This window comes from Streptomyces sp. NPDC007907, assembly GCF_042959365.1.
Taxonomy (GTDB): domain Bacteria; phylum Actinomycetota; class Actinomycetes; order Streptomycetales; family Streptomycetaceae; genus Streptomyces; species Streptomyces indiaensis.
The window spans coordinates 175,194-230,919 of sequence record NZ_JBIBKR010000005.1; the positions used below are offsets into that span (position 1 = coordinate 175,194).

Annotated in this window: 50 protein-coding genes and 2 pseudogenes (1 of these 52 running past the window's edge); 11 read left to right on the forward strand and 41 right to left on the reverse strand. The window is 72.9% G+C overall.

Translation table 11 applies throughout. The features are described 5' to 3' along the window. Positions 1 to 158: 158 nt before the first annotated feature. The 7 genes from ACFZDI_RS21445 to ACFZDI_RS21475 all read right to left on the reverse strand — a co-directional run bounded on the left by ACFZDI_RS21445 (position 159) and on the right by ACFZDI_RS21475 (position 9,702). A complete protein-coding gene (locus ACFZDI_RS21445) occupies positions 159 to 1,775 on the reverse strand; it encodes an FAD-dependent oxidoreductase (protein WP_391252470.1) in 1,617 nt (538 codons plus the stop codon). After that, on the reverse strand, positions 1,772 to 2,812 hold the full coding sequence (locus tag ACFZDI_RS21450; protein WP_391252472.1) for a methyltransferase: 1,041 nt from the start codon (positions 2,810 to 2,812) through the stop codon (positions 1,772 to 1,774). Before ACFZDI_RS21450 ends, ACFZDI_RS21445 begins: the two co-directional genes overlap by 4 nt. Positions 2,813 to 3,010: 198 nt before the next feature. Continuing rightward, positions 3,011 to 4,681, reverse strand: coding sequence for a DHA2 family efflux MFS transporter permease subunit (locus tag ACFZDI_RS21455; protein ID WP_391253215.1), 1,671 nt, complete (start codon positions 4,679 to 4,681; stop codon positions 3,011 to 3,013). 135 nt (positions 4,682 to 4,816) lie between these two features. Continuing rightward, the gene (locus ACFZDI_RS21460) at positions 4,817 to 5,794 is read right to left on the reverse strand and encodes a zinc-binding dehydrogenase (RefSeq protein WP_391252474.1); all 978 of its coding nucleotides are present in this window, start codon (positions 5,792 to 5,794) and stop codon (positions 4,817 to 4,819) included. A gap of 157 nt (positions 5,795 to 5,951) precedes the next feature. Then, complete coding sequence (locus tag ACFZDI_RS21465; RefSeq protein WP_234848552.1) at positions 5,952 to 6,929, reverse strand: zinc-binding dehydrogenase; 978 nt, start codon at positions 6,927 to 6,929, stop codon at positions 5,952 to 5,954. Positions 6,930 to 7,044: 115 nt separating this feature from the next. Continuing rightward, positions 7,045 to 8,046, reverse strand: a complete 1,002-nt coding sequence (locus ACFZDI_RS21470; RefSeq protein ID WP_391252476.1) for a methyltransferase — start codon at positions 8,044 to 8,046, stop codon at positions 7,045 to 7,047. An 87-nt stretch (positions 8,047 to 8,133) separates the two neighbouring features. Further along, positions 8,134 to 9,702, reverse strand: a complete 1,569-nt coding sequence (locus ACFZDI_RS21475) for an FAD-dependent monooxygenase (protein ID WP_391252478.1) — start codon at positions 9,700 to 9,702, stop codon at positions 8,134 to 8,136. A gap of 163 nt (positions 9,703 to 9,865) precedes the next feature. Here ACFZDI_RS21475 and ACFZDI_RS21480 point away from each other — a divergent pair, with 163 nt between their 5' ends. After that, positions 9,866 to 10,351, forward strand: a complete 486-nt coding sequence (locus ACFZDI_RS21480; RefSeq protein ID WP_234848555.1) for a MarR family winged helix-turn-helix transcriptional regulator — start codon at positions 9,866 to 9,868, stop codon at positions 10,349 to 10,351. A gap of 106 nt (positions 10,352 to 10,457) precedes the next feature. Here ACFZDI_RS21480 and ACFZDI_RS21485 read toward each other — a convergent pair whose 3' ends face one another. From ACFZDI_RS21485 to ACFZDI_RS21540, 12 genes are all read right to left on the reverse strand, one after another. Continuing rightward, positions 10,458 to 12,095 carry an FAD-dependent oxidoreductase gene (locus ACFZDI_RS21485; RefSeq protein WP_391252481.1) on the reverse strand — a complete coding sequence of 546 codons (1,638 nt, stop codon included), beginning with the start codon at positions 12,093 to 12,095 and terminating at the stop codon, positions 10,458 to 10,460. Between the two features lie 40 nt (positions 12,096 to 12,135). Further along, positions 12,136 to 12,975, reverse strand: coding sequence for an ester cyclase (locus ACFZDI_RS21490; protein ID WP_391252483.1), 840 nt, complete (start codon positions 12,973 to 12,975; stop codon positions 12,136 to 12,138). Positions 12,976 to 13,022: 47 nt separating this feature from the next. Then, positions 13,023 to 13,985 (reverse strand): GNAT family N-acetyltransferase, encoded by a 963-nt coding sequence (locus tag ACFZDI_RS21495; RefSeq protein WP_391252485.1) that lies wholly within the window; start codon positions 13,983 to 13,985, stop codon positions 13,023 to 13,025. Positions 13,986 to 14,179: 194 nt separating this feature from the next. Continuing rightward, a complete protein-coding gene (locus ACFZDI_RS21500; protein WP_391253217.1) occupies positions 14,180 to 14,371 on the reverse strand; it encodes a ferredoxin in 192 nt (63 codons plus the stop codon). Positions 14,372 to 14,382: 11 nt separating this feature from the next. Continuing rightward, positions 14,383 to 15,609, reverse strand: a complete 1,227-nt coding sequence (locus tag ACFZDI_RS21505) for a cytochrome P450 (RefSeq protein ID WP_391252487.1) — start codon at positions 15,607 to 15,609, stop codon at positions 14,383 to 14,385. A gap of 116 nt (positions 15,610 to 15,725) precedes the next feature. Beyond that, positions 15,726 to 16,499: an SDR family NAD(P)-dependent oxidoreductase gene (locus ACFZDI_RS21510; protein WP_234848560.1), complete on the reverse strand. Its 774-nt coding sequence runs from the start codon at positions 16,497 to 16,499 to the stop codon at positions 15,726 to 15,728. After that, positions 16,496 to 17,944 carry an FAD-binding oxidoreductase gene (locus ACFZDI_RS21515; RefSeq protein WP_234848561.1) on the reverse strand — a complete coding sequence of 483 codons (1,449 nt, stop codon included), beginning with the start codon at positions 17,942 to 17,944 and terminating at the stop codon, positions 16,496 to 16,498. Before ACFZDI_RS21515 ends, ACFZDI_RS21510 begins: the two co-directional genes overlap by 4 nt. Then, a complete protein-coding gene (locus tag ACFZDI_RS21520; protein ID WP_234848562.1) occupies positions 17,944 to 18,312 on the reverse strand; it encodes a hypothetical protein in 369 nt (122 codons plus the stop codon). The genes ACFZDI_RS21515 and ACFZDI_RS21520 overlap by 1 nt, the downstream gene beginning before the upstream one ends. Before the next feature lie 470 nt (positions 18,313 to 18,782). Then, the gene (locus tag ACFZDI_RS21525) at positions 18,783 to 19,334 is read right to left on the reverse strand and encodes a class I SAM-dependent methyltransferase (protein ID WP_391252490.1); all 552 of its coding nucleotides are present in this window, start codon (positions 19,332 to 19,334) and stop codon (positions 18,783 to 18,785) included. A 179-nt stretch (positions 19,335 to 19,513) separates the two neighbouring features. Then, positions 19,514 to 19,924, reverse strand: coding sequence for a hypothetical protein (locus ACFZDI_RS21530; RefSeq protein WP_234848564.1), 411 nt, complete (start codon positions 19,922 to 19,924; stop codon positions 19,514 to 19,516). 64 nt (positions 19,925 to 19,988) lie between these two features. After that, positions 19,989 to 20,741: a TIGR03943 family putative permease subunit gene (locus tag ACFZDI_RS21535; RefSeq protein WP_391252492.1), complete on the reverse strand. Its 753-nt coding sequence runs from the start codon at positions 20,739 to 20,741 to the stop codon at positions 19,989 to 19,991. Then, entirely contained in the window at positions 20,738 to 21,805 is a 1,068-nt protein-coding gene (locus ACFZDI_RS21540; RefSeq protein WP_234848566.1) for a permease, read from the reverse strand. Before ACFZDI_RS21540 ends, ACFZDI_RS21535 begins: the two co-directional genes overlap by 4 nt. Positions 21,806 to 21,996: 191 nt before the next feature. Between ACFZDI_RS21540 and ACFZDI_RS21545 the strand changes: the two genes are divergently transcribed. After that, positions 21,997 to 23,889, forward strand: coding sequence for an NAD-binding protein (locus tag ACFZDI_RS21545; protein WP_391253219.1), 1,893 nt, complete (start codon positions 21,997 to 21,999; stop codon positions 23,887 to 23,889). Between the two features lie 87 nt (positions 23,890 to 23,976). On the opposite strand, the gene ACFZDI_RS21550 is transcribed toward ACFZDI_RS21545, so the two are convergent. Further along, on the reverse strand, positions 23,977 to 25,845 hold the full coding sequence (locus ACFZDI_RS21550; RefSeq protein WP_391252495.1) for a prolyl oligopeptidase family serine peptidase: 1,869 nt from the start codon (positions 25,843 to 25,845) through the stop codon (positions 23,977 to 23,979). A gap of 104 nt (positions 25,846 to 25,949) precedes the next feature. Here ACFZDI_RS21550 and ACFZDI_RS21555 point away from each other — a divergent pair. After that, positions 25,950 to 26,773, forward strand: a pseudogene (locus ACFZDI_RS21555) (class I SAM-dependent methyltransferase). 186 nt (positions 26,774 to 26,959) lie between these two features. Then, positions 26,960 to 27,754: an SURF1 family protein gene (locus ACFZDI_RS21560; protein ID WP_234848568.1), complete on the forward strand. Its 795-nt coding sequence runs from the start codon at positions 26,960 to 26,962 to the stop codon at positions 27,752 to 27,754. A gap of 101 nt (positions 27,755 to 27,855) precedes the next feature. On the opposite strand, the gene ACFZDI_RS21565 is transcribed toward ACFZDI_RS21560, so the two are convergent. The 4 genes from ACFZDI_RS21565 to ACFZDI_RS21580 form a co-directional block, all read right to left on the reverse strand. Then, positions 27,856 to 28,893, reverse strand: a complete 1,038-nt coding sequence (locus ACFZDI_RS21565) for a hypothetical protein (protein WP_234848569.1) — start codon at positions 28,891 to 28,893, stop codon at positions 27,856 to 27,858. Positions 28,894 to 29,009: 116 nt separating this feature from the next. Further along, positions 29,010 to 29,585 carry a SigE family RNA polymerase sigma factor gene (locus tag ACFZDI_RS21570; protein ID WP_234848570.1) on the reverse strand — a complete coding sequence of 192 codons (576 nt, stop codon included), beginning with the start codon at positions 29,583 to 29,585 and terminating at the stop codon, positions 29,010 to 29,012. A 520-nt stretch (positions 29,586 to 30,105) separates the two neighbouring features. After that, positions 30,106 to 31,191 carry an aspartate-semialdehyde dehydrogenase gene (locus ACFZDI_RS21575; RefSeq protein WP_361113063.1) on the reverse strand — a complete coding sequence of 362 codons (1,086 nt, stop codon included), beginning with the start codon at positions 31,189 to 31,191 and terminating at the stop codon, positions 30,106 to 30,108. Further along, on the reverse strand, positions 31,191 to 32,465 hold the full coding sequence (locus ACFZDI_RS21580) for an aspartate kinase (protein ID WP_234848572.1): 1,275 nt from the start codon (positions 32,463 to 32,465) through the stop codon (positions 31,191 to 31,193). The genes ACFZDI_RS21575 and ACFZDI_RS21580 overlap by 1 nt, the downstream gene beginning before the upstream one ends. 379 nt (positions 32,466 to 32,844) lie before the next feature. Between ACFZDI_RS21580 and ACFZDI_RS21585 the strand changes: the two genes are divergently transcribed. Continuing rightward, positions 32,845 to 33,681 carry a PhzF family phenazine biosynthesis isomerase gene (locus ACFZDI_RS21585; RefSeq protein ID WP_391252498.1) on the forward strand — a complete coding sequence of 279 codons (837 nt, stop codon included), beginning with the start codon at positions 32,845 to 32,847 and terminating at the stop codon, positions 33,679 to 33,681. A 92-nt stretch (positions 33,682 to 33,773) separates the two neighbouring features. On the opposite strand, the gene ACFZDI_RS21590 is transcribed toward ACFZDI_RS21585, so the two are convergent. The 3 genes from ACFZDI_RS21590 to ACFZDI_RS21600 form a co-directional block, all read right to left on the reverse strand. Then, entirely contained in the window at positions 33,774 to 34,433 is a 660-nt protein-coding gene (locus tag ACFZDI_RS21590; RefSeq protein ID WP_234848574.1) for a DUF5063 domain-containing protein, read from the reverse strand. Continuing rightward, a complete protein-coding gene (recR, locus tag ACFZDI_RS21595; RefSeq protein WP_003991835.1) occupies positions 34,426 to 35,025 on the reverse strand; it encodes a recombination mediator RecR in 600 nt (199 codons plus the stop codon). The genes ACFZDI_RS21590 and recR overlap by 8 nt, the downstream gene beginning before the upstream one ends. Positions 35,026 to 35,119: 94 nt before the next feature. Further along, the gene (locus tag ACFZDI_RS21600) at positions 35,120 to 35,461 is read right to left on the reverse strand and encodes a YbaB/EbfC family nucleoid-associated protein (RefSeq protein ID WP_333932125.1); all 342 of its coding nucleotides are present in this window, start codon (positions 35,459 to 35,461) and stop codon (positions 35,120 to 35,122) included. 276 nt (positions 35,462 to 35,737) lie between these two features. On the opposite strand from ACFZDI_RS21600, the gene ACFZDI_RS21605 reads away from it, so the two are divergent. Continuing rightward, positions 35,738 to 36,493, forward strand: coding sequence for an SLATT domain-containing protein (locus ACFZDI_RS21605; protein WP_391252501.1), 756 nt, complete (start codon positions 35,738 to 35,740; stop codon positions 36,491 to 36,493). Between the two features lie 232 nt (positions 36,494 to 36,725). Here ACFZDI_RS21605 and ACFZDI_RS21610 read toward each other — a convergent pair. From ACFZDI_RS21610 to ACFZDI_RS21625, 4 genes and pseudogenes are all read right to left on the reverse strand, one after another. Continuing rightward, positions 36,726 to 37,211 (reverse strand): annotated as a pseudogene (locus tag ACFZDI_RS21610) (phosphate ABC transporter substrate-binding protein); the annotation flags it as partial. Positions 37,212 to 37,232: 21 nt separating this feature from the next. Continuing rightward, positions 37,233 to 39,347, reverse strand: a complete 2,115-nt coding sequence (locus ACFZDI_RS21615) for a protein kinase (protein WP_391252503.1) — start codon at positions 39,345 to 39,347, stop codon at positions 37,233 to 37,235. A 79-nt stretch (positions 39,348 to 39,426) separates the two neighbouring features. Further along, a complete protein-coding gene (locus ACFZDI_RS21620) occupies positions 39,427 to 39,885 on the reverse strand; it encodes a MarR family transcriptional regulator (RefSeq protein ID WP_391252506.1) in 459 nt (152 codons plus the stop codon). Next, positions 39,882 to 40,487, reverse strand: coding sequence for a DJ-1/PfpI family protein (locus ACFZDI_RS21625; RefSeq protein ID WP_391252508.1), 606 nt, complete (start codon positions 40,485 to 40,487; stop codon positions 39,882 to 39,884). The genes ACFZDI_RS21620 and ACFZDI_RS21625 overlap by 4 nt, the downstream gene beginning before the upstream one ends. 167 nt (positions 40,488 to 40,654) lie before the next feature. Here ACFZDI_RS21625 and ACFZDI_RS21630 point away from each other — a divergent pair, with 167 nt between their 5' ends. From ACFZDI_RS21630 to ACFZDI_RS21640, 3 genes are all read left to right on the forward strand, one after another. After that, a complete protein-coding gene (locus ACFZDI_RS21630; RefSeq protein WP_391252510.1) occupies positions 40,655 to 42,010 on the forward strand; it encodes an aminotransferase class III-fold pyridoxal phosphate-dependent enzyme in 1,356 nt (451 codons plus the stop codon). A gap of 142 nt (positions 42,011 to 42,152) precedes the next feature. Then, complete coding sequence (locus ACFZDI_RS21635; RefSeq protein ID WP_234849521.1) at positions 42,153 to 42,854, forward strand: GntR family transcriptional regulator; 702 nt, start codon at positions 42,153 to 42,155, stop codon at positions 42,852 to 42,854. A 121-nt stretch (positions 42,855 to 42,975) separates the two neighbouring features. Beyond that, the gene (locus ACFZDI_RS21640) at positions 42,976 to 43,626 is read left to right on the forward strand and encodes a hypothetical protein (RefSeq protein WP_234849520.1); all 651 of its coding nucleotides are present in this window, start codon (positions 42,976 to 42,978) and stop codon (positions 43,624 to 43,626) included. 9 nt (positions 43,627 to 43,635) lie between these two features. Here the strand turns inward: ACFZDI_RS21640 and ACFZDI_RS21645 are convergent, their stop codons facing one another. Both ACFZDI_RS21645 and ACFZDI_RS21650 read right to left on the reverse strand, forming a co-directional pair. Further along, positions 43,636 to 43,929 carry a hypothetical protein gene (locus ACFZDI_RS21645; RefSeq protein ID WP_234849519.1) on the reverse strand — a complete coding sequence of 98 codons (294 nt, stop codon included), beginning with the start codon at positions 43,927 to 43,929 and terminating at the stop codon, positions 43,636 to 43,638. Between the two features lie 135 nt (positions 43,930 to 44,064). Then, positions 44,065 to 45,348, reverse strand: a complete 1,284-nt coding sequence (locus ACFZDI_RS21650; protein ID WP_053670473.1) for an adenylosuccinate synthase — start codon at positions 45,346 to 45,348, stop codon at positions 44,065 to 44,067. Positions 45,349 to 45,533: 185 nt separating this feature from the next. On the opposite strand from ACFZDI_RS21650, the gene ACFZDI_RS21655 reads away from it, so the two are divergent. Next, a complete protein-coding gene (locus tag ACFZDI_RS21655; protein WP_234849518.1) occupies positions 45,534 to 46,415 on the forward strand; it encodes an acylglycerol kinase family protein in 882 nt (293 codons plus the stop codon). Positions 46,416 to 46,557: 142 nt separating this feature from the next. On the opposite strand, the gene ACFZDI_RS21660 is transcribed toward ACFZDI_RS21655, so the two are convergent. Beyond that, entirely contained in the window at positions 46,558 to 47,763 is a 1,206-nt protein-coding gene (locus tag ACFZDI_RS21660) for a cytochrome P450 (protein ID WP_234849517.1), read from the reverse strand. A 140-nt stretch (positions 47,764 to 47,903) separates the two neighbouring features. Here ACFZDI_RS21660 and ACFZDI_RS21665 point away from each other — a divergent pair, with 140 nt between their 5' ends. Beyond that, on the forward strand, positions 47,904 to 48,281 hold the full coding sequence (locus tag ACFZDI_RS21665; RefSeq protein ID WP_234849516.1) for an SH3 domain-containing protein: 378 nt from the start codon (positions 47,904 to 47,906) through the stop codon (positions 48,279 to 48,281). A gap of 51 nt (positions 48,282 to 48,332) precedes the next feature. On the opposite strand, the gene ACFZDI_RS21670 is transcribed toward ACFZDI_RS21665, so the two are convergent. The 7 genes from ACFZDI_RS21670 to ACFZDI_RS21700 all read right to left on the reverse strand — a co-directional run. Further along, positions 48,333 to 48,998 (reverse strand): response regulator transcription factor, encoded by a 666-nt coding sequence (locus ACFZDI_RS21670; protein ID WP_234849515.1) that lies wholly within the window; start codon positions 48,996 to 48,998, stop codon positions 48,333 to 48,335. Further along, positions 48,995 to 50,335 (reverse strand): histidine kinase, encoded by a 1,341-nt coding sequence (locus ACFZDI_RS21675; RefSeq protein ID WP_391252516.1) that lies wholly within the window; start codon positions 50,333 to 50,335, stop codon positions 48,995 to 48,997. The genes ACFZDI_RS21670 and ACFZDI_RS21675 overlap by 4 nt, the downstream gene beginning before the upstream one ends. Positions 50,336 to 50,435: 100 nt before the next feature. Then, on the reverse strand, positions 50,436 to 51,119 hold the full coding sequence (locus ACFZDI_RS21680) for a response regulator transcription factor (protein WP_361113018.1): 684 nt from the start codon (positions 51,117 to 51,119) through the stop codon (positions 50,436 to 50,438). Beyond that, positions 51,116 to 52,492 (reverse strand): histidine kinase, encoded by a 1,377-nt coding sequence (locus ACFZDI_RS21685; protein WP_391252519.1) that lies wholly within the window; start codon positions 52,490 to 52,492, stop codon positions 51,116 to 51,118. Before ACFZDI_RS21685 ends, ACFZDI_RS21680 begins: the two co-directional genes overlap by 4 nt. After that, positions 52,485 to 53,801, reverse strand: coding sequence for an acyltransferase family protein (locus tag ACFZDI_RS21690; protein ID WP_391252521.1), 1,317 nt, complete (start codon positions 53,799 to 53,801; stop codon positions 52,485 to 52,487). Before ACFZDI_RS21690 ends, ACFZDI_RS21685 begins: the two co-directional genes overlap by 8 nt. Next, positions 53,794 to 54,792 (reverse strand): alpha/beta hydrolase, encoded by a 999-nt coding sequence (locus ACFZDI_RS21695; RefSeq protein ID WP_391252523.1) that lies wholly within the window; start codon positions 54,790 to 54,792, stop codon positions 53,794 to 53,796. The genes ACFZDI_RS21690 and ACFZDI_RS21695 overlap by 8 nt, the downstream gene beginning before the upstream one ends. 208 nt (positions 54,793 to 55,000) lie before the next feature. Continuing rightward, a protein-coding gene (locus ACFZDI_RS21700) for an alpha/beta hydrolase fold domain-containing protein (RefSeq protein ID WP_391252525.1) crosses the window boundary here: on the reverse strand, positions 55,001 to 55,726 show its 3' portion. 138 nt of this gene lie beyond the right edge of the window; only the last 726 of its 864 coding nucleotides appear in the window; its start codon lies off the right edge, out of view; its stop codon occupies positions 55,001 to 55,003.

The following is a 55,726-nucleotide window of genomic DNA, read 5'->3' on the forward strand; positions in this document are numbered from 1 at the left end:
CCCGCGCCCCTTGAGACGCGCTGCGCGTGCACAGGACGGCCGCGGTGCTCCGAGAAGGAGTACCGCGGCCGCTTCGCTGGGGGCGCGGGGAACTGCACGACCGGCCCCCACCGGCCCGCAGCTGCCCGACCACCCCCACACGCATCCCCCGGGCGCGCTCAGACCCGGTCCAGAATCCCCCGCAGCGCGGCGATCGCCGCACGGTCGAGCGGCCCGCCGCTCCCCGCCGTCGTGCGCCAGCCCACGAACCCGTCGGGCCGTACCAGGACCGCGCCGCCGGTCAGCAGTCCGTACCGCCGCCGGAAGGACCCGTCCTGGTCCCACAGCCGCGTCCCCCGCCCGATCCGCACGACCTTCAGCCCGACCCCGAGCCGTTCGGCCTCCTTCTCCACCGCCCCGGTCCAGCGGCCCGCCGCCTCGTCCACGAGCAGGGTGAACCCGTCGCCGTACAGGTCGGTGACCGACACCGGCCCCTCGGGGCCGTCGAGCCGGACGTGCGGGGCCCGCGCGCCGGGCCGGGCGCCGGGGTGCTCGGGGTCCTCCAGGATCGCGTCGGGCGCCCCGTCCTCCGCGGCGAACGCGCCGGAGCGGTAGCAGTACCCGAACGTCATGGTCGTCTCGTCCACCAGCTCCGCGGCGACCTCCTGGTACTGCTTGCCCTCGCGGACCGCGAACCGCAGCATGGCCTGCCGCACGGTCTCCTCGGCCACCGGCCGCCGCTCCGCGTCGTAGCTCTCCAGCAGCCCGGGGCCGGCCGTGCCGTCGAGCACCAGGGCCAGCTTCCAGGCCAGGTTGTACGCGTCCTGGATGCCGGTGCTGGCGCCGAACGCGCCGGTGGGCGGCATCACATGGGCGGCGTCCCCGGCGACGAACACCCGGCGCGTCGCGAACGTGTCCGCCACGCGCGCGGAGATGTCCCACGCGGGCATGTCCACCGACTCGATCTTCAGCGGCAGGTCGGGCACCCCGACCGCTGCGCGCACCAGGGCGGTGCACCGCTCCTCGGTGAAGTCCTCGGCCCGCTGGCCCTGTTCGGGGAAGAAGGAGACGTTGATGACCCAGCGGCGGTCGTTGTCGATGGGGATGATCGTGCCGCGCACCTCGGGGTTGTTGACGTACGCCGCGATGATCCGGCGGCCGCGCAGCGCCTCGGTCAGGTCGGCCTCGAAGAAGAAGCTGACGAGGTTGGTGATGGTGCCGCGGCCGTGGGCGCCGATGCCCAGCATCTCGCGCAGCGGGCTGCGGCTGCCGTCCGCCGCGATCACGTACCGCGCCCGGATCTGCGAACGCTCCCCGGTGGACCGGTCGGTGACGTGGGCCAGCACCCCGCCCCCGTCCTCCTCGTACTCCTCGAGCGCGTCGACCCGGGTGGAGAAGCGGACGTCCGCCCCGGCCTCGACGGCCCGCTCCCGCAGGATGGGCTCCAGCTGGTTCTGGTCGATCAGCGTCCACTGGGTGGGGCTGATCCGGCCGATGTCGTCCGGTGAGGCGCTGGGCATCCGGACGCGTTCCTTGCCGGCGAGGCTCTCGACGTGCACCAGGTCGGTGTTGCCGGAGATGGGGGAACGCCCGGCCCGGACCCGCTCCTCCATGCCGACCGCGCGGTACAGCTCCATCGTGCGCGGGTTGATGGCCCGGGCCTTGGGGTGGGTGGAGGTGTCCGGGTGGCGTTCGACGAGGGTGGCGGTGACGCCGTGGTGGGCGAGGAAGACGGCCGCGGACAGTCCGGTCAGTCCGCCCCCGACGATGAGGACGGGGGTGGTGTGCGGCGTCATGCTGCCTCCTTGTGGGCGGTGACCAGGGTGTGGGTGCCGAGCAGGGGCTGTGCGTCGCCGTCGGTGAATCCGGCCCCGCGCAGCCAGGACCGGCAGTCCGCGATCCGGTACTCGGAGCCGTCGGGGCTCACCAGCCGCATGTGCAGGCTGCTGAGCAGCCGCTCCGGGTCGCTGCGGTCGTCGTCGAGCATCCTGTCGTAGACGAGGACCGTGCCGCCGGGCCGCACCGCCTCGAAGACCCGGCCGAGCAGCTCGCGCCGCCGGGTGGTGTCGAAGCCGTGCAGGATGTGGCCGAGGACGACTACGTCGGCCGGCGGGATCGGGTCGGTGAAGAAGTCGCCGCCGGCGAAGGCGATCCGGCCGGTCAGGCCGAGGTCCTGGACGTGCTCGGTGAACAGCGGCCGGGTGCGCTCCAGGTCGAAGCAGGTCGCCTTCAGGTGCGGGTGCGCCCGCACCAGGACGGCCGCGAGGTTTCCGCGGGCGCCGCCGAGGTCGACGAAGGAGGCGTGGCGGTCCCAGTCGAGCCGCCGGGCGATCTCGGCGCCCATCCGGTCGCTGTAGGCGTCGAGTCCGGCGAGGAACCGCTTCATCTTGGCGGGGTCCTTGTGCCGGTCCCCGACGAAGCCGCCCTTGTCCGGGTCGAGGTGCTGCGGCTCGCCGGAGCGCATCGCCTCGGTGAGCCGGCCCCAGGTGCCGTACAGGGTCTCGTTGGTGAGTTCGACGAAGCCGCCGAGGTACGAGGAGGAGCCGGGCACCAGATAGGCCTGCGCCAGCGGGGAGTTGCGGTAGCCGTCGTCCGTGCGCTCCAGCAGACCGAGCCCGGCCAGCGCGTCCAGGAAGTCGGGGACCATCCGGTGGTGCGTCCCGGTGCGGCGGGCCACTTCCGCGGCGTCGGCGGGGCCTTCGGCCAGCGCCCCGAACACGCCGAGGGTCACGGCGCTGTGCAGCACCTTGGCGGCGCAGTCGGCAATGGTCAGCCGGATCAGTGGTCCGGGGTCGACCGCCGGAGCCGTCTGCGGGTCTTCGGTCGTTGTCACACGAGCCTCCTGGTCTGCCTCTGCCGGGTCTTCGGCCTGCGTCCTGCGTCGTGCGGCGGTGCAGTGCCGACGATGGTCGCGAGCCGTCGATTCGGGCTCGAAGGGCGCTGAAGGGCAGCCGGGGGGGCGGGCACACGCGAGCCGCCGTCCCGTGCGGGACGGCGGCTCTTTACCGGTGGACCGGTGACGGGGAGGTGTTCAGTGCTCCTCGGCGGCCCTCTCGTGTTCCTGGTGGCCCTCGCCGTGGCCCTCGCCCTGGTGCTCGCCGCGCAGCGGCAGGTTCTTCATCGTCAGGGCGGCCAGCAGCCCCAGCAGCAGGACCGGTACGGCGGTGAGGAAGACGGGGGTGAGCGCGGCGGCGTACGACTGTTCCACGGCGTTGCGCACGGGCTCGGTGAGCCGGTCCAGCGTCTCGGTGGAGGACAGCGCGTCGTGGTCGATGCCGCGCAGCGCGCCCGGCGGGGTCCGGTCGGCGATCTCCTCGGTGAGCCGGTTGTAGAAGATCGAGGCGAACAGGGAGATGCCGATGGTGGTGCCCAGTTGCCGGGCGAAGGACACGGTGGCGTGGACCGCGCCGATGTCGTCGCGGGGCGCGGTGTTCTGCGCGGCCATGGTGAGGACCTGCATGTTCAGTCCGGCGGCGACGCCGAAGACCAGCATGTAGGCGATGACCACGGTACGGGGGGTGCCGGTGTCCATGGTGGCCAGGAGCAGCGCCCCCACGATGCCGACGGCCATGCTGAGCACGGGGTACCACTTGTAGCGCCCCGTCTTGGTGATCGCCGCCCCGCTGACGACGGAGGAGGCGACCAGGCCGAACATCATGGGCAGCAGCACCACGCCGGACATGGTCGGGCTCGCGCCGGTGACGACCTGGATGTAGATGGCCAGGAAGTTCACCGAGCCGAGGAAGACGATGCCCGCCGCCACGCTCACCAGCACGCTGACGCTGAAGGTGGAGTCGCGGAAGAGGTGCAGCGGGATGACGGGTTCGGGGGCCCGGCGCTCGGCGGCGACGAACGCCACGGCGAGCAGCACCGCTCCCGCGGCGAGCCCGAGGATCCGCCAGTCCAGCCACTCGTACTTCACCCCGCCCCAGCTCGCCGCCAGGGTGAGGGCGACGATAGCCGCGCTGAGCAGGACGAAGCCGGTGTAGTCGATCTTCGCGACGCGGTCGGCGCGGGGCAGGTGCAGACAGGTGGAGACCAGCACCAGGACGACGATGCCGACCGGCAGGTTGATCAGGAAGACCCAGTGCCAGCTCAGCAGGTCGGTGAGCGCACCGCCGACGGCGGGCCCGGCGAGCGCCGCGAGGGCGAAGACGATGCCGAAGAGGTTGAAGTACTTGGCGGCCTCACGGGGGTTGAACAGCTCGCCGATGATGGCGAGCACGGAGACGAAGAGGCCGCCGGCGCCGATGCCCTGCACGGTGCGGAACAGGATGAGCTGGTCCATGGACTGGGCGGCGCCGCTGAGCGCGGAGCCGGCCAGGAACACCGTGACGGAGATCAGGAAGATCTTCTTGCGGCCGAAGAGGTCGCCGAGCTTGCCGTAGACGGGCGTGGTGACGCTGGCGGCGATGATGTACGCGGTCGTCACCCAGGCGAAGACGTCGAGACCGCCGAGGTCCCCGACGATGCGGGGCAGCGCGGTGGCGACGATCTGCGAGTCCAGCATGGCCAGGAAGACGGCCAGCAGGCAGGCGGTGATGACGGGTTTGATGCGGGTCTGGGGTGAGGAGCCGACGGTCGTGAGCGGGCCGTCTGCCCCTGTGGTCCGGGAGGGCACGGTGATTCGCCTTTCGGGCTGGAGTGGGTGCCATCCCCGTCCCGCGGGCCGTGGTCGGCCGGCGTCGCTGCGGTGTGGGATCCGTCAGGGGATTGCTGTGGACTTGCGCCGTACGGCACGAGTGCCGCTCGTGCCGTACGGCGAGTGGCCGGTCCCGAACGGGGGACCTCGTGACCGGCCACGTCGATCAGGAGGCGGCGGGTCGCCGGCCCCGCGTCAGGGGACGAGGACGACCTTGCCGAGCTGGGCCCGGGCCTCCATGAGGTCGTGCGCCTTGACGGCCTCGTCGAGGCCGAGCCGCTCGTGCACGACCGGGCGCACCTTGCCGGCGGCGATCATGTCGAGCAGGTCGCGCTGCCCTGCGGCGATCGCCTCGGGCTTGTTGTAGAGCATGGCGTACAGGGCGAAGCCGGCCACGGTCTTCATCCGGCTGAGCATCAGCGGGTTGATGGGCTGGATGTCGCCGCTGGCCGAGCCGTAGAAGACCAGCCGGCCGAACTGGGCGGTCAGGGCGATGGACTTGGTGAGGATGTCCCCGCCGACTGTTTCCAGGACGACGTCCACGCCCCGGCCGTCGGTCGCGGCCCGGACCTGGTCGTCCCAGTCGTCGTCGGTGTAGTTGACGGTGACGTCGGCACCGAGGTCGCGGACGAAGTCCAGCTTGGCCTGCGTACTGGCGGTGGCGATGACCTTGCCGGCGCCCATCGCCTTGGCGATCTGCACGGCGAGGTGGCCGACGCCCCCGGAGGCGGCATCGATCAGGATCGACTCCCCGCCTCTGAGCTGACCGGCCTCCTTGATGGCGTGGTAGGCCGTCTGGGCGGGGCTCGGCAGCAGGGTGGCCTCGGCCGCGTCCATGGTGGCCGGGATCTTGATGGCCCAGGCGGCGTCGGCGGTCACGTGGTCGGCGTAGGCACTGTGGTCGACGTCGACGACGATGCGGTCCCCGACGCTCAGGTGGGTGACGCCTTCACCAAGGGCCTCGACGACGCCGGCGACATCGCCGCCGGGGGCGCCGGGCAGGTTGGCGTGGCCACCGATCGGGATGCCCTGGCGGCGCTGGACCTCGGCGAACGTGACGCCGACGGCCTCGGAGCGGATCAGCACTTCGCCCGGTCCGGGCTGCGGCTTCTCCGCCTCTTCGACACGCAGCACCGTGGGGGCGCCGTGCTCGTAGTGGCGGACGATTCGCATGGTGTTCTCCCAACTAGGAGGTGTTGTCGAGCCGCGGGAACGTCGTCGCGCGGCTCCGCCCAGGGATCCGGGTTACATGGTGTGAGTCAATTACATGCTGTCGTGCATGCACTTGTCAACCGCACATCAGTGATTGAATGCACGACATGAGGGGGTGTCAGGGGACGAGCACCACACGGCCGAGCTGGGAGCGCGACTCCATCAGCTCGTGCGCGGCCGCCGCGTCCTTCAGCGGCAGTTCGGCGTGGACGACGGGACGGACCGTGCCGGAGGTCACCATGTCCAGCAGCTCCCGGGCGCCCGCGGCCATGGCGTCCGGCTTGGAGCCCATCACGCCCCACATGCTGAAGCCCATGACGATGCGGTTGTCGAAGATGTCGGCGACGTCGATGGCCGGCAGCTCGCCGCCCGCCGCGCCGTAGATGACCGTCCGTCCGAACGGGGCGGTGAGGTTCACGGACTTGGTGAGGATGTCGCCGCCGACGGTCTCCAGGGCCACGTCCACGCCCCGGCCGCCGGTCGCGGCACGCACCTTCTCGTCCCAGCCGTCCTCGCCGTAGTCGACGGTGACGTCGGCACCGAGCGAGGCGGCGAAGGACAGCTTCTCCGCTCCCCGGGCCGCGGCGATGATCTGGCCCGCGCCGAGCGCCTTGGCCATCTGGACCAGCAGGTGCCCGATACCGCCCGCGGCGGCGGTGATCAGCACGGTCTCGCCGGGCTGGAGCCTCGCCGCCGTGACGATCACGTGGTAGGCGGTCTGGCCCGGGATGGGAAGCGAGGTGGCCTGGCCGGGGTCGATGCCCTCGGGGACGGCGAACAGCCAGTCGGCCTGGGTGACGACGTACTCGGCGTACCCGTCGGCGGCGACGCCGGTGACCACGCGGTCACCGACCTTCACCTGGTCGACGCCCTCGCCGAGCTGCTCGACGACACCGGCGACGTCACCGCCCGGCGAGCCCGGCAGCGTGGCGGGGCCGCCGACCGGGATGCCCTGACGGCGCTGGCACTCGGCGAAGTTGACGCCGATCGCCTCGGCGCGGATCAGCACCTGGCCGGGGCCGGGCGCGGGCTTCTCGCCCTCTTCGAGCCGCAGCACCGAGGGGGCGCCGAACTCGTGGTGTCGGACGATACGCATGGACGTACTCCTTCTTTCTGGTTCGTTCGTGTGTGTGCACGGCGGGGCCTCGCCCCGCCGTGCACCACGGGGGTTCAAAGGGAGGAAGCGGGGAGGGGGGAGGGCGCGGGCCGGATCAGGCCCGGGTCAGTTCGACGAGCGAGCGCACCGGTCCGAGGTCGACCACGCGGCGCAGGGCGAGGCCGGCGTCGGCCGCCAGCTCGCGCAGCTGGTCGCTGGTGCGCATCCGCCCGCCCAGGTAGATGAGCATCCGCAGGTCCAGATCCGTCTGGTCGGTCTGCACGTCGAGGAGACCCTCGAGGACCATGACCCGGCCGCCCGGACGGACGGCCTCGGCGCAGCGCCTGAGGATCTCGGCGGCCCGGTCGTCGGGCCAGTTGAGCAGGACGTTGGACAGCAGGTACACGTCGCCGTCGGCGGGCAGCGGATCGAAGAAGCTGCCGACCACGGCGCGGCAGCGCTCCTGGAGGCCGGCGGCCGCGAAGTCCCGCTCGGCCGCCGCCGCGGGCGCCTCCAGGTCGAGCAGGGTGCCGTGCGCGCCCGGGGTGGCGTCGACCACGGCCGCGAGCAGATCGCCGCTGCCGCCGCCGACGTCCACGACGTGCCGGACGGACCGCCAGTCGCCCTTGGCCAGCAGTTCGGGGACGACCCAGCGCATGCTCGCCGCCATCCGCCGGGCGAAGGCCTCGGCGAGCGCGCCGTCCGCCTCGACGTCCGTCCAGAACTCCTGCCCGTACAGCGCGGAGTAGACGGGTCCGCCGGTGCGCACGGCGTCGAGCAGGCGGAACACCGCGGCCTCGCCCCGGCCGGTCGGGCCGTCCAGGCGGAGCCAGTCGCGGCCCGACTGCGGTACGTCGTCACGCAGCAGGACACCGAGTTCCGTCGGTTCGTAGCCCCCTGCGGGGAGCGGGCGGTAGATCCCGGCGTTGACCAGGTGCCCGAGGAGACGGCCCAGAGCGGTCGCGTCCACGTTCACCTTCCGGGCCAGCGCCTCGATCGTGACCGCGCCGGCGGCCATGTGGTCCGAGAGCCCGAGGGTGGCGGCCACTCTGATGGCCATGGGGGTGATCAGGTCGCTCTTCTCCAATAACTCCTGCGACCAGGGGGGATTGCTCACGGCTTCCTCTCACGTGCTGTGTGGGGGGTGGGGAAGGCGGCCGTGCCGGCCGCGGGGACGTGCCCCGCGGCCCTCGCGGCCCCTTCGTCAGACCGTGCCGAACCAGGTGGTGACGGCCGCGGTCAGCGATTCCCGGAGCTCCGACTCGGGCATGCCCCGGTCCGCGGCCCAGGCGACGTAGCCGTCGGGGCGGACCAGCAGACCGGCCAGCCCCGGCTCCTGGGCGCACTCGGCCCGCACGAGCTCGAGCCGGCCGGCCCAGGAGACGCCCGCGGCCCACTTCTCGTGGACCTGGCCGATGACCTGGCCGATCTGCGGGTCGCCGGACAGGTCGAGCAGCACACCGGTGCCGCGCTTCAGATACGTGGGCAGGGAACGGACGCCGTCCTCGGTCTTCAGCTCCAGATCCCGGGCGAAGTCGCCGAGCAGCCGGTGCTCCGGTCCGTCGATCGCGTAGCGGACGGTGACGCCGCTGAGCATCTCGGCGAGGTACCGGTTCACCTGCTCGGTGCGCATGAGGTCGGTGAACAGCTCGCGCAGCGGGGTGACGTAAGGGTCCGGGTTCATCAGCGCGATCTGGGCGCGGGTGTTGGCCAGCACCTTGCGGGCCGGCGCCTGGCGCTCCCGGTCGTAGCTGTCGAGCAGGCCCTCGGGAGCCCAGCCGTGCACCGCGGCGGCCAGCTTCCAGCCGAGGTTGAAGGCGTCCTGCAGACCGAGGTTGACGCCCTGGCCGCCGACCGGGAAGTGGGTGTGGGCGGCGTCGCCCGCGATCAGCAGCCGGCCGGAGCGGTAGCGCTCCGCCTGGCACGCGGAGTCGGTGAAGACGGAGAGCCAGCGCGGCGCGTGCGCCCCGAGGTCGTCGCCCCAGATCTCGCGCAGGCTCGCGGTGAGCTCGTCGAGGGTGAGTTCCGCACCGGGCTCCCGGTCGGCCTCGAAGTCGAACGTGGAGACCCGGTGGTAGGTGTCGTCGAGCGGGACGCAGAACAGCAGGCCGCGTTCGGTGCGCTCCATGCCCATGGGGGCGTTCTCGCGGTCGGCGAGGATCACGTCGCCGAGGCGGGCGGTGACCCGGCCGCCGGTGCCGGGGAAGGCGATGCCGGCCTCCTGCCGGACCAGGCTGCGGGCGCCGTCGCAGCCCACGGCGTAGCGGGCGCGCAGGGTGTAGCCACCGTCGGGGCCGGTGACCTCGGCCTCGACGCCGTCGGCGTCCTGGCGCAGGGCGGTGACCTCGTGGCCGCGCCGGATCTCGGCGCCGAACTCGGCGGCACGCTCCTCCAGCAGCCGTTCGGTGCGGGTCTGCTCGGAGAGCAGGGCGTAGCCGTGCGCGCTGTCGAGGGTGGAGAAGTCGACCCACTCGTCGAGGCCCGCGAAGTGGCCGTTGTTCCAGGAGCGGGCCCCCTCACGGAACCTCTTCAGCAGGCCGCGCCGGTCGAGGGACTCCAGGGAGCGGGCGTGCAGCCCGAAGGCCTTGGAGTGCGGGGTGCGCTCGGGCAGCCGCTCGAGCACGACCGCCCGCACGCGGGAGATCCGGAGCTCCGCGGCGAGCAGCATGCCGACCGGACCGCCGCCGACGATCAGCACGTCGAAGTCGACGTCGGTGTCGTGGGTGATCTCGAAGTCGCGTTCGGACGGCTCGGGTGGCACGGACTGGGACATGAGGTTCCCCCTCGGTGGATGTGCGCGCCGGATGCGCGACGGAGATGTGCGGCAGACAGGAGCGCGATAGATGTTCGCTCACAGGTATATGTTTAATGTCATGCAGTCGATTGTGAGCATACAGATGCTCGTCTGTCGTAATCAACTCGATTAGAATGCGGACATGGACACTTCGACTCAGCCCCCGCCGCGGGCAGCGGATCTGCTCGACGCCGTCGGCCCCGCCTTCTCCCGACTGCGGCGTGCGCAGGCGCTGAACGTGGAGAAGCAGGTGTCCCGCAAGGACTTCACCAGGACGCTGGTGCTGAACATCGTGCAGGACGGGCCCGACCAGGAGGGTCAGGAGATCACCGTCGGTGTCGTGGGTGAGCGGCTCGCCGTCGACCCCTCCGTGGCGAGCCGGATGGTCTCGGACTGCATCTCCGCCGGCTATCTGATCCGTGCGGCCTCGCAGCGCGACGGCCGCCGGACCATCCTGCAGCTCACCCCCGAGGGGCACGAGACGCTCGCCCGCTTCCGCCGCCACCAGCGGGCGGCCTTCGAGCGCATCACCCAGGACTGGCCCGACGAGGAGCGACTCGAGTTCGCCCGGCTGCTCATCAAGTACGTGGACTCCGTGGGCGAGTTGCAGCACGACGGCTCCGCGTAGACGGCGCGGCCGGGCCGGGACGGACACCCGCCGCCCCGGCCCGGCCGCGACGCACCCGCGTGCGCCGAGCGCGTCCCCGCCGTGGCGCGGACCCGTCCGCGGGTTCTCAGTCCCGGTCGAGCACCCCGCGCAGCACCGCCTCCAGCACCGCCGCCTCCGCGCCCCCGGGATCCGCGCCGGGCGACCGCCACGCGACGACGCCGTCCGGCCGTACCAGGACCGCGCCTTCGGGGCGCAGCCCGCCGTAGCGCTCGGACCAGGTGCCGGCCGGGTCGGCCAGCGTGCCCGCCCCGCCGCCCGTGCTCCGCACCACCCGGCGTGCGGTGAGTTTCAGGCCCAGCCCGGCGGAGGCGGAGGCGGCGGCCGAGAGCCACTCGCGGCCGTTCTCCCCCGTGAGCAGGACGAAGTCCCGCCCGAAGAGGTCCAGCGTGGACACGGGTACGCCGTCCCGCGCCAGCAGCACGTACGGCGCCCGGGTCCCGGGTTCCCCGCGCAGTGCGCGCGGGTCGGAGGCGACCGGCAGGTCCGCGCCGCCCGGCTCCGCCACCACCGCTGTGGAGCGGTACGCCTGCCCCGACGTCACCGTCACCGCGTCCGCGACGGCCGCCCGCTGCTCCGGGGTCGCCTTGCCGGAACGCAGCGCCAGCTGGAGGGACCCCTGTTCGGCCGTATGGACGGCCACGGGACGCCGCTCGGCGTCGTACGTCTCCACCAGGCCCGGCCCCGCGACGCCCGCGACCACCAGGGCGAGCTTCCAGGCGAGGTTGTGGGCGTCGGCGATACCGGTGTTGGCTCCGTAGCCCCCGGTCGGCGGCACCACGTGCGCCGCGTCCCCGGCGAGCAGCACCCTGCCGTGCACGAACCTTTCGGCCACCTGCTCCGCCATGTCCCAGGGGAAGCGCGAACGGATCGTGACCTCGACGCCGGGTGCGCCCACGGCGGCCGCCACCAGCTCGGCGCAGCGGTCGTCGGTGAAGTCATCCAGGCTCTCGCCGTCCTCGGGCCGGTACCCGACGATGAGCGTCCCCCCGGTGAGCGTGTCGTCATGCACGAGGATGCCGGTGACCTGCGGGTTCTGCACGTGGACCACGCTGTACCTGCGGTCCCCCAGCACCGGGCGCAGATCCGCGCCGAACGCGATGCTCACATGGCGGGACAGCACCCCGCGCCCCTGCCGGGGCACCTTCAGTGCCTCCCGGACGGTGCTGCGCGGCCCGTCGCAGGCCACCAGATAGGAGCTGCGGAAGGTGCGGGTGCCGGTGTCGTCGCCGAGGACGGCGGTGACCCCCTGGGGGTCCTCCGCGAAGGACAGCAGCTCGGTGCCGAACCTGAGGTCGGCGCCGAGCTCGGCGGCCCTCGCCCGCAGCAGCGGCTCCAGCCGGTCCTGCGGCAGCAGGAGCAGCCGGGACGGGGTGAGGTCGCCCAGGTCGTCGTCGCCCTCCAGCTCCTCCTTGCTGAACAGCACGTCACCGGCGAGCGAGGTCACCCCGGCCCGGGTGCGGTGCGTGGCGAAGCCGGACGCCTCCCGCACGGCGGCGTCCTCGACGCCCGCCTGGCGCAGCAGTTCGCCGGTCCGGGGGTAGTACCCGACGGCCCTGGGGTGGACGGACGTGCCCGGGTGGCGCTCCACCAGGGTGCACCGCACCCCGTGCCGGGCGAGGAACAGGGCGGTGGACAGCCCGACCAGGCTGCCGCCGACGATCAGTACGGGTGCGCTGCCGGAAGGGTCGGAAGCGGAGGTCATCGCACGGTCCCTCTCTGGGTGATCGGCCTCGGACGGGTGTTCACGGGGTCGGCAGTCCGGCCCGTCCCAGGGCCAGGTAGTCGACGACCTCCCAGTGCTCCGCGACCTTCCCGCGCTCGATCCGGAACTGGTCGCAGGTACGCATCTCCAGCGGCAGCCCCGAGGGGCCGCCGCCGCTCCACGCGCCGGTGAGCGTGCCGGTCCAGGTCACGAACACCATCACCCGGTCGTCGGCGGCGACGATGTGGTCCACGGTGGTGACCAGGTCGGGGAAGGCGGCGATGTTGTCGGCGAAGAACGCCTTGAACGCGTCGAGCCCGTCCGGCACGGCGTCCGTGCGCATGTTGTGGTGCCGGTAGTCCTGGTGGTAGTACTGCTCGGCCAGGTCCAGCCGGTGCTCGCTGAAGACGTCCCGGTACGCGCCGAGGACCAGCTCCGCGTTGGCCCGCTCGGTGTCGCTGTGCGGGCCGTGCAGCCCGGGCGCGGCCGGCTGACCGCTGCGGTCCGGTCCGCCGTCCACGCCGTGCGCGACCAGCACGTCACGGTCCACCACGTTCCAGTGCTCGGCCACCCTGCCGTCCCGCAGGCGGTACAACTCGGCCGTGTGCAGGCGCAGTTCGGCGCCCGAGCGGGAGCGCCCGATCCAGGTCGCGAACAGCATCACCCGGTCGTTGCCGGCCACCAGGTGGTCGATGTCCGCGCGCAGCTCCGGGAACACCCGGTCCGAGGTCCGCCAGTCCGCCGGGTCGTGCTCGACGTGGTCGGCGTGGAAGAAGCGGCCCGCCTCCTCGAAGCGGCCCTCGCGGTACAGCGTCCCGTACAGCTCGCGGATCAGCTCGGCGTTGCGCGTGCGCTGCCCGGCGTGGGTCACGGTGGTCATGGGTTCCTCTCGGCTCGGTCTCGGACAAGGGGGATCAGGGGGGCGGCTCAGGCCTTGAGCGCGTAGGTCGACCAGTACGAGTCGGCCTCGAAGCCGAGCCTGCGGTTGAGCGCGACCACGGCCGTGTCGGCGGTGTCGTTGAAGACCTGGACCAGCGCCAGCCGGCTGTTCTCCCGGGCGGCCCCGAGCAGCAGCTCGCCCTTCAGCCAGGTGGCGAGACCACGCCGCCGGTGCCCGGGCAGCACCAGCGTCTCGCCGCCGTCCGCCATCGGGCTGTTCCGCACGAACAAGGTGGCGTACCCGACGATCTCCGTGCCGTGCCCGGGCAGCGCCGCCACCACGTGGGGCAGGTGCCCGGCCCGCTCCGCCTCGGCCTCCCGCGCCCGTACGTCGTCGGCGGAGGGACGCCGGATCCTGGCCTGGCCGTTGACCCGCTCCTCCAGCCCGCTCCAGGCCCGCGCGTAGGAGTCCACGAGGTCGTCGGGGCAGGGCCCCTGCCACCTCACCAGCCGGTAACCGGGCACCGGCCGGGCCGCCGCGGCCTCCAGCGCCGCGCGGGCGGGCCCGGCCAGGCGGAGCCGATGGCGCACGCTCTCGCCGATGAGGTCGGCTCCGAGCTCCGCCGCGAACCGTTCACCGGCCTCCGCCCGGGGGGCGTCGGCCAGCAGCAGGTCCCGTCCGCGCTCCCGCAGCGCCGCCAGCCCCGCGGCCGCCAGGGCCCGCCCGGCGCCGCGCCGCCGGAAGCCGGGGAACACCCACAGCGAACCGTGTCCCGGCCCGCTCGGGTCCCCCAGATCGAGGCCGAGTTTCAGCACACCGGCCGGCGTGTCCCCGTCGTAGGCGGCCAGCACGATCCGTTCCGTGCCGTGCCTCCGCTGGAACAGCCGTGCCAGCAGGTCCTGCGTCACCGGCGGATCGCCGGGCAGCTCCAGGCTCATGGTGTCCCGGAACCCGGGAAGCAACGCGGCGATGGTCGCCGGCTCATCGCCGTCGAGGCTACGAATCTCCATGCCCCCACTGTGATCCGCCGTTCTCGAAGCGCCGTCGAGGACAACTCGACCTCGGCACACGAGGGGGGCCAGAACCCAGGGCCTGTCGTTTGGATCATGACGCAGACGCGGGGCCTGGCACGCGCATCTGGCCCCGCTCACCGGCGTTCACAGGTGCTGCCGATGCCCTGCGCCATGAACCACCCCGACAGGCCCTAGCCGTGCAGGATGATGGCCTGGACCGGGCAGGCCCTGGCCGCCTCCTTCACCGAGGGGTCCCCGGCGCGTTCCGACCCGCCGGGCAGCAGCTGCCCCACCCCGTCGTCGTCCTGGGTGAACACCTCGGGCGCCGTCATCACGCACAGGGCGGCGCCGATGCACCGGTCCGTCGCCACGCTGACGCCCATCCGGGGCCCGCTCACCACTCGACGGGGAGTTCGGCGACGCCCTGAAGCACGTACGGGGCGTTCAGCGGCAGTTCGTCCGACCGGACCGGCACCCGCAGACCCGGGATGCGCCGGAACAGCGTGCGGAACGCGATCTCCATCTCCGCCCGGGCCAGGTTCTGGCCGATGCACTGGTGGATTCCGTAGCCGAAGGCGACATGGCGTCCGGCGGAGCGCCGGACATCGAAGGAATCGGGGTCCTCCCAGGCCCGCGGGTCCCGGTTCATCAGCATCGTCGACATGGCCACTCCGTCGCCGGCCCTGATGGTGTGCCCCGCGACCTCGATGTCCTCGGCTGCCACCCTCATCAGCACGTCTCCGATGGAGGTGAACCGCATCAGCTCCTCCACCGCGCCGGGCAGCAGGGTCTCGTCCGCCCGCAGCAGCGCGAGCTGGTCGGGGTGTTCGAGGAGGGTCACGGTCCCCAGCGCGATCATGTTGGAGGTGGTCTCGTGGCCGGAGACGAGCAGCAGCGAGCAGATCATCGCCAGCTCCTGGTGGTCGACCGATCCCTCCGCGAGCTGATGGGCGATCAGCTCGTCGATCAGGCCGTCGCCCGGCTCCTTCTCCTTCTTCGCGATCAGGTCGTAGAGATAGGCGAGGATCTCGGTGAAGGCCTTGCGGGCCTGCTCCGCCTCGCCCTCCCCCGAGGAGGACAGCACATGCCGGGAACGCTCGTCGAAGTACCCGCGGTCCTCGAACGGCACGCCGAGCAGGGCGCAGATCACCGCCGAGGGCAGCGGGAGGGCGTACTGGGACAACAGCTCGGCGGGGCTGCCCCGGTGGAGCATCTCGTCGACGAGCCCTTCGGCGATCCGCTCGATCTCCGGGCGCAGCGCGGCGACCCGCCGGATACCGAAGCCCGGGATCACCATGCGCCGCTGACGGCCGTGCTGGGGGTCGTCCACGCCGACCAGCGGGGGTGCGGCCCGCTGCTGCGTCTGGGCGGCGATCCGCGGTGCCAGGAACGGGAAGCCGGGGTGAAGGACGTCGGAGGACAGCCGGGGGTCGGGGAACAGGGCCCGGCCGACCTCGTTGCCGGTCACCAGCCACACCTGACGGCCGTCGTACAGCGTGACCTTCGTCAGCGGGCCGCGCTCGCGCAGTTCCTCGTAGCCGACGGGCATCTGGTAAGGGCAGGCCCGGGTCATCGGGTAGGCCGGAGCCGCGGTGTCCTCGGGTGGTCTGGTGTTCTGCATCGTGTGCCTCCTGGGCCGGTTTCCGACACAGGTCATTGAGCCCCGCCGCTCTCGAGGGCATATGGAGGATCCCTGGAGAGCGGCGGGGCCCGGCACGGTCGGGGCGCCCGGCGTGTTCAGGCCCCTCCGGTGACCCGGAGGGTCTCGCCGTTGGTGTTGCCGTTGGCGGCCGAGCCGAGGAAGGTGACGGCCCGGGCCACGTCCTCGGGCGCGGACATCCGGCCCGACGGCAGGGTCTTGCCCTTCTCCTCCAGGAAGCCCGCAGGCACGTGCGCCCGCACGGTCTCCGTGCTGGTCTGGCCGGGCACCACCATGTTGACCAGGATGCCGTCCGGCCCCAGTTCCCAGGCGAGGCTGCGCATCAGCCCGAACAGCGCGGACTTGCCGGCGCCGTACGCCCCCGCCCCTGCCTTGCCGGTGTCCGCCAGGCCCGCGCCGAGCAGCACGATCCGGCCCCACGGCCGGCCGCGCATCCACGGCAGGACGGCCTGGAGCGTGTGGAACACGGCGTCGACGGAGGTACGCAGCACCTCCTGCCACTGCTTCGCCGGTACGTCCTCGAAGCGCGGCACCGGCTGCCCGGGCCGCGGGATCGCCTCGCTCCAGACCACCGCGTTGGCCACCAGCACGTCGATGCCGCCCCACTCCTCGGCGACCCGCCCCACGGCGTCCCGTATGCACCGCTCGTCCGCGAGGTCGTAGCGCACCACCAGCGGTGTGCCGCCCGCCTCGGTCACCAGGCGGGCCGTCTCGCGGGCCCCGTCCTCGTTGCTGTGGTAGGTGATCGCGACCCTGGCCCCCTCCTCCCCGTAGGCCACGGCCGTCGCCCGGCCGATGCCCGAGGAGGCGCCGGTGACCAGCACGACCTTGTTCCGCAGATCCGTCCTCATGACTCCACCTCGGTCGTCGGGGCACGGCCGACGCTCTGCGCGTGCCGGAAGAAGTCGTCCGGGTCGTAGGCCCGCTTCACGTCGCGCAGCCGGAACCGGTTCGCGCCGAAGTACTCCGTCTCCCAGTCCGCATCCGCCCGGGAGCTGGGGAAGTTGATGTACGAGCCGCAGGCGAGCGGCGCGAGGGCCGTGGCCGCACGGTCCGCCAGCGTGGTCAGCCGCTCCGGCGCCGCCGGGTCCGTCGCCGCCTGCCGGCAGGCGAACTGATAGCCGATCAGGAACCGTGCGTCCCGGTGCGGGTAGGCGGTCGCGCCGGCCGGGACCCGGCTCGCCGCGCCGCCCAGGGCGATGCACAGCAGGTAGCGCTCCTGACCCGCCGCGTCGAGGGCGGGATCCCACGCGTCGAGCAGGGCCGCCGACTCCGACCGGGTCGCGGCCCGGCCGGTGAGCCGGTAGCTCTGCCGGGTGTACGGATGCCGGTGCCCCTCGGCCTCGGGCCCGGTCCCCGTACGCCGGCACTGGGCCACCGTCTTCGAGCCGCACAGCGCCTCGTGCATCACCTCGGCGTACCCGCCCCGCGCACCGACGGTCCTGCTCAGCGGCTTGCACCCGGCCCGCTCGGCCAGTTCGTCCAGGCCGTCGCGCAGTGCCTCGTCGGCACCCAGGTGCACGCCCCAGACCCGGACCACCGGACGTCCACCGGGCCCGAACATGCCCGGCAGCACGACCAGGGAGGTGCCGAGTTCGTCGGGGCCGTCGACCGCCCACTCCTGCCAGGCCGTCAGCACCTCCACGGCGTCGTCGTACGCCCACAGCGTCTCGAAGGCCGTCAGGGCGGGCGCGTCGATCGCCCGCACCTCGAACTCCGTGACCACCCCGAAGGTGCCTCCGCCGCCACCGCGCGACGCCCAGTACAGATCGGGCTCCTCGGCGGGCGAACAGCGGACGGTCCTGCCGTCCGCGAGCACGACACGCGCCGCGACGAGCCGGTCGCTGCCCAGCCCGAACCTCCGTGTCTGCCAGCCGATCCCGCCCCCGGTCAGGAATCCGCCCGCGGAGACCGTGGGGAACGTCCCGGTGACGATCTGCCTGCCCTGTGTCCGCAGGGCGTCCAGCGCGTCCAGCGACTGGACGCCCGCCCCGAGCCGCACCACGGGGCCCTCGGCGACGACGTGGTTCATCCGGGACAGGTCGACGACCAGCCCCTCACCGGTCGACCAGCCGTTGAAGCTGTGGCCGCCGCCCCGCACGTGCAGCCGCACCCCCCGTTCCCGGGCGTGCCGCACGCACAACGCGACGTCCTCCTCGGAGGCGCAGTACGCGACGGCGTACGGCTCGACCGTGTCGTACTCGGTGTTCTGAAGCTGTCGGGCCAGGGCGAAGCCCGCCTCGTCCGGCAGAACCAGGTCCCCGTCGAGCCGGTCCCGCAGCGCAGCCGCCCGCATCAGTCGTCGAGGCCGAACTTGCCGGCGGTCACCTTGGACCCGGCGTGCCCGCGCAGCTTGGTGCCCTGCGGGTCGAAGAACTCCGCACCCCCGGTGCCCTGCCACTCGGTGTCCGAGACGAACTCGCCCGACACCCGCACGTGCGCCTCCCCCACGTGGTTGCCCTCGGGGTCGGCGGCCAGGATGTGGAAGCCGTACTCGAAGCTGTCCGGGCCCGTGGCGCGCCAGGTGCCCAGGCCGATGTTCTTGGTGTTGAGCTGGGTGGAGACGACCGTGCCGTCCGCCGAGAAGCTGACGAGGCCGGGGACCGCCTTGCCGTCGTCGTCCAACTGCGTGGTCCAGGTGCCGACCAGCCGTACGTCGCTCATCGCAGATCTCCTCGATTCTCAGGGGGAACTGGGGGAACTGGGGGATGCGGTTGTCCCGGCCAGGCTTGCGGCCCGCTCTCAAGACCCGCTCGAGACGTCCTGTAGCCGGGCGGCGGCTCCTTCCTCGGCGGACTGCACACCGGCCCGAACTCCGGGTGCCAGAGCGCGGCCACGTGCACCGAGCCGAGGGCCACCAGCGCGCGGTACGAGGGCAGCAGCAGATAACGCACCAGTCCTCGCCACACGGCGCGCGCGCCGGTGACGCGGGGCGGGACGGTCTCCTTGTCGGGGTGTCCCTCGGGCAGGAACTCCGGGTCGAACGGACGAAGGGACACGGCACTCCTAGGGGTGGCCGACGCGGGTGGCGGGCGCGGGCACGGGTGGCGGGCGCGGGTGGCCGACGACGGATGGCCGACGCGGGTGGCGGGTGCGGACGCGGGTGGCGGGCGCGGGTGGTCGGCGTGGGTGCGTCAGGCGGCGCGGACGGCCATCTCCACACCGCCGTCGAAGGGGAGGGAGAGCGACACGTAACCGCTGCCGGGAAAACGGACATGCGCGAGGAAGTCCGCGCACCGCGCCGGCTCGTCCCGTACGCCGAGGGCCACCACCACCGCGCCCGGCAGCATCCTCGGTTCCACCAGCTCCAGCAGCGGCAGGAAGGACTGCGGCGGCCCGCCGAGCAGCAGCAGGTCGACCGGCCGGGCCAGGGCAGCCAGCGACCGTTCGGGACGGCCCACCCGTACGTCCGCGCAGCGCTCCGCTCCGGCCTTCGCGACCGCCGCGGCGGCGGCCTCGGCGCGTACGGTGTCGGGCTCGCAGGCGATGACCCGGCCCTGCCCCATCTCGCTCACCGCGGCCGCGAGCGTGGCGGTGAACGACTCGTACGGGCAGCCGATCTGGAGCACCGTCAGCGGCCCGGCCGCCAGCACCAGCTGCCGCAGGAGGGTCCCGGTGGCGGCTTCGAAGGAGGGAACGGCGGAACGTACGGCTGCGGAGTCGGTACAGGACACGGCATTGGGCATGCGGAACTCCCCGTCACGAGTGTCGAGACGTTCGCGGTCTCTCCGCCGAGCGTCGCAGACGCCCACGCCACGGGCGACGGCCCTGGATGCCCACGCGAGCGAGGCTCGAGCCACGCTCCAAAACGCGGGCCGGGACCCCGGTCTCCCTGCTCCGGGTCCCGGGGTGCGGCGGGCACGATCTAGGAGAGCACCCCCGCCAGCGTCCCCGCGAGGGTCAGCGCGAGGAACGCAGCCCCCCACGTCATCGCGTGCCGTATCCGGCGGTGCTTGACGCGGGTGGAGCGGGTCAGGAGCTGGGCCGGGGTGTCGGTGGTCGGGGCCGGGTGGGGTGTCCTGGCCAGGCTCAGCAGGACCAGGGACGGGGCACACGCCGCGCAGCCGGTCCACAGGAGCAGTTGGGGGACCGTGGCGAACTGGGCGGGGGTGATGACACCCGCGGTGATCGCCGTGAGAAGGGCGGCCAGGGCGGCGCCGAGGGTGGCCAGGGTCAGACCGGCTCGCTGGTCGGCCTTCGCCAGTTCCTCGCGGGCCGCCTCGGGCGGAAGCGGCCGGCCGAGTTCCGCCGTGCGCGCACCATGGAGTGTGGTCATGCCTGCACCTCGCTGATCAGCGGTTTCCTCCGGGTACCCCAAAGGGCTTGCCCCACACCGCAGTTCAGGTGTTCCACGTCTCGTCGTACGGGTCGTGCGGGGTGGGGACCGGACGGGCGGTCGTCACCTCGAGGTAGGGGATGGGGCCGTTGTTGACGGGGTCCTTGGTGCGGCGGGGGGTGTAGGTGCCGGTGACCTCCAGCCAGGTGTCCGGACGCAGGACCGGCGGTATGTCGCCCGACAGGGCGATCTTGACCGGCTGGGCGTCGGCGGCGCAGCAGTTGAGGCCCATGCGGACCAGGTAGGGGGTGCCGTCGCGGTCCAGGCTGACGAAGCCGGTGATCTTCAGTGCGCGGCCCCTCAGGGCGCGGCCGTCGTCGTAGACCGCGCGGCCTGCGTAGTCGGCGACGGCCAGGCGCAGGGGCGTGTCACCGGCGGGGAGGGCCGGGAAGCCGAAGGGCTTGGTCAGGGCCGTACCGGTGTGTGACGCGCTGTAGGAGCCCAGGGCCGACGGGGCGACGAGGATCAGGGCGAGGACAGGGAGTGTGAGGAGCCAGGAGACACGGGGTTCGCGGTGGTGGTCGTGGTCGTGGGCAGGGGCGGAGGTGCGCGATGCGTCGTCGTGGGCGGAGGCGGGGGTGGCGCGGCGGTCGTACCAGAGGGTCGCCGCCGCCGTGGCGATCAGGACCGCGCCCGCGAGGAGGACCAAGGGGCGCAGGCCCTCCTTGACGTAGCGCAGGTAGAGGTCGGTCGTGCCGGCGTGCAGGAGGGTCGCGCCGAGCAGGAAGAGGAGGGCCGTCTGGGCCAGGCGGTTCACAGCAGGACCGTTCCGGTCAGGGCCGACACGACGACGGCCAGGGCGAAGGTCGCGGGGGCGAAGCGCAGGGCGAAGGCCCGGCCGAAGGTGCCCGCCTGCATCGCGAAGAGCTTCAGGTCGATCATCGGGCCGACGACCAGGAACGTCAGACGGGCCGTCAGGGAGAACTGGGTCAGGGACGCCGCCACGAACGCGTCCGCCTCCGAGCAGATGGAGAGCAGGACGGCCAGGACCGCGAGGACGAGGACCGACAGCACGGGGTGTCCGGCCGCGAGGCCCAGCCAGTCCGCCGGGACCACCGCCTTGAGGGTCGCCGCGGCCATCGCACCGATCACCAGGTAACCGCCCGCGTGCGTCACGTCGTGACGGACCGAGTTCGCGAAGGCCGCCCCCTTGCCCTGCCCCTCGTACGACGCGCGGGCCGGGGGACGGAGCCAGTCCGTGCGCCCGAGGCGGTGCCAGAGCCAGCCCATCGCGCAGGCCACGAGCAGGCTCGCGCCGAAGCGGGCCAGGACCATCTCCGGGTTGCCGGGGAACGCCACGGCCGTCGCCGTCAGCACGATCGGGTTGATGGCGGGCGCCGAGAGGAGGAAGGCCAGGGCCGCAGCCGGTGTGACCCCCCGGCGGACCAGGGCGCCGGCCACCGGCACGGACGCGCACTCGCAGCCCGGCAGCACCGCGCCCGCCGCGCCCGCGACCGGCACCGCCAGGGCCGGGTGCTTGGGCAGGGCCCGGGCGAAGAACGACGGCGGCACGAACACCGCGATCGCCGCCGACAGCAGCACACCGAGCACCAGGAACGGCAGCGCCTGGACCATGACCGCGACGAACACCGTCATCCAGCTCTGCATCACCGGCGCGGCGAGGGACCCGCGGATCGGGTCCTGGAACATCACCGCCGTGAGCAGCAACAGGGTCAGCAGCAGGGCGGAGTTGAGGTGCCGGCCTTCTTCCTTGGCCGGGTCCGTTCCCGTGTCCCTGCCCGGGTCCGTTCCCCTGCCCCGGCCCCACCCGGGGTCGGCGCGCTCACCGCTGTCCTGCGGGGCGGTCTTCGTGATGGCCACGGGCCCGGTACCTCCGGTGGTGCGGGTGGTGCGCGAGGGCATTGCCCCTTCCCTCCCCTTTCGTACGGACGACGGCGGCCGGGCGTTCACGCCCCACCGTCCCCTCCTGGAACCGGTCGTCACGGTGAGGCAGTCTTCTCCTCGTGGGGAGCGTTCCGAACCAAGGTCAGCCGGGTGATCCGGCCACGCACATGATCGTGTGCGGTGACGACGGGCTGGCGCACCGGCTGGCCGCCGAACTCCGCGGTGTCTACGCCGAGCAGGTCACGCTCGTCGTTCCGCCCTCCGGGAGGCGGGTGCGCCAGCCCGTCGTCGGACGGGCCCGGGCCGCCTCGGCCGCGCTGCTCGACCGGGTCGTGAACGCGGCCTCCGGCCGGACCGGCCCGAGCGCCGAACCGGCAGCGAACGAGCAGCCGGTGGAGGCTCCGGAGATCACCGAGGCGGTACTCGCCGAGGTGGGCGCCGACCGGGCGGCGGCGCTGGCGCTCGTCTTCGACGACGACGAGACCAACATCCGCGCCGCGCTCACCGCCCGCCGCCTCAACCCCCGCATCCGCCTCGTACTCCGTCTCTACAACCGGCGGTTGGGGCAGCACATCGAGGAGCTGCTGGACCAGACCGCCGCCGTCGCCTCCGGGGACGGCCGGACGGCGGCCCTCGACGCGTCGACGACGGTGCTGTCCGACGCCGACACGGCCGCCCCCGCGCTCGCCGCCACCGCTCTCGTCGGCACCAGCAAGGTCGTCCAGACGGAAGGGCTCGTGCTGCGGGCGGTGGAGCGGCAGCCGCCGCGGCCGGGCGAGGTGGCCGACCCGGGGCTGTGCACCCTGGCGCTGCTGTCGGCGACGAGCAACGACCCCGCGGGCGCGGACGGTTCCGAGGGCAGCGGGGAGCACGGGCCGCACCTGCTGCCGGACGAGGCGGCGGTGGCGGCGGCGACCGGGCGCGGAACCGTCGTCCTGGAGCAGGTGTCGTACACGGGGCCGTCCCTGCCCGCCGGCCGGGGCGGAGTGCCGCCGTTCGCCTCGCTGTTCTCGCGGCGGCTGCGGTGGTCGCTGGCCGGGCTGGTGGGCTGTGTGCTGGCGCTCGCCGTGGGGCTGATGGTCGTGGCCGACGAGCATCCGCTGTACGCGACGTACATCACGCTGCTCGACCTGTTCGGCATCAACGATCCCGCCCTCCACCAGTCGACCTCCCGGCAGGTGCTGCAACTGCTGTCCGGCCTGGTGGGATTGCTGCTGCTGCCGGTGCTGCTGGCGGCGGTGCTCGAAGCGCTCGGCACGTTCCGCAGCGCGTCCGCGCTGCGCAAGCCGCCGCGGGGGCTCGGCGGGCACGTGGTGCTGCTCGGGCTCGGCAAGATCGGGACGCGGGTTCTGACGCGGCTGCGGGAGCTGAACATCCCGGTGGTGTGCGTGGAGTCCGATCCGGACGCGCGGGGTCTGGCCACGGCACGGCGCCTGCGGGTGCCGGTGGTGCTCGGGGACGTCACGCAGGAGGGCGTGCTGGAGGCCGCGAAGATCCACCGTGCGCACGCGCTGCTGGCACTGACCAGCGCGGACACGACGAACCTGGAGGCGTCGCTGTACGCGCGGTCGGTACGGCCCGACCTGCGAGTCGTGCTGCGGCTGTACGACGACGACTTCGCGACGGCCGTGTACCGGACGCTGCGGGCCGCGCATCCGCGCGCCCTGACCCGGAGCCGGAGCGTGTCGCACCTGGCCGCGCCCGCCTTCGCCGGGGCGATGATGGGCCGGCAGATCCTGGGGGCGATCCCGGTGGAGCGGCGGGTGCTGCTGTTCGCGGAGATGGACGTGGCCGGACACCCCCAGCTGGAGGGGCGGACGGTCGCGGAGGCGTTCCGGGCCGGGGCCTGGCGGGTGCTGGCGCTCAACACGGCGTCCTCCACAGGCCGGCGGGCTGACCGGGAGGGCGTCGAGGAGGACGGCGCGGCGACATCGGGGCTGGTGTGGGATCTGCCTCCTTCGTATGTACTGGGAGCCGGGGACCGGGTGGTGCTGGCGGCGACCCGGCGGGGCCTCGCGGAGCTGCTGGGACGCAGACGGCGGGAGCGGACGGGGGCGTGACGAGGCGCCGGGCGACCCGAGGGGCGCGGGGAACCGCGCGATCAGCCACGCCCCACCCGCAGCCGCCGAACCACACCACCCCCCGGGCTACTGGGCGGCCGACACCCCCTTCACGTACCGCTCGGCGAACTCCAGCTCCAGCCGCACCTGCTTGATCCGTTCGTCCACCACCAGCGACCCGTGCCCGGCGTCGTAGCGGTACACCTCGTGCACCGCGCCCCGCGCCTCCAGGCGCTTGACGTAGTTCTCGATCTGGCGGATCGGGCAGCGCGGGTCGTTGACCCCGGCCGAGATGTAGACCGGCGCCTTGACCCGGTCGACATAGGTGATCGGGGACGAGGCCTCGAAGCGCTCGGGCACCTCCTCAGGCGTGCCGCCGAGGAGCGTGCGGTCCATGGCCTTCAGCGCCTCCATCTCGTCGTGGTACGCCGTGACGTAGTCGGCGACGGGGACCGCCGCGATGCCGAGGGTCCATGCGTCGGGCTGGACGCCGAGGCCGAGGAGGGTGAGGTAGCCGCCCCAGGAGCCGCCGGTGAGGATCAGGCGCTCGGGGTCGGCGACGCCGGAGTCGACGGCCCATTGACGGACCGCGGCGATGTCCTCCAGCTCGATGAGGCCCACGCGGTGCTTCAGGGCGTCCGTCCAGGCGCGGCCGTAGCCCGTGGAGCCGCGGTAGTTGACACGGATCACCGCGTAGCCGTGGTCGACCCAGGCCGCGGGGCCCGCCGCGAACGAGTCGCTGTCGTGCCAGGTGGGACCGCCGTGAATGTCGAAGACCGTCGGCAGCGGGCCGGTGGTGCCCTCGGGCCTCTGGAGGAGGGCGTGGATGCGGCCTCCGGGGCCCTCCACCCACACGTCCTCCACCGGCACCGAACCGGGCGACTTCATCCCGGGCGGGTCGAGCACCACACCGCCCGTCGTGGAGCGGACCGCCGACGGCCGGGCCGACGACGACCACAGGTACTCCACGCTGCCGTCGGGCCGGGCCGTCGCACCGGAGACCGTGCCGGGCGGGGTCGGGATCTCCGTCAGGGCGCGGCCGGACAGGTCGTAGCGGAACAGCTCGCTGCGGGCCTCGAAGCTGTGCACGATGAGCAGGCCGCTGCCGTCCGGGTACCACTCGGCGCTGACGTCGCCCGGCAGCTCCAGCGCCAGGTCCGTCTCCTCGCCGGTGGCCACGTCCCACACCAGGGGCTCCCAGCGGCCGCGGCGCTGGTGCCCGATGAGCAGGCGGGTGTCGCCGTCGACGGGGGCGAAGCCGAGGACCTCCAGGCCCAGCTCGCGGGTGCCGCCCTCGGTGTCATCGAGGTCGGCGACCGCCGTGCCGTCGGGGCGCAGGACGCGCAGCGCCGAGTGCATCGCGTCGCCGTGCTCGGTGTGCTCGATGGCGATGAGCGAGCCGTCGTGGGAGAGGTCACCGACCCCGGCGGACTCGCGGTGCCGGTAGATCTCCACCGGGTCCTCGCCGGTGCGGACGAGGTGGATGGTCGTGCCGTCCTCGTCGGTGGAGCGGCCGACGACCGCCGTACGCCCGTCGCGGCCGAGGGCGAGGCCGGCCGGGTAGGAGGCGTCCAGGCCCGCGGCGGCCGGTTCGTCCGCGCCGCCCTCGAAGGGCTGGCGGCGCCACACGCCGAACTCGTCGCCGTCCTTGTCGTCGAACCACCAGATCCACGCGCCGTCCGGGGACAGCACGCCGTCCGTCGTGCCGTTCGGCCGGTCCGTCACCTGGCGCTGCCCGCCCGTCGACCGGTCCCAGGCGTACAGCTCGTACGTCCCGGTCGCGTTCGAGACGAACAGGGAGCGGTCCGGCGCGTCCTCCGCCCAGTCGGGCAGGGAGACCCGCGGCGCCCGAAAGCGCTTCTCCCAGTCCGGCATCCGCTCCTGGCGTCCTGCCGGTACCTCTTGCTCGTGCTGGTCCCGCCGCTCCCGCGCGTCGGACCCGTTGCTCTCAGTCATGGCCCCATACTGCCCGCCCGGGCCGACAATGCGCTCGCGAGGTCCCCAGCCTGTGGATAACCTCCACCGGTTCCCCTTCTCCGAGCAGGTCAGGAGTACCGGCCTTGTACGCCCCCACCCCGGCCGACTGGAACGAGGCCAACCGCGCCCACTTGGACGAGCGTGTCCCGCTGCACATCGCCGGCGACTTCTACGACCTGGACGCCTTCCGGGCTGGTCAGGACCCGCTGCGCGACTTCGAGCTCGCCGAGGTGGGCGAGGTCGGCAACCGCTCTCTGCTGCATCTGCAGTGCCACATCGCCTCGACACGCTGTCCTGGGCCCGGCACGGCGCCGCCCGCGTCGTGGGCCTGGACTTCTCCGGACCCGCCGTCGAGCTGGCCCGCGGCCTCGCGCGCGACCTGGGTCTCGGCCCGGAGCGGGCGGCGTTCGTGGCGGCGGACGTGTACGACGCGGCGGCCGCGGTCCCGGAGCCGTCGTACGACATCGTGTACACCGGCGGCGGCGCGTTGTGCTGGCTGCCCGACATCGGGCGCTGGGCGCGGACCGTGGCCTCGCTGGTGGCGCCCGGCGGGTTCCTCTACCTCGCCGAGTTCCACCCGCTCACCGACGTCCTCGACGACGAGACCGGCTCGCGGACCGTGCACGACTACTTCGCCCGCGACGCCTGGATCGAGGAGAGCGCCGGGTCGTACGCGGCCGAGGGCGCCGAGTTCACCCAAGGCCGGCGGGTGGAGTGGCAGCATCCGGTCGGCGAGGTCGTCTCGGCGCTCGCGGCGGCCGGGCTGCGGATCGAGTTCCTGCACGAGCACGACGTGTCGCTGTTCCGGCGGTTCGGGACCTTCGAGCGGCGGGACGGCTACTTCCGCTTCCCCTCGGGCCGGCCGCGCATTCCGCTCATGTACTCGATCCGGGCACGCAAAGACTGATCACTCGGACCGGCCGCGCATTCCGCTGATGTACTCGATCCGGGCAGGCAAGGACTGATCATCCGGTCCGGGCGCCGCAGGGACTGATCGCGGGGTGCCGCGCGGCCGTCCGGAACCCGCCGAAGGTCCCGCCGCGTTGCCCACCCCGCGGGCCGGGGTCGCCCGACAGCCCCGTACCGTGGGGGTGTGTACCGGTTTCTGCTGACGCCCCGATGGTGGGGGATCAACGTCTTCGTGCTGTTGTCCATCCCCTTCTGCATCTTCATGGGGTCCTGGCAGCTGGGCCGGTTCGAGGACCGTGTGCAGGACCACCGCACCGCGACCGAGCAGGTCTCCGAGTCCCGGAACGAGGCGCCCCGGCCGCTGAAGGACATGCTGCCGGTGGACAAGGCGACGTCCGGGAAGCCGGTCACCGCGAGCGGACGGTACGGCAAACAGCTGCTGGTGCCCGGGCGGGAGCTCGACGGCAAGCAGGGCTTCTACGTGCTGACGCTGCTGCGGACCGACTCTGGTGAGGCGCTGCCGGTCGTGCGGGGCTGGCTGCCCGGGACCGCCGACGCGGCGAAGGCCCCCGCCCCGCCGGCCGGCGAGGTCACCGTCACCGGGGCGCTGCAGGCGTCCGAGACGCCGGGCGACAACGGCGTCAGCGCGCAGGGCGGCCTGCCGGCCGGGCAGACCTCCGCGATCAGCGCGGCGGCCCTGGTGAACCTGGTGCCGTACGACGTGTACGACGCGTGGATCACCCTGACGAAGGCCGACTCGGGCATGACGGCGGTGCCGGCGACCGCGCCGCCGGACTCGGGGCTGGACCTGAAGGCGTTCCAGAACCTGGGCTACACCGCCGAGTGGTTCGCCTTCGTGGGTTTCGTGATCTTCATGTGGTTCCGGCTGCTGCGGCGCGAGGTGGAGTACGCGCGCGACGCCGAGCTGGGGCTGGTCGCCGACGAGGAGCCCGTGACGGTGGACGCCGCCGTGAAGTGAGCGGCGTCTTCGCCGTCATGCGGGAGCGGCGTCTTCGCCCGGCCCGTACGGCCGGGGGCCGCAGCCCCTCCCGGACTGCGGAAGGGCCGGCCCAGCCCTGCCTACGCGCCCGCCAGCACGCCCGTCCAGTACACCGTCCCCGCGCAGGCGTTGGACACCGTGACCGAGGTCCCGGCCGAGCCGGCGCCCGGGGTGTACGTCACCGCCACGCTGCCGTCGACCGTGCCGTCCTCACGGACCAGCTGGGGGGCCGCTCCCGTGTCACCGCCGGTGGAGGTGCCGGCCGTGGTCGTCGGGTCCTCCGACGGGGTCGGTTCCGGGCTCGGGTCGGGGCCGCCGACGCTGCCGCCGGGGGTGGGGCAGGTCTCGGAGGGCACCCAGGCGAACTTCACGTCGTAGCCGATGCCCGGCTGGAGCACCAGCTGGGCCGACTCCAGCGACGGGTCGGGCAGCAGGCCGGCCGCCGCGTCGCCCGCGGTGTGCCGGGCCGAGCCGACCTTGGCGGCGTCGGCCGCGCCCTGCGGCAGCGCGCTGACCGAGCCGGGGCCGGTGACCGTGCAGGCCGCGCCGGAGACGTTGACGACGCGGAAGGAGCCGGAGACCGCGCCCGTGGAGTCGGGGGCGTTGCTGCTTCCGGAGGCGGGGCCGAGCTGGGCGGCGGTGCACGCCGGGATGCCGGCGGCGACGGTGGAGGAGGGACCGGCACCCTGGGACGCGCCGGTGGAGGCGCCGGATCCCTTGCCCTTGTCCTTCTCCTTCTTCTCGCCCTTCTCCTTGCCCTCGGCCTTGCCGGAGGAGCCGCCGGCGGTGCTCTCGCCGCCGTCCGGGCCCTTGCCCTGGCTCGCACCGCCCTGGGTCTCGGAGGTGTGGCCGGCGACGGCCGGGTTGGCCTCGGAACCGGTGGCGTTGGAGACGTGCACGAGGGCGGGGACGGCCGTGCCGATGAAGAGCGCGGCGGCCGCCATGCCGACGACGGCCTGCCGCTTGCGGGTCCGCCGCTGCGGCACCGCCTTGCGCAGGTAGTCGAGGGTGCCGTCGCGCGGTTCCACGTCCTGCACCGCCTGGTGCAGCATCGAGCGCAGGTCCAGCTCGTCCGAGTCGAACCCGTGGGGGCTCTGGTCGTCGGGGCCGTGGTTCACAGTTCCGTTCCCAGCGTGCGATTGCTTCGGATCTTGCCCGTGCAGCCTTGTCGGCTCGTGCCACTCGAAGGGCTCGTGCCGGTCGCGCCCGTCACGGCGCGCCCCGTCTCCGTCACTCATGCCGGCGCCTCCATGGCCAGCCGGAGGGCCGCGATGCCGCGCGAGCCGTAGGCCTTGACCGAGCCGAGGGATATGCCGAGCGTCTCGGCGACCTGCGCCTCGGTCATGTCCGCGAAGTAGCGCAGCACCAGCACCTCGCGCTGGCGGCGCTGCAGCCCCTTCATCGCCTTGATGAGGGAGTCGCGCTCCAGCTGGTCGTAGGCACCTTCCTCGGCGCTGGCCATGTCGGGCATGGGCTTCGACAGCAGCTTCAGGCCGAGTATGCGGCGGCGCAGCGCGGAGCGCGAGAGGTTGACGACGGTCTGGCGCAGGTAGGCCAGGGTCTTCTCGGGGTCGCGGACCCGCTTGCGGGCGGAGTGGACACGGATGAAGGCCTCCTGGACGACGTCCTCGCAGGAGGCGGTGTCGTCGAGGAGGAGGGCGGCGAGACCCAGCAGCGAGCGGTAGTGCGCGCGGTAGGTCTCGGTGAGGTGGTCGACGGAGGTGCCGGCCGCGACGCCGTCCTCCGCGCCGTCACGCTGGTTGGGTATGCGGGCCGGCCGCGCTGCGGGCACGGGCGCGATCACCGGCATGCCACCGGGCGTACCGGCCATGCGGGGTCGGAGAGCCGCCGGGCGGGGCGGTCGAAGGACCGTGCCGCGAGCCGCACTGAAGTCGAGTACCTCTGCCACGCCTGTTGGACACGCTGACCCCCGTGAGGGTTGTACGTGCCGGGCATCACTTTCACGCCGACCGTCGCCGCCGACGGTCTACCCGCGTCAGGCAGCACAGTCCATGGTGCTTCCATTGCCCTCATGCGTCCCGCTCTTCCCTTATATCCAAATGTGAACGGACGTCCCCACGCCCGGTTCCAGGCGTCCCCACGCCTGTAAGCGCTCCCACGGCCGAAGGGCGACCGCAAAGACGCTCCCCGCCCTTCGCGCGGTTGCGGAGAGCGGGGAGGTAAATCCTCTGATGCCGAAGCGCCACGGACAAGTGGTCCGGATCATCGACCGGCTCACATGTCGTCACAGATCCTACAAACCGCCTCTGACATCGGCGGCCCGTACGGCCCGGGTGCGGGGCCCCGTACGACGGGCCGGTCAGGGCGGCTCAGGAGAGCTCGGCCGCGACCACCTCGGCGATCTGGGCGGTGTTGAGCGCGGAGCCCTTGCGCAGGTTGTCCCCGCACACGAACAGCTCCAGCGCCGTGGGGTCGTCCAGCGCCCGCCGGACCCGTCCGACCCAGGTCGGGTCGGTGCCCACCACGTCGGCGGGGGTCGGGAACTCCCCCGCGGCCGGGTCGTCGAACAGGACGACGCCGGGCGCCGTGGCGAGGATCTCGCGCGCCTTGTCGACGGTGACCTCGCCCTCGAAGCGGGCGTGCACGGTCAGGGAGTGCGTGGTGATCACCGGCACCCGGACGCAGGTGACGGCCACGGGCAGGCCGGGCAGCCCGAGGATCTTGCGGGCCTCGTCCCGTACCTTCAGCTCCTCCGACGACCAGCCGTCCTCGCACGCCGTACCGGTCCACGGCACGACGTTCAGGGCGACCGGCTCCGGGAACGGCCCGGTGTCGTCGCCGAGGGCCCGGCGTACGTCACCGGGGTGGGTGCCCAGCTCCGTGCCCGCGACCAGGGACAGCTGCCGGCGCAGGGTCGTCACACCGGCCCGCCCGGCGCCGCTGACGGCCTGGTACGAGGAGGCGACCAGCTCGCGCAGCCCGAACTCGGCGTGCAGCGCGCCCAGGGCCACGATCATGGAGAGCGTCGTGCAGCTGGGGTTGGCGATGATCCCGCGCGGGCGCATCCGTACGGCGTGCGGGTTGACCTCGGGCACCACGAGCGGCACGTCGGGGTCCATCCGGAACACGCCGGAGTTGTCGACGACCACGGCGCCCTTGGCGACGGCGACGGGCGCCCACCGCTCGGCGACCTCGTCGGGGACGTCGAACATGGCGACGTCCACGCCGTCGAAGGCCTCCTCGGTGAGCGCGAGAACCTCGGTCTCCTCGCCGCGCACGGTCAGTTTGCGGCCGGCCGAGCGTGCGGAGGCGATCAGACGGATCTCGCCCCAGACGTCGGCCCGCTGGGACAGGATCCGGAGCATGACCGTGCCGACGGCTCCGGTCGCACCCACCACGGCAAGCGTCGGACGCCCGGACCGTCCGGTCCGGGCGCCCTGTCGGAGGTCGGCCATCAGCGGCCGGTGCCTCCGTAGACCACGGCCTCGTCGCTGTCGGAGTCGAGCCCGAACGCGGAGTGCACGGCGCGGACGGCCTCGGGCACGTCGTCGGCACGGGTGACGACCGAGATGCGGATCTCGGAGGTCGAGATCAGCTCGATGTTCACGCCCGCGTCGGACAGGGCCGTGAAGAAGTCGGCCGTGACGCCCGGGTTGGTCTTCATGCCGGCGCCGACGAGGGAGATCTTGCCGATCTGGTCGTCGTAGCGCAGCGAGTCGAAGCCGATGCCGGCCTTGTTCTTCTCCAGCGCGTCGATGGCCTTGCGGCCCTCGGTCTTCGGCAGCGTGAAGGAGATGTCCGTCAGGCCGGTGGCGGCGGCGGACACGTTCTGCACGACCATGTCGATGTTGATCTCGGCGTCGGCGATCGTGCGGAAGATCGAGGCCGCCTCGCCCGGCTTGTCCGGCACGCCGACGACCGTGACCTTGGCCTCGGAGGTGTCGTGCGCGACACCGGAGATGAGAGCCTGCTCCACCTGCTTTGCTCCTTGCTTCGGCTCGCTGCTGACCCATGTGCCCTGAAGTCCGCTGAAGCTGGACCGGACGTGGATCGGGATGTTGTACCGGCGGGCGTACTCCACGCAGCGGTGGAGCAGCACCTTGGACCCGGACGCCGCCAGTTCGAGCATGTCCTCGAAGGAGATCCAGTCGATCTTCCGGGCCTTCTTCACCACGCGCGGGTCGGCGGTGAACACGCCGTCGACGTCGGTGTAGATCTCGCAGACGTCGGCGTCGAGGGCGGCGGCCAGGGCCACCGCGGTGGTGTCGGAGCCGCCGCGGCCGAGCGTGGTGATGTCCTTGGTGTCCTGGGAGACACCCTGGAAACCGGCCACGATCGCGATGTTGCCCTCGTCCACCGAGGTCTTGATCCGGCCCGGCGTGACGTCGATGATCCGGGCCTTGTTGTGGACCGAGTCGGTGATGACACCCGCCTGGCTGCCGGTGAACGACTGGGCCTCGTGGCCCAGCTTTTTGATCGCCATGGCCAGCAATGCCATGGAGATCCGCTCTCCGGCGGTCAGCAGCATGTCGAGCTCGCGCCCGGCAGGCATCGGGGAAACCTGCTCGGCGAGATCGATCAGCTCGTCCGTCGTGTCGCCCATCGCGGAAACCACGGCAACCACCTGGTTGCCGTTCTGCTTCGCTTCCACGATCCGCTTGGCGACGCGCTTGATGCCCTCGGCATCGGCTACGGAGGAGCCTCCGTACTTCTGCACGACAAGGCCCACGTGCGCTCCTCGCTCAATCCGTCTCTTCCCGCTCATACGCATTCGTACCGCGGTCGGCTCAGTCTAACGAGCGTCCGAAAAACCCTTCCGCGATATCGCATGGTGAGATTTCGGGCCGCCCGTCCAGAGGCGCTCTTGCCCATCTGGGCACGGGTCACTCGAGAAAGTGCCAGGCGTCACAATCGCACGCGGTGACGGCCAGGTCCCACAACTTTCACGCACCAGGATTCGGCTGTGCGCGTGCTCCCGGTGGAAGACGAGGAGCAGACCGCGTCCGGCGCGGCGAAGGTGCCGGCGGCCAGGCCGCGCGGACAGGGCCCGTACGAGCAGCCTTCGAATCACCCTGCGTGACAGCGGGCCCGGCGCTACCGTTCGGGGCATGGAGACCTTGCGCTACGTGGCGTTCAGCACGGATCCCGCAGGCGGCAACCCCGCAGGGGTGGTGCTGGACGCGAGCGGCGTCGACGACGCGAAGATGCTGGCGACGGCGGCCGAAGTGGGCTACTCGGAAACGGCGTTCGCGGTGGAGGCCGGCGACGGCTCCCTGGACGTCCGGTACTTCAGCCCGCTCGCCGAGGTGCCGTTCTGCGGCCACGCGACGATCGCCACGGCCGTGGCGCACGCGGAGCGGCACGGCACCGGGCGGCTGCTGCTGCGCACCCCCGCGGGCCCGGTCACCGTCACCACGGACCGGGCGGCGGACGGCACCCTCGTGGCGACGCTGGTGAGCGTCCCGCCGCGCACGGTCCCGCTCGACGAGCCCGACCTCGCCGAACTGCTGGCGATCCTCGGCTGGTCCACCGCTGACCTGGACCCGGCGCTGCCGCCGCGAGTGGCCTTCGCCGGGGCCTGGCACCCGGTCATCGCCACCACGAGCCGGGAACGGCTGGCCGCCCTGGACTACGACATGCCCGCGCTCGCCGCCCTGATGGCCCGCCGGGACTGGACCACGATCGACCTGATCCGCCGCGAGTCACCCAGCGTGTTCCACGCCCGCAATCCGTTCCCGCCCGGCGGCGTCGTCGAGGACCCGGCGACGGGCGCGGCGGCGGCCGCGCTCGGCGGCTACCTGCGCGAACTCGGCCTCGTGCAGACCCCCGTCACCCTGACGATCCACCAGGGCGCGGACATGGGCCGCCCCAGCACCATCACCGTGACGGTCCCGGCGGATCCGGGCACGGGCATCGGCGTGACGGGGGCGGCCGTACGGCTCTGAGGAAGGCGCGCCAACGCCCCACTGCCAGAAGGGCGTTGCCCTACGCTGATGTGCTCACGCGCGTCGTCGTCGGGCACGCCACGCGCCGCGCGTCACTTGGCGCGGTGCAGCCCCAGTGGTCCCGCGATCTCCTCTGCCATCACGCGGCCCGCCTCGATCTCCAGTGTGTCGTCGCCCATGCCCTGGTCGGTGTCCAGGCCGTCGAGTTCGGCGAGGGGCTGGTTGAGACGGACGTGGGCGAGGACCGACTGGAGGGCGCGCAGGCTCGCCGAGGCGGTGGAACCCCAGTTGGAGAAGTAGGAGAACTGCCACCACCACAGGGCCTCCGTGGTGCGGCCCGCCCGGTAGTGGGACATGCCGTGGCGCAGGTCCGTGATGACGTCCGTGAGGTCGTCGGAGATACGGGCCGGGACCGGTGCCTTGCGGGGCTCGTACGGGTCGAAGACCTCGGAGTAGACGTCGATCGGGTCCAGCAGCCGGGCCAGGTTCTCGCGAAGCTCGTCGACGTCCGCCTCGGGGCCGGAGTCGGGTTCGTAGCGCTCGTCGGGCACGATGTCCTCGTGCGCGCCGAGCCGACCGCCGGCCAGGAGGAGTTGGGAGACCTCCAGGAGGAGGAAGGGCACGGCCGATTCCGGTTCGTCGCCCTTCGCGACCTCCGTGACGGCGACCAGGAAGCTCTCGATCTGATCCGCGATCTGGACCGCGAAATCGTCGGGGTTCTGGCCGGTCGCGTGCAGCGTGGCGTCAGACATCTAGGAGTCGTCTCCCCTCGAAGGCGCGTCCGAGGGTGACCTCGTCCGCGTATTCCAGGTCCCCACCCACCGGGAGGCCGCTGGCCAGGCGGGTGACCTTCAGGCCCATGGGCTTGATCATGCGGGCGAGGTACGTCGCCGTCGCCTCGCCTTCGAGATTCGGGTCCGTGGCGAGGATCAGCTCGGTGACCGTCCCGTCCGCCAGGCGGGCCAGGAGCTCCCGGATGCGCAGGTCGTCGGGGCCCACCCCGTCGATCGGGCTGATCGCGCCGCCCAGGACGTGGTAGCGGCCCCGGAACTCACGCGTGCGCTCGATCGCCACGACGTCCTTCGGCTCCTCGACCACGCAGATGACGGCCGGGTCGCGGCGGGTGTCGCGGCAGATGTTGCACAGCTCCTCCTGCGCGACGTTGCCGCAGGTGGCGCAGAAGCGGACCTTGGCCTTGACCTCCATCAGGGCCTGCGCGAGCCGCCGGACGTCCGTCGGCTCCGCCTGGAGGATGTGGAAGGCGATCCGCTGGGCGCTCTTCGGACCGACGCCGGGCAGCCGCCCCAGCTCGTCGATCAGGTCCTGGACCACGCCTTCGTACAACGGACTGCCCTTCCTGGGTCTTCGGGGTCGGTGCGTACCGTCCCGTACGTACCGTAGTTGTCTGCCGCCTGTCCGAGGAAGGCGGTGCGCAGGGTCAGAACGGCAGGCCGGGGATGCCGCCGCCGCCCAGGCCCTGCGCGAGCGGGCCCAGCTTCTGCTGCTGGAGCGTCTGCGCGTTCTCGTTGGCCGCCTGGACGGCCGCCACGACCAGGTCGGCGAGGGTCTCGGTGTCCTCGGGGTCCACCGCCTTCGGGTCGATCTTCAGGGCGCGCAGCTCGCCGGCGCCGGTGACGGTGGCCGTCACCAGACCGCCGCCCGCCTGCCCGTCGACCTCCGTCTGCGCCAGTTCCTCCTGCGCCCGTGCCAGGTCCTGTTGCATCTTCTGGGCCTGTTGGAGCAGCTGCTGCATATTGGGCTGGCCACCACCGGGGATCACGATCAGCTCCTTGCTCGGTACGGGTTTTCCCGCTCGGCACGAGCCTACGTGGTCGGGGCTGCCGTCGCCCCAGCACTCTTTCGAGTGAGTCCCGCTCGCGCCCTATACCTGATCAAGGAATACTTCCGGGCGGAAAAGAGGCGAAAGCTACGTCTTCGCCACCCATTGGGGGGTAGGAAGGGTCGGGCGCGTGCCGGATGCGGGCTTTCGTCCATCGCGCAGCGTGATCGGTGAGTGAACCGTACGTGGTCATTCGTGGTCAGTGAGGAGTGCCGGGTGGGTCAGCCGGAGATGCAGCCCGAGGGGCCGCCTCAGGACGGGCGGGGCGAGCAGGCGGCCGGGCTGCGGCCGGGCGATCTGACCGGGCGGGTCTTCCCGCTCGGGGACTGGGGCGAGCCGGCCCTCCGGCTGGACGAGCTGTACCGGTGGGTGGAGCGCGGGGCACTGCGGACGGCGGCCTGGTATCTGGCCGACCGGGTGTGGAAGCGGCGGTGTGCGCGGGTGCTGCGGTGCGGGGCCGCGGCCGGGGCGGTCACCGGGGTCGCGCTGCCGCTGCTGGATCTGACCGGGGTCGTGGGCGGGATCGCGCCCTGGGGGTGTCTGGCGCTGCTGGTGGGGGCGGCGTGTGTGGCCGTCGACCGCTACTTCGGGGTGACGACCGGGTGGATGCGGGACGTGGCCACCGCGCAGGCCGTGCAGCGCAGGTTGCAGGCGTTGCAGTTCGACTGGGCGGCGGAGAGCGTGCGGGAGGTGCTGGGGCCGGCGGAGGGGACGGCCGGGGAGGCCGCCGAGCGGTGTCTCGGGGTGCTGCGGAGGTTCTCCGAGGACGTGACGGAGCTGGTGCGGGTGGAGACGGCGGACTGGATGGGGGAGTTCCGGTCGGGGTCTGCCACGCCGGTGGGGTTGCAGGCGGTGGTGTTCCCCTCGCCGGGGCGGGGGGCGGAGGGCGGGGCGAACGGGCGGTTCACGGTGCCGCCGCACGGGGGGACACGGCCGAACATGCCGCGCCAGCGGCCGCCGGAGCCGCGCTGAGGCGGTCGGGGTGCGTGGTGCTCGGCGTTGGTGCTGGGGCGGTGCGTGCGCAACCCGGCGGGGCGAGGCGCTCGGCGTTCCTGCTGGGGCCGGGTGCGTCCGCAGCCCGGCGGAGCGGGGCGCCGCTGCGCCCACCCTCCCCCAAGCTCTCGGCTTCGCTCGAACAGGGGCCCCCATCGCCCCCAGTGGCAGGCACGCCCGCAGCCGGGCGGGACGGGTGCCGCAGCTGAGCGGCGCACAGCGTGAGGCCCTCGGGGGTCCAGCACGGCACGTGGCCGTGGGTGCGGATGACGTCCTGGCCGTTGCCGCGGGCCAGGTACGTGAGGAAGCTGGAGGCCAGGGAGTCGGCCGGGGGGCGGCCGTAGGTGTAGGCGTATTCGATCTCCCGGTAGGGATAGGCGCTCGTGCCGTGTTCGATGGCGTCGACGGAGGGCGGGTCGCCGTCCAGGCGCAGCGCGTGCAGACCCTTCGCTCGGGTGGCGAGGTTCAGTTCGCTGTAGCCGACGGCGCCGGGCAGGCGGGCGACCGTCGCCAGGACCTGCTCGGTCGAGTCGAGTTCGCAGCGCAGGACGGTCGCCGTGGGGTCGTCCTTGTGGACGCAGTCGACGGAGGAGTTGGCGATCTCGCCCCGGCCCAGCACCCGGCGCTGGAAGAGCGTACGGCCGTGCGAGCGCCCAGCCGGATGTCGTCGGCCGGAATTCGCCGGACGTTCAACCACCAGGTGACCGATGGCGGTTGGTCACTGCTTCGTGTAGGTCAGCCGTTCGCCGCTGCTGGTGTTCACGCGCTGGAGCGTGCCGTCGGACAGGAGGGTCACCTCCGTGGCCGCGCCCGGGGTGCAGGCGGTGCGGGGCTGCCCGACCTTGACGGTGGACGGGCCGATGCTCAGCGTGCCGCCGGCCCCGGGTGCCGCGGTCAGCCGGCCCTCGAAGACGCAGTGGTAGGTGCCGCCGCCCTTGGTCGGGCCGTCGGCCACGAGGGACAGGACCGTGTCGCCGGGTTCGCCCTGCTGGAGGGTGAGCGAACGGCTGTGCTCGCCGTCGGCGTTGTCGATGGTCGTGGTCCAGGTGCCGAGGTAGCCGGCCGGGATCGTGCCGTCCGCCGGTGAGGGGGAGGTGTCCGCCTGCGAGGTCGTCGGGGAGGGACCGGGCGTGGTCGGGGTCGGGCCCGTGCTCTGTGTGCCGCCGCGTCCGTCGTCGGCCCGGTCCTCGCCGCCCTGCATCAGGGCGTACACCGACCCGCCCGCGGCGAGTGCCACGACCAGGGCGATCACGACGAGCAGCGCGGTGGACCGGCCGTCCCGGCGCGCCGGCTGGGGCTGCGGGGGGCCGTACGGCGGGGTCGTGCCGTAGGGCGGCGGGCCGTAGGGCGGGGTGGAGCCGAGGCCGCCGTAGGCGGAGTGGGGCGCGGGTACGGCCGGGGTGCCGGGCTGCGGGTGCTGCTGGGGGTAGCCGTACGCCGGGTACGGGGGCGCGGGCGTTCCGGGTGGCGAGTAGGGCGGGGCGCCCGCTGCCCGAGGCTGGTGGGACGCGGGAGCTGCGCTCTGCCCCGCGGCGATGGTGGGCAGATGGTTCAGGGGCGGGCCCTCGCCGGGTCTGCCCGGCGGGGGCGGGCCGGCGGCCGCTGCCGCCGGGGCCGGGGGCAGGGCGGGGCGCGGCGACGACTCGTCGGCGGCGGGGGCATGGTCGGGGGTGGGGGCACGGTCGGGGCCGGGGCCGGGTTTCTCCGCGGGGACCGGACCCGGCGCCCGCGCGGCGTCGTACCCCGGCTGCGGACCCGCGGCGACCGGGCCCGGCGGCTGCGCGGCGTCGTGCCCCGCCTGCGGACCCGCGGGGACCGGGCCCGGCGCCCGCGCGGCGTCGCGCTCCGGCTGTGGACCCGCGGCGGCCGGTCGCGCGGTGCCCCGCGCCCCTTCGGCGGGCCCGGCCGCCCCCTCCGGGTCCTCCGTGTCCAGCAGCCGCACCGCGTGCCGCCCCAGCTGGGCGACCAGTGCGCTCGGCAGCCAGGGGTCGAGGGCGCGGCCGTCGGAGACGGTGTCGTCGGCGCCCGTGCGCTGCAGGATGCGGTCGAGGGAGGGCCGGGCGGCGGGGTCCTTGCGCAGGCATTGCCGGACCAGGTCGGCGATGCCCTCGGGGACGCCCTCCAGGTCCGGTTCCTCCTGGGCGATGCGGAACATCATGGCGTGCACGCCGCTGTTGGCGGTGCCGAAGGGCAGGGCGCCGGTCGCGGCGTAGGCGAGGACGGAGCCGAGGCAGAAGACGTCGCACGCCGGGGTGATGCGGTCGCCCCGCACCTGCTCGGGCGCCATGAAGCCGGGCGATCCGACGAGCGCGCCGGTGCGGGTGAGCCCGCCGTCCGTCACGGTCTCCAGGGCGCGGGCGATACCGAAGTCGATGACGCGCGGGCCGTCGATGGTGACGAGCACGTTGGACGGCTTGAGGTCGCGGTGGACGATGCCGGCGGCGTGGATGTCCTTGAGCGCGTGCGCGAGCCCGGCCGCGAGGATGCGGACCGTGCGCTCGGGCAGGGCCCCGTGGTCGTGCCCGACGACCTGCTGCAGGCTCGGCCCGGCGACGTACCCGGTGGCGACCCACGGCACGGCCGCCTCGGTGTCGGCGTCCAGCACCGGCGCGGTCCAGTACCCGCCGACCCGCCGCGCGGCCTGCACCTCCTGGCGGAACCGCTCCCGGAACTCCTCCTGCGCGGCCAGTTCCTCACGGACCAGCTTCACGGCGACCGTACGGCCCCGCTCCGAGCGGGCCAGGTACACGTGCCCCATGCCCCCCGCACCGAGCCGCGCCAGCAGCCGATACGCACCGATCTGCTGCGGATCCCCGGGCCCCAGCTTCTCCATCGCTCAGCCGCCTTCCCCCCACACGTGAGCAACAGACCGAGAATAGTGCGGGGCCGGGGCGGGGTGACCTGGACAACGTCTACGGTTCCGTAACAGGCGGCCCCACCTGGTCCAGCACCGTCGACAGCCGTTCCAGCAGCCGCACCGCCTCCGCCAGCTCCGCCTCCCCGAACGCCTCGGCCAGCCGGTCGGCGAACGCCGCGTGTCCGGGGTCGATCCGGGCGATCGCCGCACGGCCCGCCTCGGTCGCCGCGAGGAGTTTGGCCCGGCGGTGCGCGGGGTTCGGCCGGTACTCCGCGAGCTCCTTCCCGACCAGCAGGTCGGCGATGCGCTGCACGCTCTGCCGGGTGATGCCCATGGCGCGGGCGATGCCGGAGACGGGCAGCGGCTCCCCGAGGACCGCGCCGAGCACCTGCCACCAGGCGGCGGTGAGCCCGGCGGGCCGGGCCAGTTCCTCCGCGACGGCGAGGAACTGGCCGTTGAGGCGGAACGCGCCGAGGGCGCTGCGGCTGAGCAGGTCCTGACGCTCGCGGCTCACAGCGCGCCGGCCTTCTCGAGCACCTGGTACGCCGCCGCGTCGGAGTCGTGGAACAGCCGGTACCAGGCGTCGAGCACCTCCCCCTGGTGGACGCCGAGCAGCCGCAGGATCTCCCGGGCGAACGCGACCGGCTCGGTCGGGCCGGCGGTGACCAGGCCGCGGTCGGTGACGGCGTCGGTCTCGACGTAGCGTCCGCCGCCCGCGTAGCCGGTCGCGGCGAGGTAGAAGGAGACCGCGCCGGTGTGGTCGCGGTCGTCGAGCAGGCCCTCGCGGGCGAGTCCGGCGGTGGCGCCGCAGATCGCGGCGACGGGGACGCCCGCATCGAGGAAGGCCCGGGCCGTGCGGGCGAAGGGCGCGAGGTCGCCGGACGTGTCCCAGAGGTCGGCGCCCGGGAGGATCAGCAGCGCGCTGGCCTCGGGGCGCAGGTCCGCCAGGGCCAGGTCGGGCAGGATGCGCAGTCCGCCGGTGCTCCGCACGGGGGCGGTGGTCGGGCCGACGGTGCGGATCTCGTGGCCGGCGCGGGCGAGGTGGGCCGTGGCATGGCCGGTCTCCCAGTCGGCGAGGGTGTCGTAGACGGCGAGATGGACGGGCTTGCGTGTCATGGTGCCTCCTCGCTCCGAAGTATGACAACATCCTGTCCTTTCGACAGCATGTTGTCAATAGGGCGTTCCCGCGCCACCGTGCCGTCGACAACCTGTCGCGGAAACCCCCGGACCTCACACACGACGCCGATTTCGCGCCCCCACCCCGCGTGCCTACGCTCGCCCGCATGACCCCTCAGCCGAACCCCGAAGCCGGTGCCGCCGTCAAGGCCGCCGACCGTGACCACGTGTTCCACTCCTGGTCCGCGCAGGAGCTCATCGACCCGCTCGCCGTCGCCGGTGCCGAGGGGTCGTACTTCTGGGACTACGACGGCCGCCGCTACCTCGACTTCTCCAGCGGGCTCGTCTACACGAACATCGGCTACCAGCACCCGAAGGTGGTCGCCGCGATCCAGCAGCAGGCGGCGACGATGACGACCTTCGCGCCCGCCTTCGCGGTCGAGGCGCGCTCGGAGGCGGCCCGGCTGATCGCCGAGCGGACCCCCGGCGACCTGAACAAGATCTTCTTCACCAACGGCGGCGCCGACGCCGTCGAGCACGCCGTCCGGATGGCCCGGCTGCACACCGGCCGCCCGAAGGTGCTCTCGGCGTACCGCTCGTACCACGGCGGCACCCAGCAGGCCGTGAACATCACCGGCGACCCGCGCCGCTGGGCCTCCGACAGCGGCACGGCCGGGGTCGTGCACTTCTGGGCGCCCTACCTCTACCGCTCCCGCTTCTACGCCGAGACCGAGGAGCAGGAGTGCGCCCGGGCGCTGGAGCACCTGGAGACGACGATCCGCTTCGAGGGGCCCTCGACGATCGCCGCGATCATCCTGGAGACCATCCCGGGAACGGCCGGGATCATGGTCCCGCCGGCCGGCTACCTCGCCGGGGTGCGGGAGCTGTGCGACACGTACGGGATCGTCTTCGTCCTGGACGAGGTCATGGCCGGGTTCGGGCGGACCGGTGAGTGGTTCGCGGCGGACCTGTTCGACGTCACGCCCGACCTGCTGACCTTCGCCAAGGGCGTGAACAGCGGCTATGTGCCGCTGGGCGGTGTCGCGATCTCCGGTGCGATCGCGGAGACGTTCGGGAAGCGGCCCTACCCCGGCGGTCTGACCTACTCCGGGCACCCGCTGGCCTGCGCGGCGGCGGTGGCGACGATCAACGTCATGGCGGAGGAGGGCGTCGTCGAGAACGCGGCCCGGCTGGGCGCCGACGTCGTCGGACCGGAGCTGCGGGCGCTCGCCGAGCGGCACCCGAGTGTCGGCGAGGTGCGCGGCACGGGCATGTTCTGGGCGCTGGAGCTGGTGCGCGACCGTGAGACGCGGGAGCCGCTGGTGCCGTACAACGCGGCCGGTGAGGCGAACGCCCCCATGGCCGCTTTCGCCGCCGCCGCCAAGAAGGGCGGCCTGTGGCCCTTCGTGAACATGAACCGGACGCACGTCGTGCCGCCCTGCACCATCGGCGAGGCCGAGCTCAAGGAAGGCCTGGCGGTGCTGGACGCGGCGCTCTCGGTCGCGGACGAGCACACGCGGTAGCCGCCGAGTACAGGCAGTACACACCGGTAAACCCGTCAGTAACCGACATCCTCGCGCCTCATTCGAACGCGTAAGGTGGCGTGCTCGTAGACCTGCGTATACGCGCACGCCACCCGAACGCGACGAGGGAGACGCCCCGACCATGCCCGCCAGCTCCGGCAACGGCGCCGTGACGCGCAGCACCCTGCGGCAGCAGATCGCCGACGCGCTCCGTGACGAGGTGCTGGCCGGGCGGCTCCAGCCGGGGCAGGAGTTCACGGTCAAAGAGATCGCCGAGCAGTACGGGGTGTCCGCGACGCCGGTGCGCGAGGCGCTGGTCGACCTCTCCGCGCAGGGGCTCCTCGACGCCGACCAGCACCGGGGCTTCCGGGTCCGCGAGTACTCGGTCGAGGACTTCCGCGACATGATCGAGGCCCGTGGCCTCGTCATCGAGGGCATGTTCCTCGCGCTGACCGAGGGTCGCCCGAACGCGGTGCGGCCGGACGATCCCCGGTCCGCCGCCGTCGTCGCGGGGGTCCGCAGGCGCGGCGAGGAGGCGCAGCGGGCCGCCGCGGCCGGTGACCTCACCGTCCTCATCGGCTACGACCTGCGCTTCTGGCGCGAGCTCGGCGCCTGCTTCGGCAACCCCTACCTCGCCGACTTCCTGAACCGGCTGCGGGTGCAGACCTGGGTCTGCGCGGTGCAGCACCTGCGCCGGCTCACCGATCTGCGGGGCGAGCTGTGGGCCGGTCACACCCAGTTGGTCGACGCCCTGATCGACCGCGACAACGACACCGCCCGGGCGATCATCGCCGCGTACAACGCCCACTCGGTCACCCTCATCGAGCGGCTCGCCTCCCGATGACCTGCGTCACCGCTGCCCGTATGGGTATGGGACATGCACGGCGGGAGCCGTGACGGTGGCGCACCGCTACCCTTCTTGACCACCGTGCTACCCGACCACCGCGCTGAGCGAGGAGCCTTCTTTGGCCTGTGACCTGTGGCTGGTACCGCTCGTCGACGTGTTGTGCCACACGCCGGACAACCCCTTCGCCGAGGAACTCGCGCAATACAACAAGGTGCTCGCGGAGGCCGGTCTGCCGCCGGTGCCGGTGTACCAGTACATGCCGGGCCTGTCCGGCGAGGTCGCCCCGGTCGCGGGCTTCGACTACGACGCGCTGCACTTCCTGCGCCGCGCCTACCTGCTCCAGGTGTGCGGCCTGCCGGTGACGCCCGTGGACGAACTCGGCGGCGACTACGAGCAGTTGCTGGAGATGTTCGAGTCGACGGCCCAGCAGTCGCACCTGGTCTGGCACTACGACCACGCGGGCGCGTACGTCCCGGTCGACTTCCCCGGCCCGCTCGCCGACGACGATCTCCTCGCGGGCGGCGGCCCGCTGGGCTCCTCGCACGCCCTGCTGCGCGAACTGGAGCTGGTCGCCCCGGCCATCGGGATCGACCCGGCGAACCCGCCGGCGGCCCCCCAGCCGCCGCTCGCCCCGACGGAGCTGGAGGAACCGGCCGTTCCCGCCCCCTACGACCCGAGCCCGTTCGCCCGCGAGCGGCACGTGTGGCTCGGGCTGCACGCGGCCGTGACCCGCAGTCTGGCCCAGGGTTCGATGATCGTCTTCAGCTGAGCCGGCGGTTCACCGTCCCAGCTGCGACAGACCCTTCTGCACGTCCTCCATGTTCATCACGGGCGTGTAGGAGATCTCCGCGTCCAGCTGGAGGAAGAAGGGTTCGCTGATGACCGGCATCTGCCAGCTGTCCTGCAGGTCGAAGAACACGTAGGCGGTGCGCTTGCCGTGGTCGGTGGTGAAGTAGGCCGCTTCGGGCTTGATCTGTTCCATCGACTCCTGGATCAGCTTCCCCAGGGTGCCGTTGCGGATGGCCTCGTTGGACTTCTCGGTGTCCATGCTCATCTTCAGCAGTACGCGCATCGTGGTCACCTTCTTCTGGTCGACGCACGTGGGGGTGTGCTTTCAGCGTATGCCGGTTCCGGGGAAGTCTCCCCGCGACGGAACGCGGGCCGCCCCCCGTGTGCACGAGGAGCGGCCCGCGGACGTCGGGACCGGTCAGAGGAACGAGTTGATCTCGATCGTCTCGTCACGGCCGGGGCCCACGCCGATCGCGGAGATCGGGGCGCCGGACATCTCCTCCAGCGCCTTCACGTACGCCTGGGCGTTCTTCGGCAGGTCGGAGAAGGACTTGGCCTTGGAGATGTCCTCGCTCCAGCCCGGGAGCATCTCGTAGACGGGCTTCGCGTGGTGGAAGTCGGTCTGCGAGTAGGGCAGCTCCTCGACGCGCTTGCCGTCGATCTCGTACGCGACACAGACCGGGATCTGCTCCCAGCCGGTGAGGACGTCGAGCTTGGTGAGGAAGAAGTCGGTCAGGCCGTTCACGCGGGTCGCGTAGCGGGCGATGACCGCGTCGAACCAGCCGCAGCGGCGGTCACGGCCGGTGGTGACACCGCGCTCGCCGCCGATCCGGCGCAGCGCCTCGCCGTCCTCGTCGAACAGCTCGGTCGGGAACGGGCCGGCGCCGACGCGGGTCGTGTACGCCTTGAGGATGCCGATGACCCGGCTGATCTTCGTCGGGCCCACGCCGGCACCGGTGCAGGCGCCGCCCGCGGTCGGGTTCGACGAGGTGACGAAGGGGTACGTGCCGTGGTCGATGTCGAGCAGCGTGCCCTGGCCGCCCTCGAACAGGACGACCTTGTCGTCCTCCAGCGCCTGGTTGAGGACCAGGACGGTGTCGGAGACGTACGGCGCGAGCTTGTCGGCGTAGCCCAGCAGCTCCTCGACGACCTGGTCCACGGCGATCGCGCGGCGGTTGTAGAGCTTGGTGAGGACCTGGTTCTTGACGTCGAGGGCCGCCTCGACCTTCTGCGTGAGGATCGACTCGTCGTACAGGTCTTGCACGCGGATGCCAACACGGTTGATCTTGTCCGCGTAGGTCGGGCCGATGCCGCGCCCGGTGGTGCCGATCTTCCGCTTGCCGAGGAAGCGCTCGGTCACCTTGTCCACCGTCACGTTGTACGGGGTGATGATGTGCGCGTTTCCGCTGAGGAGGAGCTTGGACGTGTCGACGCCACGCTCGTTCAGACCGCTCAGCTCGGAGAGCAGGACCGACGGGTCGACGACGACGCCGTTTCCGATGACCGGCGTGCAGCCGGGGGACAGGATTCCGGAAGGGAGGAGGTGCAGTGCGTACTTCTGGTCACCGACGACCACCGTGTGGCCGGCGTTGTTGCCGCCCTGGTAGCGCACCACATAGTCCACGGAGCCACCGAGAAGGTCGGTGGCCTTTCCCTTGCCTTCGTCACCCCACTGAGCACCGAGCAGCACAAGTGCGGGCACGCGCGTACACCCCTTCCGGGCGGGGCATGTCCATGGTCGAGGGCGCACGCGGACGTTCGCAGCCGCGTGCACCGCGACCGCCGTTGGCCGCCAACCGTCGGACCGGATGCCCCGGAATAGACGAAGCCCCTGGCGCAATAGCGCAAGGGGCTCTTGCACAAAGATGCTACCCGAGGAAGCGAGGCATGGCCGAGGTGGCGACTTCCGCGACGTCCGAACAGCTGCTGGTGGTGGTCGACCCGGTCGCCCGTAGGTCGGACGGCGAGTCCGTCAGGATCGCGAAAGACGTGCTCGGCGCGGGTGCCGGCATGAAGCTGTGCCTGCCGGACGGGCCGGAGGAGTTCGCCCGGGCGCTGGCCCGGCGGGGCTCGCGGCGGCCGGTGGTGGTGGGCGACGACCGGACCCTGATCCGCGCGGTGGCGCTGCTGCACCGCCACCGGGAGCTGGCCGGATGTGTGCTGTCGGTGGTGCCGGTCGGGGGCGCGCTCTCCCTGGCCCGGTCGCTGGGGGTGCCGACCGGGACGGTGGCGGCGGCGCGTGCGGTGCTCGACGGGGTCGAGCGGCGCATGGACCTGATGGTCGACGACAGCGACGGGGTGGTGCTCGGCGCACTGCGGATACCGCCCCTGCCGCCGTCCCCGGCCGGGGCGGGGCAGACGGCCGCGCCGGAGCCGGACGACGAACCGGCCCGCCCCTGGCTGCGGACCTGCCAGTCCCTGGTCCGGACCCTGGTGCCGGCGGGCCGCCCCTCGCGCCTCGCGGCCGCGCCCGAGCCGGGGCCGTCGCGGCTGCGGGTCGAGGTGGACGGGGAGACCCTCGTCGATCTGGACCAGCCGGTGGAGGCGGTGTCGGTTTCACCGGCCGCGGCGGGGGTGGCGTCGGTGGAGGTCAGACCGGTGTCGGTGGGCGCGGAGGCCTCACCGCTGCTCGCGGAAGGCCGCACGGTGACGGTGTCCGGGGCGCACTTCCGCTATCGCGCGGACTCGGTGGTGTCGGGACCGGTGCGGACCCGGACGTGGGTGGTACGTGAGGCCGCGTGGGGGCTGACGGTGCCGGCGGGGCGGTGAGACGGGCCGGGGGGACCGGCGGGGCCGGCCGGTGCCGGCTTCGCCGTCGGCTACGGCAGGCAGGGTGGCCCTGACCGGGCCGGCGGGGGTGCTGGTGGCCGGTGAGCTCGGGGGGCTGCGGCGGCGGGACCTGACCGCGTGCTCAGCCCACCTCCACGGCCAGCCCCTCCAGACCCCTGATCACGAAGTTCGGCTTGCGCACCGGCTCCGCCGCGAGCCGCAGCGTCGGCGCCCGCTCCAGCACCGCCCCCATCGAGGCGGCCAGTTCGATACGGGCCAGCGGGGCGCCGATGCAGTAGTGGATGCCGGCGCTGAAGGAGATGTGGGGGTTGTCGGTGCGGGTCAGATCGAGGGCGGACGGGTCGCGGAACACCGTGGGGTCGTGGTTCGCGGAGCCGAAGAGCATGGCGATCTCCGCGCCCCGGGGAATCGTCGTGCCGTCGATCTCGATGTCGTCCAGGACCCAGCGTTCGAAGAGCTGGAGCGGGGTGTCGTAGCGCATCAGCTCCTCGATCGCGGAGGGGATCAGGGAGTGGTCCGCGCGCAGGGCGGACAGCTGCGCCTCGTTGCGGAACAGCGCATACCAGCCGTTGACCGTGGCGTTCACGGTGGCCTCGTGGCCGGCGTTGAGCAGCAGGACGCAGGTGGAGATCATCTCCTGCTCGGTGAGCCGGTCCCCCTCGTCGTGGGCCTCGATGAGGCCGGAGACGAGGTCGTCGCCGGGCTCCTTGCGGCGTGCCGCTATCAGATCGCGCAGATAGTCGGAGAACTCGACCGACGCGCGGACCGCCCGGGCCGCCGTGTCCTCGGACGGGTTCAGCTCGTACATCCCGCAGATGTCCGCCGACCAGGGGCGCAGCGGGGCCCGGTCGGACTCCGGGATGCCGAGCATCTCGGCGATCACCGCGACCGGGAGGGGCTCGGCGACGTCCTTCAGCAGGTCCCCGCCGCCCGCCGCGACCAGCCCGGACACCAGGTCGTCGGCCAGGCCGCGCACATAGGGCTTCAGCCGCTCCACCGTGCGCGGGGTGAACGCCTTCGACACCAGACGGCGGATCCGGGTGTGGTCCGGCGGCTCCAGGTCGAGCATGCCGTGGTCGTTGAGCGTGTGGAACGGCTCCTGCTCCGGCGGGGGCGCCGTACGGCCGAACTCCTCGTGCGTGAAGCGGTGCTGGTACGTCCGGCCCAGGCGCCGGTCGCGCAGCAGGGCGGAGACGTCCGCGTGGTGCGGGACGAGCCACTGGTTCGTGGGCTCGAACCAGTGCACGCGGCCCCGGGCGCGCAGCTCGGCGTAGGCGGGGTACGGGTCGGCGAGGAACGCCGGGTCCCACGGGTCGAAGGCAGCCATGCCGGGACGCTAGCCCCAGATCACCTCCACTGACCAGGGGTGTTCCTTCGCATGGGTCGGGACGGGACGGCGAAACGAAGATCGTTAAGCTGGTCGGGCCGCCGCCCTGGCGGCAACTTCCCTCACACGGAAAGAAGTTCATGACCCACCAGCGAGCCACGCTCCGCACTCGCGTCCCCGCCCGTCTGGCCGCCTCGGCCCTGCTCGCCCTGTCGCTGACCGCGGGCGCTGCGGCGACGAGCGCCCCGGCCGCCACCGCCGCCGAGATGCCCTGCAAGCCGAGGGTGTACTACTACGTCTACAAGGGCAGCGGCGTGAACTTCCGCACGGGCGCCGGCACCGGCTACGCCTCCAAGGGCCTGCTCCACAAGAACGACTGGGGCAAGAAGATCGCCACCAAGGGGTCCTGGATCAAGCTGAAGCTCGGCCAGAAGTCGAGGAGCGGCCTCGCCAAGGGCACCACCGGCTGGGTCTCCAAGTCGTACGTGAGCGACTGCGTCCCGATGCAGCTGGACTGACCGGCCCCCTGCGTCGCCCCGGGCCTGCGCGCCCGCGGGCGGCGCCCCCGGCTAGCCCGGTGTCACCAGCCGCGCCTCGTAGGCGAACACCGCCGCCTGTGTGCGGTCCCTCAGGCCCAGCTTCACCAGGATCCGGCTGACGTGCGTCTTGATCGTCGACTCGGCGACCACCAGCCGCTCCGCGATCTCCGAGTTCGACAGGCCCTGCGCGATGAGCACCAGCACCTCCGTCTCCCGGTCGGTGAGATCCCCGTAGGCCGCCTGGGCGGAAGGCATGAGGTGCGGCTTCTCGGAGAGCTTGGAGAACTCGGTGATCAGCCGCCGGGTCACTGACGGCGCCAGCAGCGCCTCCCCCGACGCCACCACGCGCACCCCGTCGGCGAGCTGGCGGGCCGAGGCGTCCTTGAGCAGGAAGCCCGAGGCGCCCGCGCGCAGCGCCTGGTAGACGTACTCGTCGAGGTCGAAGGTCGTGAGCACGAGCACCTTCGCCGCGCCGTCGGCGGCGACGATCTCGCGGGTCGCCTCGATGCCGTTCAGCTCGGGCATGCGGATGTCCATCAGCACCACGTCCGGGGCGAGCTCGCGGACCTTGGCGACGGCTTCCCGCCCGTTCACCGCCTCACCGACGACCTCGATGTCCGGCATCGCGTTCAGCAGGACCGAGAAGCCCTCGCGCACCATCATCTGGTCGTCCGCGATCAGCACGCGGATGGTCATGCGGCGCCCTCGTCCGGCAGGGAGACCGGCAGGAACACCGCCACCTCGTAGCCTCCGTCGTCGCTCGCGCCCGCTGTCATCTCCCCGTTCAGCATCGACACCCGCTCGCGCATGCCCGTGATGCCGTGCCCCGCGCCGGGCGAGGTCTTGATCAGGCTCGGATTCGGCGGCGGGCCGTTGACTATGCGCAGGCCCAGGCCGCCCAGCACGTACCCGATCTCCACCCGGGCGGTCGCCCCCGGCGCGTGCCGCAGGGTGTTGCTCAGCGCCTCCTGCACGATGCGGTACGCCGACAGCTCCACGCCCTGGGGCAGCTCGCGCACCGCTCCGGTGACCACCTTGTCGACGCTCAGCCCGGCCTCCCGCACATTGGCCAGCAGCCCCTCCAGGTCGGCGAGCGTCGGCTGCGGGGCGTCCGGGGCCTCGTAGTCCTCGGCGCGCACGACGCCCAGGACACGGCGCAGTTCGGTCAACGCCGCCACCGCGTTCTCCCGGATCGTGGCGAACGCCTTCTCCAGCTCCGGCGGCGGGTTGTCCACCCGGTAGGGCGCGGCCTCCGCCTGGATGGCGACCACCGACATGTGGTGGGCGACGACGTCGTGCAGCTCACGGGCGATCGTCGTGCGCTCCTCCAGCAGCGTGCGGCGGGAGCGCTCGTGCGCGGTGACCGTCTGCTGGGCGGTGACCTCCTGCACGGCGTCCCGGCGGATGTGCCGGACGGTGACGCAGAGCAGGATCAGCGCCGAGATGATCAGCATGGCGGCGGAGTTGGTGCCGTATGTGTTGGTCGGGCCGATGCCGCTGTCCGCGACGATGGCGTACAGCGCCGTCAGCACCCACATCCACCCGGCCGTGCGGGGCCGGGTGCGCAGCGCCACGACCGTCAGCACGGTCAGGTGGCAGACGAAACCGCCCGGTGCCCAGGGCCACTCGCCCCAGCGGCTGCCGAGCACGGCGACGACCGGGGTGGAGACCATGGACGCCCAGAACGCCCCCACCGGCCGCACCATGGTCAGCAGCACCGGAACCGCGCAGAACAGACCGGTCAGCGCGGCGGGCCCACCGGTGTCGACGGTGGAGAAGGCCACGGAGATCAGGGCCGCCACGACGATCAGGGCGTGCGGCGTCCAGGCCGCGTACTCCCGCAGGCGGCCGGGCAGCCGCCGGGCGAACCGCCCGTCCGTGCGCCGGGCCGGCAGCGGCCGGTAGGCGAAGGCGTCGTGGAAGAGGTCCTGCCGCAGCCCCCGCAGGGAGTCGACCGCCACCCGGTACTCCGGGCTGCGCGGCATGGCGCCGCCCCCCGGCGGCGTCGTCTGCATCTGAGTCGTCTCGGTCACGTACAGAACGGTAAGCGGCCCCCGGGGTCCCGGTCGTCCCCAGTGAGAGGGGTTCCTCGGCGTCCCTCTCAGGTACTACGGGGGCTCCGCGGGCCGACCCTCAGTAGCCCGACGGCCGCACCAGACCCGACTCGTAGGCGAACACCGCCGCCTGCGTGCGGTCCCTCAGGCCCAGCTTCACCAGGATCCTGCCGACGTGGGTCTTCACCGTCTGCTCGGCCACGAACAGGTGCCGGGCGATCTCCGCGTTCGACAGGCCCTGCGCGATCAGCGAGAGCACCTCCGTCTCCCGCTCGGTCAGATCGCCGACGCGTTCCTTCAGCGGGGCGCGGGGCTTGCCGTCGAGCCGGGAGAACTCGGCGATGAGTTTGCGGGTGATGACCGGGGCGAGCAGCGCCTCCCCGGCCGCGACCACCCGGACCGCCTCGGCGAGCTGCTCCGACGACGCGTCCTTCAGCAGGAACCCGGAGGCCCCGGCGCGCAGCGCGTCGTACACGTACTCGTCGAGGTCGAAGGTGGTCAGCACCAGCACCCGCATGTCCGGGTGGGCCGCGGTGATACGAGCGGTGGCCTCGATGCCGCCGATGCCGGGCATGCGGATGTCCATCAGGACGACGTCCGGGACGAGTTCCGCGGCCGCGGCGACACCGTCCTCACCGCTCTTCGCGTCGCCGACGACCTCTATGTCCGGCTGGACGCCGAGCAGCACGGTGAAGCCCTGCCGGACCATGGCCTGGTCGTCGACGATGAGAACCCGGATGGGTTCGCCGGTGCCGCTCGTCATGAGATCCCTCTCCGCGGGGTGGTTCGGTGGTCGGTGCCCGGGGTGTCGGCGGGCGGGGTGTCCGGGAGGAAGGCGGTGACCTTGAAACCGTCCCAGTGCCACGGGTGGGCCGTCATCGTGCCGCCGAGCATCGCGACCCGCTCCCGCATGCCGAGCAGTCCGTGGCCCGCGCCCGTCGACGGCGGAGGCGGCCCGGTGGGGCGGCCGTTGACGACCTCCACCTCCAGGCCGTCCGGCTCGTAGGTGAGACGGACCGTGATCCGCGCGCCGGGCGCGTGCCGCAGGGCGTTGCTCAGCGCCTCCTGCACGATCCGGTACGCCGACAGCTCCACGCCGGGCGGCAGCGGGCGCCGCTCGCCCCTGATGTCGGTGACGACTTCGCGGCCGACGGCCCGGGTGTTCTCCACCAGCACGTCGAGCCGGTCGAGCGTGGGCTGCGGGGCGTGCGGTGTGGTCCCGTCACCCGTGCCGGCGAACGGCTCGTCCGGCCCGGGGTGCTCCGAGCGGAGCACGCCCAGCACGCGGCGCAGTTCGGTCAGGGCCTCCAGGGCGTTCTGCCGGATGCCCGCGAGGTTCTCCCGGAGCTCCTCGGGCGGGTTGTCGACGAGGTGCGGGGCGACCTGCGCCTGGATGGAGATGACCGACATGTGGTGCGCGACCACGTCGTGCAGCTCCCGGGCGATGCGGCTGCGCTCCTCCAGCAGGGTGCGCCGGGCGCGTTCCTCGGCGGTGAGGGTGGTCTGCTCGACGAGCTGCGCGCGGGCCTCACGGCGGCCGCGCAGGGCGCTGCCCAGTATCACGACGACGGTGAACAGGGAGATGGCGAGTACGCCGGTGGTGTCGTAGGACCCCCAGGGCCACAGGCTCTCGAAGCCGTACGTGGCGAGCCAGGTCAGCGTCAGGGCCGCCACCGCCGCGCGGGTGGGCACCCGCAGCGCGAGCAGCAGCAGCACGAACAGCTCGGCGACGATCCCGGCGGCGGTCCAGGGCCAGGTGTAGGTCTCCGGGTCGAAGCCCAGCCGGGTGCGCACCGTGGCAGCGCCCAGCAGGAACAGGCCCAGGGACAGCCACCACGCCGGTACCGGCCGCCACAGCCCCAGCACCACGGCGCAGCCCTGCCCGCCCGCGATCATGAGCGCCAGACCGGGGGAAAGATGGCCGTTGTTGCTCATGTCGCCCGCGCCGCCGAGCGTGACGCCGAAGGCGGCCAGACACACCAGTCCGTGCGGCAGCCAGCGCAGCCACGTGGAGGGCGGCAGCGGATCGACCCGGGCGGTCCACAGGTCCTCGCGCAAGCCCCGCAGCCAGCCCGTCACGCGCGCTCGCAGCGCGCGGCCCACCCCCGTGTCGCTCACGCGGCTCAGCCTAGACATGGCGCGCCCGTGCCGCTGCGTCCCGGCCGGACGGACGGTGCGCCCGCACCACCCGCGACCCGCGCTCCGGCCCGCCGCCGGCCCGCCCCGCACCGGCCCGCCCCGCACCGGCCCGTCCGGCGCCGGACCGCCCGGCGCCGGACCGCCCGGCGCCGGACCGCCCGATGCCGCTCCGCCCGGCGCCGCTCCGTTCGAAGAGGCGGAAGGCGGCCCAGCAGACGGCGAGGGCGGAGGCGAACACCGGCAGCCACAGCAGCCGGGCCCCCACCCAGTGCAGACCGTCCGGCGGGGTGTGCAGGCCGGGCAGTCTGCCCGCGAGGAGACCGGTGGCGGTCGTCGCCATCATGGCCGTCTGGTGCCACAGGAAAACCGTCATCGCGGACAGGTTGACGAGGGCCACCGCCGCCCACGCCACGGGCCGGCGCATCGCCTGCCGCAGCCGCCCCCGCAGCAGCAGGGCGGCACCGCACTGGGCCAGGCCGAACGTGACGACGGCCAGGGTCGGCGGATACAGGTTCGACAGGCCCTGGCCCGGGACACCGACCATGGAGGCCGGATAGCCCGCCCACACGACGAGCACCGCGGTCACCGCCGCACCGCCGACGAGCAGGGTCCAGCCCGCGCGGCGCCCCTCCAGCTCGCCGCGGGTCCACGCCGCACCCAGCGCGTACGGCACCGTCCAGGCCGCCACCACGTTCACCCAGCCCAGCCAGGAGGGGCCGCCGAGGCCGAAGCGCAGCAGGTCCACGTGCAGCACGACCGCCAGCGGCCACAGCGGATTGAGCCGGGCCAGCAGCGGGGTCGCCGCGGTCAGGCAGGCGAACACCAGGAGGAACCACATCGGGGACAGGGCCAGTTTCACCAGGGTCCGGACCGTGCCGTACTCGGTGCCCGACAGCAGCAGCGCCACGGCGGCGACCGTCCACAGGGTGAGGACGGCGGTGACCGGCTTGAACAGCCGGGACAGCCGGACTGTCAGCCACCGGTGATACGGGACGCCACGCGCCCGGGCCGATGCATGGCCGCGGGTGGCGACATGGCCGCCGACCAGGAAGAACACGGCGAGCGTCTGAAGCATCCAGGAGACGGGGGTCAGCCACGGCATGTGCTGCAGCGGGCTCGCCGTGCGCAGGGTGCGGCCGTCGGACACCAGGGCCGTGACGAGCCAGTGCCCCAGGACGACACCGAGGACGGCGGCGGCCCGCAGGGCGTCCACGGCCCGGTCCCGGCCGGGCGGGGTGGCCGCCCCGATGCGCTCGGCGCCCTGACGCACTCCCCGCCGGACGGCGCGTACGCCGATGTCAGTCATGGGTCACCGCCTCGGTCTCGCCCAGGACGATCCGGGCCAGGTTGGTCAGGGAGGTCGAGCCGGGGCTGAAGTACTCGCTGTGGCCGACGTCTCCGGCCGCGAAGACCCGGGCGCCGAAGGCAGCGGAGACGGGATCCGTGCCGAAGCCGGCGGTGGTGCCGAACAGGTCCACGCTCACGTGCGGCACGTGCTCCACCCAGTCGTCGGCGCCCCGGGCCGCCCAGACCCGGGCCCGGGTGCGCAGCCCGGCGGCGGAGTCCGCGCCGGTGCCGGGGCTGCCGACGAGCGCGATGTCGTCGACGGCGAGCCCCGCGGCGGAGCGGCCGCAGACGACCGAGCCGTAGGAGTGGCACAGCAGCGCGATACGCGGCCCGGGGCCCGCCACGGCCCGCAGGTCGGCGACGAGTGCCCGGAGCCGCGGGGCCGCCTGCTCCGCCCTGCCGGTCGTGGTGACCGTCGTGCTGACCGTGCCCGGCGTCTCGTAGCCCAGCCAGGCCACGACGGCGGTGCGGGTGCCCGCCGGGGCCTGCCCGGTCAGCTGCCGGTGCAGGGCGACGGCCGTCGCGCGGAACCGGCCGTAGGTGTCGAGACTCGTGTCGGAGCCGGGGACCAGGACGGCGATGCGGTCGGCCCGGGCGAGGTCGCCGAGGACCTCCGTCACCAGGCCGGGGCCACGACCGTCGAAGCGGAGCACATGCCTTTCCGGCGAGGCCAGCTGACGGTCGGTCGCCGCGCGGTCCCGGTCGTGGTGGGCCGCCGCCATACGGGCGGCCTCGGCGGCGTTGGCCCGGTTGGCCGCGTAGACCCGGTCGAGCGTCGACGCGCGCAGCGGCGCGAGGGAGGCGGGGGCCGGGGCGGGGGTCTGCGGGCGTACCGCCGCGGAGAGGGGGAACACCACCGCGCCCGTGACGAGGGCGGCGAGCGCGGCGCGGCGCCATCGGCCGGCGCGGCGTCTGCCGCCGTCATGGTGGTACTGCGGCGCGGACCCCATGGTCGTCCCCCTCCAGCGCACCCGCCCATCGGGTCTGCGTGAAAGGGAAGTTACGGATCACGGGGGCTCGTCCGCGTCCCGCCGGGGAACTCATCTGCGGCGTAGCTCTCAGGTACTACGGGTATGACCCGGGCCGCGCCGGGTGCCCGTCCCATGGGCCGGCGGAGGGTGCCGCCGCACAGCCGGAAAGCCGTGCGGTACGCACCGCTCACCAGGCCAGTTGCGCGATCTCCTCCACGACGACCGCGCACGCGTCCGCCGCCGGGTCGATCAGCGGGAAGTGCCCCACGTCCTCCAGCAGTGTCACTCCCACCATCTCTCCGGCCTTCGCCGCCGCCTCCGCGTACGACTCGGCGACCGCCTGCGGCACGTCCAGATCCGCACGGCCCTGGACGAGCGTGGTCGCGATGCCGGTGGGCAGCAGCAGCGACGGGTCCGCGTACGGCTGCCGCTCGGCGAAGTACGCGTCCCCGCCCAGCAGTTGCCGTGCGGCACCGCCGCACACGTCCAGCTTGTCGGCGACGGCCAGATCCGCGATCGGGGCGAGGGCGACGACACCGCGCAGGGACACCGGGCCGCCGCAGCGCCAGGGCGAGCCGGCCGGCAGGACGTGCCGGGCGGCCCCCCACAGCGCGAGATGCCCGCCCGCCGAGTGACCGGTGAGGACCGTTCGGCGCGGGTCGGCCTGCGGCAGCGTCTGACGTACCAGCGCCGGGAGGGCGTCCAGCGCCGCGGCGACGTCGTCGAAGGTGTCCGGCCAGCGGCCCGCCACCGCGTCGCCGTCGCCGCCGCGCCGGTACTCGACGCTGGCCACGGCGAACCCGCGGCGGGCGAGGACGTCCGCGAAGGGGCTCAGGTGACGCCGGTCGTACGGCGCCCGCCAGGCACCGCCGTGCAGCGCGACGACGACCGGGGCCGGCCCGGCGCCGCCCGC

Excerpts from the sequence above, each read along its gene's own strand:
- ACFZDI_RS21550 (WP_391252495.1), bottom strand. The coding sequence starts at position 25,845 with ATGACTGAGAGCAACGGGTCCGACGCGCGGGAGCGGCGGGACCAGCAC.
- ACFZDI_RS21460 (WP_391252474.1), bottom strand. The coding sequence starts at position 5,794 with ATGCGAATCGTCCGCCACTACGAGCACGGCGCCCCCACGGTGCTGCGT.
- ACFZDI_RS21695 (WP_391252523.1), bottom strand. The coding sequence starts at position 54,792 with ATGGGGTCCGCGCCGCAGTACCACCATGACGGCGGCAGACGCCGCGCC.
- ACFZDI_RS21585 (WP_391252498.1), top strand. The coding sequence starts at position 32,845 with ATGGAGACCTTGCGCTACGTGGCGTTCAGCACGGATCCCGCAGGCGGC.
- ACFZDI_RS21475 (WP_391252478.1), bottom strand. The coding sequence starts at position 9,702 with ATGTCCCAGTCCGTGCCACCCGAGCCGTCCGAACGCGACTTCGAGATC.
- ACFZDI_RS21490 (WP_391252483.1), bottom strand. The coding sequence starts at position 12,975 with ATGACCACCGTGACCCACGCCGGGCAGCGCACGCGCAACGCCGAGCTG.
- ACFZDI_RS21680 (WP_361113018.1), bottom strand. The coding sequence starts at position 51,119 with ATGACGAGCGGCACCGGCGAACCCATCCGGGTTCTCATCGTCGACGAC.
- ACFZDI_RS21545 (WP_391253219.1), top strand. The coding sequence starts at position 21,997 with ATGATCGTGTGCGGTGACGACGGGCTGGCGCACCGGCTGGCCGCCGAA.
- ACFZDI_RS21570 (WP_234848570.1), bottom strand. The coding sequence starts at position 29,585 with ATGCCGGTGATCGCGCCCGTGCCCGCAGCGCGGCCGGCCCGCATACCC.
- ACFZDI_RS21655 (WP_234849518.1), top strand. The coding sequence starts at position 45,534 with ATGGCCGAGGTGGCGACTTCCGCGACGTCCGAACAGCTGCTGGTGGTG.
- ACFZDI_RS21630 (WP_391252510.1), top strand. The coding sequence starts at position 40,655 with ATGACCCCTCAGCCGAACCCCGAAGCCGGTGCCGCCGTCAAGGCCGCC.
- ACFZDI_RS21520 (WP_234848562.1), bottom strand. The coding sequence starts at position 18,312 with ATGAGCGACGTACGGCTGGTCGGCACCTGGACCACGCAGTTGGACGAC.
- ACFZDI_RS21625 (WP_391252508.1), bottom strand. The coding sequence starts at position 40,487 with ATGACACGCAAGCCCGTCCATCTCGCCGTCTACGACACCCTCGCCGAC.
- ACFZDI_RS21510 (WP_234848560.1), bottom strand. The coding sequence starts at position 16,499 with ATGAGGACGGATCTGCGGAACAAGGTCGTGCTGGTCACCGGCGCCTCC.
- ACFZDI_RS21465 (WP_234848552.1), bottom strand. The coding sequence starts at position 6,929 with ATGCGTATCGTCCGACACCACGAGTTCGGCGCCCCCTCGGTGCTGCGG.
- ACFZDI_RS21480 (WP_234848555.1), top strand. The coding sequence starts at position 9,866 with ATGGACACTTCGACTCAGCCCCCGCCGCGGGCAGCGGATCTGCTCGAC.
- ACFZDI_RS21575 (WP_361113063.1), bottom strand. The coding sequence starts at position 31,191 with ATGGCCGACCTCCGACAGGGCGCCCGGACCGGACGGTCCGGGCGTCCG.
- ACFZDI_RS21525 (WP_391252490.1), bottom strand. The coding sequence starts at position 19,334 with ATGCCCAATGCCGTGTCCTGTACCGACTCCGCAGCCGTACGTTCCGCC.
- ACFZDI_RS21645 (WP_234849519.1), bottom strand. The coding sequence starts at position 43,929 with ATGCGCGTACTGCTGAAGATGAGCATGGACACCGAGAAGTCCAACGAG.
- ACFZDI_RS21670 (WP_234849515.1), bottom strand. The coding sequence starts at position 48,998 with ATGACCATCCGCGTGCTGATCGCGGACGACCAGATGATGGTGCGCGAG.
- ACFZDI_RS21505 (WP_391252487.1), bottom strand. The coding sequence starts at position 15,609 with ATGCAGAACACCAGACCACCCGAGGACACCGCGGCTCCGGCCTACCCG.
- ACFZDI_RS21530 (WP_234848564.1), bottom strand. The coding sequence starts at position 19,924 with ATGACCACACTCCATGGTGCGCGCACGGCGGAACTCGGCCGGCCGCTT.
- ACFZDI_RS21660 (WP_234849517.1), bottom strand. The coding sequence starts at position 47,763 with ATGGCTGCCTTCGACCCGTGGGACCCGGCGTTCCTCGCCGACCCGTAC.
- ACFZDI_RS21495 (WP_391252485.1), bottom strand. The coding sequence starts at position 13,985 with ATGGAGATTCGTAGCCTCGACGGCGATGAGCCGGCGACCATCGCCGCG.
- ACFZDI_RS21685 (WP_391252519.1), bottom strand. The coding sequence starts at position 52,492 with ATGTCTAGGCTGAGCCGCGTGAGCGACACGGGGGTGGGCCGCGCGCTG.
- ACFZDI_RS21665 (WP_234849516.1), top strand. The coding sequence starts at position 47,904 with ATGACCCACCAGCGAGCCACGCTCCGCACTCGCGTCCCCGCCCGTCTG.
- ACFZDI_RS21500 (WP_391253217.1), bottom strand. The coding sequence starts at position 14,371 with ATGGGCGTCAGCGTGGCGACGGACCGGTGCATCGGCGCCGCCCTGTGC.
- ACFZDI_RS21590 (WP_234848574.1), bottom strand. The coding sequence starts at position 34,433 with ATGTCTGACGCCACGCTGCACGCGACCGGCCAGAACCCCGACGATTTC.
- ACFZDI_RS21515 (WP_234848561.1), bottom strand. The coding sequence starts at position 17,944 with ATGCGGGCGGCTGCGCTGCGGGACCGGCTCGACGGGGACCTGGTTCTG.
- ACFZDI_RS21635 (WP_234849521.1), top strand. The coding sequence starts at position 42,153 with ATGCCCGCCAGCTCCGGCAACGGCGCCGTGACGCGCAGCACCCTGCGG.
- ACFZDI_RS21445 (WP_391252470.1), bottom strand. The coding sequence starts at position 1,775 with ATGACGCCGCACACCACCCCCGTCCTCATCGTCGGGGGCGGACTGACC.
- ACFZDI_RS21485 (WP_391252481.1), bottom strand. The coding sequence starts at position 12,095 with ATGACCTCCGCTTCCGACCCTTCCGGCAGCGCACCCGTACTGATCGTC.
- ACFZDI_RS21690 (WP_391252521.1), bottom strand. The coding sequence starts at position 53,801 with ATGACTGACATCGGCGTACGCGCCGTCCGGCGGGGAGTGCGTCAGGGC.
- ACFZDI_RS21615 (WP_391252503.1), bottom strand. The coding sequence starts at position 39,347 with ATGGAGAAGCTGGGGCCCGGGGATCCGCAGCAGATCGGTGCGTATCGG.